At 70.0% G+C, this 56,848-nt stretch carries 53 protein-coding genes, 1 tRNA gene and 1 other RNA gene (2 of these 55 running past the window's edge); 40 read left to right on the forward strand and 15 right to left on the reverse strand.

Features of this window, described 5'->3' with window-relative positions; all coding sequences use genetic code 11:
• A protein-coding gene (locus tag ACT3T9_RS04245) for a YaaA family protein (RefSeq protein ID WP_444606026.1) crosses the window boundary here: on the reverse strand, positions 1–589 show its 5' portion. Its footprint begins 188 nt before the window's first position; 589 of the gene's 777 nt are visible here — the first part of the coding sequence; its start codon is at positions 587–589; its stop codon lies off the left edge, out of view.
• Positions 590–793: 204 nt separating this feature from the next.
• Here ACT3T9_RS04245 and rnpB point away from each other — a divergent pair.
• An RNA gene (gene rnpB / locus ACT3T9_RS04250) (RNase P RNA component class A) lies at positions 794–1,156 on the forward strand.
• Positions 1,157–1,230: 74 nt separating this feature from the next.
• Here rnpB and ppgK read toward each other — a convergent pair.
• Both ppgK and map read right to left on the reverse strand, forming a co-directional pair.
• Entirely contained in the window at positions 1,231–2,130 is a 900-nt protein-coding gene (ppgK, locus tag ACT3T9_RS04255; protein ID WP_444606027.1) for a polyphosphate--glucose phosphotransferase, read from the reverse strand.
• 127 nt (positions 2,131–2,257) lie between these two features.
• Positions 2,258–3,145 carry a type I methionyl aminopeptidase gene (gene map / locus ACT3T9_RS04260; protein ID WP_444606028.1) on the reverse strand — a complete coding sequence of 296 codons (888 nt, stop codon included), beginning with the start codon at positions 3,143–3,145 and terminating at the stop codon, positions 2,258–2,260.
• A 37-nt stretch (positions 3,146–3,182) separates the two neighbouring features.
• Here map and ACT3T9_RS04265 point away from each other — a divergent pair, with 37 nt between their 5' ends.
• Complete coding sequence (locus tag ACT3T9_RS04265) at positions 3,183–3,401, forward strand: SPOR domain-containing protein (RefSeq protein ID WP_441442971.1); 219 nt, start codon at positions 3,183–3,185, stop codon at positions 3,399–3,401.
• A gap of 10 nt (positions 3,402–3,411) precedes the next feature.
• Here ACT3T9_RS04265 and panB read toward each other — a convergent pair whose 3' ends face one another.
• Positions 3,412–4,230, reverse strand: a complete 819-nt coding sequence (gene panB, locus ACT3T9_RS04270) for a 3-methyl-2-oxobutanoate hydroxymethyltransferase (RefSeq protein ID WP_444600907.1) — start codon at positions 4,228–4,230, stop codon at positions 3,412–3,414.
• 167 nt (positions 4,231–4,397) lie between these two features.
• Here panB and ACT3T9_RS04275 point away from each other — a divergent pair, with 167 nt between their 5' ends.
• The 9 genes from ACT3T9_RS04275 to ACT3T9_RS04315 all read left to right on the forward strand — a co-directional run bounded on the left by ACT3T9_RS04275 (position 4,398) and on the right by ACT3T9_RS04315 (position 15,144).
• Entirely contained in the window at positions 4,398–4,958 is a 561-nt protein-coding gene (locus ACT3T9_RS04275; protein ID WP_444606029.1) for a hypothetical protein, read from the forward strand.
• Positions 4,959–4,988: 30 nt separating this feature from the next.
• Complete coding sequence (locus ACT3T9_RS04280) at positions 4,989–5,498, forward strand: hypothetical protein (protein WP_444600909.1); 510 nt, start codon at positions 4,989–4,991, stop codon at positions 5,496–5,498.
• Between the two features lie 96 nt (positions 5,499–5,594).
• Positions 5,595–6,932, forward strand: coding sequence for a glutamine synthetase family protein (locus ACT3T9_RS04285; RefSeq protein WP_444600910.1), 1,338 nt, complete (start codon positions 5,595–5,597; stop codon positions 6,930–6,932).
• 88 nt (positions 6,933–7,020) lie between these two features.
• Entirely contained in the window at positions 7,021–10,131 is a 3,111-nt protein-coding gene (locus ACT3T9_RS04290) for a bifunctional [glutamine synthetase] adenylyltransferase/[glutamine synthetase]-adenylyl-L-tyrosine phosphorylase (protein WP_444606030.1), read from the forward strand.
• A gap of 138 nt (positions 10,132–10,269) precedes the next feature.
• Entirely contained in the window at positions 10,270–11,187 is a 918-nt protein-coding gene (locus ACT3T9_RS04295; RefSeq protein ID WP_441442977.1) for a PD-(D/E)XK nuclease family protein, read from the forward strand.
• Between the two features lie 168 nt (positions 11,188–11,355).
• Positions 11,356–12,018, forward strand: a complete 663-nt coding sequence (locus ACT3T9_RS04300) for a TetR family transcriptional regulator (protein WP_441442978.1) — start codon at positions 11,356–11,358, stop codon at positions 12,016–12,018.
• The gene (locus ACT3T9_RS04305) at positions 12,015–13,061 is read left to right on the forward strand and encodes an ABC transporter ATP-binding protein (RefSeq protein ID WP_441442979.1); all 1,047 of its coding nucleotides are present in this window, start codon (positions 12,015–12,017) and stop codon (positions 13,059–13,061) included. The genes ACT3T9_RS04300 and ACT3T9_RS04305 overlap by 4 nt, the downstream gene beginning before the upstream one ends.
• Positions 13,058–14,713 carry an ABC transporter permease gene (locus ACT3T9_RS04310; RefSeq protein ID WP_441442980.1) on the forward strand — a complete coding sequence of 552 codons (1,656 nt, stop codon included), beginning with the start codon at positions 13,058–13,060 and terminating at the stop codon, positions 14,711–14,713. Before ACT3T9_RS04305 ends, ACT3T9_RS04310 begins: the two co-directional genes overlap by 4 nt.
• A gap of 89 nt (positions 14,714–14,802) precedes the next feature.
• Positions 14,803–15,144, forward strand: a complete 342-nt coding sequence (locus ACT3T9_RS04315; RefSeq protein ID WP_441442981.1) for a YciI family protein — start codon at positions 14,803–14,805, stop codon at positions 15,142–15,144.
• A gap of 99 nt (positions 15,145–15,243) precedes the next feature.
• Here ACT3T9_RS04315 and ACT3T9_RS04320 read toward each other — a convergent pair whose 3' ends face one another.
• On the reverse strand, positions 15,244–15,570 hold the full coding sequence (locus ACT3T9_RS04320; protein WP_441442982.1) for a 2Fe-2S iron-sulfur cluster-binding protein: 327 nt from the start codon (positions 15,568–15,570) through the stop codon (positions 15,244–15,246).
• Between the two features lie 158 nt (positions 15,571–15,728).
• Positions 15,729–17,159 (reverse strand): type I glutamate--ammonia ligase, encoded by a 1,431-nt coding sequence (gene glnA, locus ACT3T9_RS04325; protein ID WP_441442983.1) that lies wholly within the window; start codon positions 17,157–17,159, stop codon positions 15,729–15,731.
• Between the two features lie 175 nt (positions 17,160–17,334).
• Here glnA and ACT3T9_RS04330 point away from each other — a divergent pair, with 175 nt between their 5' ends.
• Positions 17,335–17,769: an RDD family protein gene (locus ACT3T9_RS04330; RefSeq protein WP_441442984.1), complete on the forward strand. Its 435-nt coding sequence runs from the start codon at positions 17,335–17,337 to the stop codon at positions 17,767–17,769.
• Between the two features lie 406 nt (positions 17,770–18,175).
• On the opposite strand, the gene ACT3T9_RS04335 is transcribed toward ACT3T9_RS04330, so the two are convergent.
• From ACT3T9_RS04335 to lipB, 3 genes are all read right to left on the reverse strand, one after another.
• A complete protein-coding gene (locus tag ACT3T9_RS04335; RefSeq protein WP_441442985.1) occupies positions 18,176–18,919 on the reverse strand; it encodes a DUF4191 domain-containing protein in 744 nt (247 codons plus the stop codon).
• A 32-nt stretch (positions 18,920–18,951) separates the two neighbouring features.
• Positions 18,952–19,974: a lipoyl synthase gene (lipA, locus tag ACT3T9_RS04340; protein WP_441442986.1), complete on the reverse strand. Its 1,023-nt coding sequence runs from the start codon at positions 19,972–19,974 to the stop codon at positions 18,952–18,954.
• Between the two features lie 62 nt (positions 19,975–20,036).
• Entirely contained in the window at positions 20,037–20,735 is a 699-nt protein-coding gene (lipB, locus tag ACT3T9_RS04345) for a lipoyl(octanoyl) transferase LipB (protein ID WP_441442987.1), read from the reverse strand.
• An 80-nt stretch (positions 20,736–20,815) separates the two neighbouring features.
• Between lipB and ACT3T9_RS04350 the strand changes: the two genes are divergently transcribed.
• Positions 20,816–22,360, forward strand: a complete 1,545-nt coding sequence (locus ACT3T9_RS04350; RefSeq protein ID WP_444606031.1) for a hypothetical protein — start codon at positions 20,816–20,818, stop codon at positions 22,358–22,360.
• Between the two features lie 124 nt (positions 22,361–22,484).
• On the opposite strand, the gene sucB is transcribed toward ACT3T9_RS04350, so the two are convergent.
• The 3 genes from sucB to ACT3T9_RS04365 all read right to left on the reverse strand — a co-directional run bounded on the left by sucB (position 22,485) and on the right by ACT3T9_RS04365 (position 27,382).
• Entirely contained in the window at positions 22,485–24,317 is a 1,833-nt protein-coding gene (gene sucB, locus ACT3T9_RS04355; protein WP_444606032.1) for a 2-oxoglutarate dehydrogenase, E2 component, dihydrolipoamide succinyltransferase, read from the reverse strand.
• Between the two features lie 23 nt (positions 24,318–24,340).
• Positions 24,341–25,744, reverse strand: coding sequence for a dihydrolipoyl dehydrogenase (lpdA, locus tag ACT3T9_RS04360; protein ID WP_441442990.1), 1,404 nt, complete (start codon positions 25,742–25,744; stop codon positions 24,341–24,343).
• Positions 25,745–25,891: 147 nt separating this feature from the next.
• Complete coding sequence (locus ACT3T9_RS04365) at positions 25,892–27,382, reverse strand: leucyl aminopeptidase (RefSeq protein WP_444606033.1); 1,491 nt, start codon at positions 27,380–27,382, stop codon at positions 25,892–25,894.
• Between the two features lie 64 nt (positions 27,383–27,446).
• Between ACT3T9_RS04365 and ACT3T9_RS04370 the strand changes: the two genes are divergently transcribed.
• From ACT3T9_RS04370 to ACT3T9_RS04430, 13 genes are all read left to right on the forward strand, one after another.
• Positions 27,447–27,809, forward strand: coding sequence for a hypothetical protein (locus tag ACT3T9_RS04370; RefSeq protein WP_444606034.1), 363 nt, complete (start codon positions 27,447–27,449; stop codon positions 27,807–27,809).
• Positions 27,806–28,297 carry a hypothetical protein gene (locus tag ACT3T9_RS04375; RefSeq protein WP_444606035.1) on the forward strand — a complete coding sequence of 164 codons (492 nt, stop codon included), beginning with the start codon at positions 27,806–27,808 and terminating at the stop codon, positions 28,295–28,297. Before ACT3T9_RS04370 ends, ACT3T9_RS04375 begins: the two co-directional genes overlap by 4 nt.
• Positions 28,298–28,330: 33 nt before the next feature.
• Positions 28,331–29,437 carry a quinone-dependent dihydroorotate dehydrogenase gene (locus ACT3T9_RS04380; protein WP_444606036.1) on the forward strand — a complete coding sequence of 369 codons (1,107 nt, stop codon included), beginning with the start codon at positions 28,331–28,333 and terminating at the stop codon, positions 29,435–29,437.
• A gap of 43 nt (positions 29,438–29,480) precedes the next feature.
• Positions 29,481–30,842 (forward strand): replication-associated recombination protein A, encoded by a 1,362-nt coding sequence (locus ACT3T9_RS04385; protein ID WP_444606037.1) that lies wholly within the window; start codon positions 29,481–29,483, stop codon positions 30,840–30,842.
• A gap of 277 nt (positions 30,843–31,119) precedes the next feature.
• Positions 31,120–31,746: a 30S ribosomal protein S4 gene (gene rpsD, locus ACT3T9_RS04390; RefSeq protein WP_299305334.1), complete on the forward strand. Its 627-nt coding sequence runs from the start codon at positions 31,120–31,122 to the stop codon at positions 31,744–31,746.
• Between the two features lie 134 nt (positions 31,747–31,880).
• Entirely contained in the window at positions 31,881–34,589 is a 2,709-nt protein-coding gene (gene alaS, locus ACT3T9_RS04395; RefSeq protein WP_444501873.1) for an alanine--tRNA ligase, read from the forward strand.
• Entirely contained in the window at positions 34,586–35,116 is a 531-nt protein-coding gene (gene ruvX / locus ACT3T9_RS04400) for a Holliday junction resolvase RuvX (protein WP_441442997.1), read from the forward strand. The genes alaS and ruvX overlap by 4 nt, the downstream gene beginning before the upstream one ends.
• Positions 35,113–36,300 carry an endolytic transglycosylase MltG gene (gene mltG / locus ACT3T9_RS04405; protein ID WP_441442998.1) on the forward strand — a complete coding sequence of 396 codons (1,188 nt, stop codon included), beginning with the start codon at positions 35,113–35,115 and terminating at the stop codon, positions 36,298–36,300. The genes ruvX and mltG overlap by 4 nt, the downstream gene beginning before the upstream one ends.
• Positions 36,279–37,154 carry a shikimate dehydrogenase gene (locus tag ACT3T9_RS04410; RefSeq protein ID WP_441442999.1) on the forward strand — a complete coding sequence of 292 codons (876 nt, stop codon included), beginning with the start codon at positions 36,279–36,281 and terminating at the stop codon, positions 37,152–37,154. The genes mltG and ACT3T9_RS04410 overlap by 22 nt, the downstream gene beginning before the upstream one ends.
• A 172-nt stretch (positions 37,155–37,326) precedes the next feature.
• Positions 37,327–37,758 carry a hypothetical protein gene (locus ACT3T9_RS04415; RefSeq protein WP_441443000.1) on the forward strand — a complete coding sequence of 144 codons (432 nt, stop codon included), beginning with the start codon at positions 37,327–37,329 and terminating at the stop codon, positions 37,756–37,758.
• A gap of 92 nt (positions 37,759–37,850) precedes the next feature.
• A tRNA-Leu gene (locus ACT3T9_RS04420) sits at positions 37,851–37,936 on the forward strand.
• Positions 37,937–38,027: 91 nt separating this feature from the next.
• On the forward strand, positions 38,028–38,495 hold the full coding sequence (locus ACT3T9_RS04425; RefSeq protein WP_441443001.1) for a tRNA (cytidine(34)-2'-O)-methyltransferase: 468 nt from the start codon (positions 38,028–38,030) through the stop codon (positions 38,493–38,495).
• Positions 38,492–39,379 (forward strand): RNA methyltransferase, encoded by an 888-nt coding sequence (locus ACT3T9_RS04430; protein WP_444501872.1) that lies wholly within the window; start codon positions 38,492–38,494, stop codon positions 39,377–39,379. Before ACT3T9_RS04425 ends, ACT3T9_RS04430 begins: the two co-directional genes overlap by 4 nt.
• Before the next feature lie 115 nt (positions 39,380–39,494).
• Here ACT3T9_RS04430 and ACT3T9_RS04435 read toward each other — a convergent pair whose 3' ends face one another.
• Positions 39,495–39,992, reverse strand: a complete 498-nt coding sequence (locus tag ACT3T9_RS04435; RefSeq protein ID WP_442331698.1) for a hypothetical protein — start codon at positions 39,990–39,992, stop codon at positions 39,495–39,497.
• 72 nt (positions 39,993–40,064) lie between these two features.
• Positions 40,065–40,343 carry a DUF5703 family protein gene (locus ACT3T9_RS04440; RefSeq protein ID WP_441443003.1) on the reverse strand — a complete coding sequence of 93 codons (279 nt, stop codon included), beginning with the start codon at positions 40,341–40,343 and terminating at the stop codon, positions 40,065–40,067.
• A 132-nt stretch (positions 40,344–40,475) separates the two neighbouring features.
• On the opposite strand from ACT3T9_RS04440, the gene ACT3T9_RS04445 reads away from it, so the two are divergent.
• From ACT3T9_RS04445 to mshC, 3 genes are all read left to right on the forward strand, one after another.
• Positions 40,476–40,817: a DNA primase gene (locus ACT3T9_RS04445; RefSeq protein WP_441443004.1), complete on the forward strand. Its 342-nt coding sequence runs from the start codon at positions 40,476–40,478 to the stop codon at positions 40,815–40,817.
• 163 nt (positions 40,818–40,980) lie between these two features.
• Positions 40,981–41,853: an undecaprenyl-diphosphate phosphatase gene (locus tag ACT3T9_RS04450; RefSeq protein WP_444501871.1), complete on the forward strand. Its 873-nt coding sequence runs from the start codon at positions 40,981–40,983 to the stop codon at positions 41,851–41,853.
• A 34-nt stretch (positions 41,854–41,887) separates the two neighbouring features.
• Positions 41,888–43,138, forward strand: coding sequence for a cysteine--1-D-myo-inosityl 2-amino-2-deoxy-alpha-D-glucopyranoside ligase (mshC, locus tag ACT3T9_RS04455; protein WP_444501870.1), 1,251 nt, complete (start codon positions 41,888–41,890; stop codon positions 43,136–43,138).
• A gap of 81 nt (positions 43,139–43,219) precedes the next feature.
• Here the strand turns inward: mshC and ACT3T9_RS04460 are convergent, their stop codons facing one another.
• Positions 43,220–44,029, reverse strand: coding sequence for a PAC2 family protein (locus ACT3T9_RS04460; protein ID WP_441443007.1), 810 nt, complete (start codon positions 44,027–44,029; stop codon positions 43,220–43,222).
• Between the two features lie 106 nt (positions 44,030–44,135).
• Between ACT3T9_RS04460 and ACT3T9_RS04465 the strand changes: the two genes are divergently transcribed.
• From ACT3T9_RS04465 to fmt, 11 genes are all read left to right on the forward strand, one after another.
• A complete protein-coding gene (locus tag ACT3T9_RS04465; protein ID WP_442331673.1) occupies positions 44,136–45,251 on the forward strand; it encodes a site-2 protease family protein in 1,116 nt (371 codons plus the stop codon).
• 43 nt (positions 45,252–45,294) lie between these two features.
• On the forward strand, positions 45,295–46,362 hold the full coding sequence (locus ACT3T9_RS04470; RefSeq protein ID WP_442331672.1) for a tRNA (adenine-N1)-methyltransferase: 1,068 nt from the start codon (positions 45,295–45,297) through the stop codon (positions 46,360–46,362).
• 30 nt (positions 46,363–46,392) lie between these two features.
• Positions 46,393–47,982, forward strand: coding sequence for a proteasome ATPase (arc, locus tag ACT3T9_RS04475; protein ID WP_444501910.1), 1,590 nt, complete (start codon positions 46,393–46,395; stop codon positions 47,980–47,982).
• Positions 47,979–49,664 (forward strand): depupylase/deamidase Dop, encoded by a 1,686-nt coding sequence (gene dop, locus ACT3T9_RS04480; protein WP_442331670.1) that lies wholly within the window; start codon positions 47,979–47,981, stop codon positions 49,662–49,664. Before arc ends, dop begins: the two co-directional genes overlap by 4 nt.
• 12 nt (positions 49,665–49,676) lie before the next feature.
• Entirely contained in the window at positions 49,677–49,868 is a 192-nt protein-coding gene (locus ACT3T9_RS04485; protein WP_441443011.1) for a ubiquitin-like protein Pup, read from the forward strand.
• A gap of 4 nt (positions 49,869–49,872) precedes the next feature.
• Positions 49,873–51,303, forward strand: coding sequence for a Pup--protein ligase (gene pafA / locus ACT3T9_RS04490; protein ID WP_442331669.1), 1,431 nt, complete (start codon positions 49,873–49,875; stop codon positions 51,301–51,303).
• A gap of 93 nt (positions 51,304–51,396) precedes the next feature.
• Entirely contained in the window at positions 51,397–52,341 is a 945-nt protein-coding gene (locus ACT3T9_RS04495; RefSeq protein WP_442331668.1) for an FKBP-type peptidyl-prolyl cis-trans isomerase, read from the forward strand.
• Between the two features lie 64 nt (positions 52,342–52,405).
• A complete protein-coding gene (locus tag ACT3T9_RS04500) occupies positions 52,406–52,789 on the forward strand; it encodes an FKBP-type peptidyl-prolyl cis-trans isomerase (protein ID WP_442331667.1) in 384 nt (127 codons plus the stop codon).
• 158 nt (positions 52,790–52,947) lie between these two features.
• Positions 52,948–54,996 carry a primosomal protein N' gene (locus tag ACT3T9_RS04505; protein WP_442331666.1) on the forward strand — a complete coding sequence of 683 codons (2,049 nt, stop codon included), beginning with the start codon at positions 52,948–52,950 and terminating at the stop codon, positions 54,994–54,996.
• Positions 54,997–55,072: 76 nt separating this feature from the next.
• On the forward strand, positions 55,073–56,698 hold the full coding sequence (locus ACT3T9_RS04510) for an SLC13 family permease (RefSeq protein WP_441443015.1): 1,626 nt from the start codon (positions 55,073–55,075) through the stop codon (positions 56,696–56,698).
• A 58-nt stretch (positions 56,699–56,756) separates the two neighbouring features.
• A protein-coding gene (gene fmt / locus ACT3T9_RS04515) for a methionyl-tRNA formyltransferase (protein WP_441443016.1) crosses the window boundary here: on the forward strand, positions 56,757–56,848 show its start. Its footprint extends 862 nt past the window's final position; the window shows 92 of its 954 coding nt (coding positions 1–92); its start codon is at positions 56,757–56,759; its stop codon lies off the right edge, out of view.

The following is a 56,848-nucleotide window of genomic DNA, read 5'->3' on the forward strand; positions in this document are numbered from 1 at the left end:
CGCGCTCCTGCACGGGTGCCACGTCGAGCACCCGCACCCCGTCTCCGCTGCGCATCGGCATCATCGACCGGTACGAGCCCGAGCGGCAGTCGATCACCAGGGGAGAGCCGCTCTCGGCCTGCTCGGCTCGCAGCTGCGCGGCGAGAGGCCGCAGCTGCCGGGCCCACCACGTGCCCGCCTTGCCCAGCCGGGAGAGCGAGGACCCGGCGGAGAGCCGGTAGGCGGGGATGCGGTCATGAGCGGCGTCGACCAGCCCGAACAGGGCGCTCTGTACGAGCACCTGACGGTCCGCAGCAGGGGAGAGGCCCTCTGAGAGCTGGTCGTAGAGCACCCCTGAGTAGACCGTGAGCGGCCGGTCGACGGGTTCCTGCTCGAGATGGAGCATGCGCCCCACCAGCTCCGGTGCGGAGGCCGGGACGCCGAGGCGGAGCGCGGCATCAGCTCCCGCAGCCGTGCGCTGGGCAGCCCGCAGCATCGTCTGCCGCGCCTCGAACAGGGCCGGGAGCGAGAGCTCCTCGAGATCCAGCCGACCCGCGGTGATCTCCGGGGGGCGGGTCTTCGTCTCCGAGGGCGGCAGCAGGATCAGCATCCGACCATTCTGGTCCCGCCGCGCGCGCCCGCTGGTCAGGGCACGGGGAGAGGTTCCGCACGTCGGCCCTGTCCAACCCGTGCTCCAGCCCGTGCTCCAGCTCGCGGTCGGTGCGGGTCTGTGCGGGTGAGAGCGGCGAGTGCGCGCGGTCAGTGCCCCTGCGAGTGCAGTCGAGACCGCTGCTGCCCGTAGACTGCAGCCGGACCAGTCGGCCGGGCAGCCGCGTCCTCGAGGCTCCGGCCTCGGGGCCGAGGAAAGTCCGGGCTCCATCCGGCACGGTGGTGGGTAACGCCCACCCGGAGTGATCCGCGGGACAGTGCCACAGAAAGCAGACCGCCGCCGCACCCCTCGGGGAGCGGCGGTAAGGGTGAAAGGGTGGTGTAAGAGACCACCGCGGCCTCGGTGACGAGGTCGGCACGGTAAACCCCACCGGGAGCAAGGTCAGACAGGGGATGTTCGAGGGCGCCGGCCCGAGTCCCTGGGTAGACCGCTGGAGGTCGTCGGCAACGGCGATCGTAGAGGGATGGCTGCCGATTACAGAACCCGGCTTATAGGCCGGCTGGTCCGCCCTTCGGGGCCCAGGCGCCGCGACCCTGAAGGGGCGCGGCGCGAGCCGTGTGCAGGGGGCAGAAGGCAGCGGCCTACTTCGCTGCCTCGCGCTTGACCTTCTCCTTCTCCCCCGCCTGCTGCTCGGACTTTTCCGCGGCCTTCTTCGCAGCCTTCTTGGCGGACTTCTCGTCTGACTTTCCGTCGGACGTCTTCCCAGCCTTCTTCGCGGCCTTCTTCAGTGACTTCTGCTCGTGGCGGGCGAGGGCTGCGGCGCCGACGATCCCGGCCTCGTTGCGCAGCTCCGCCGGCACGATCTCGGTCTTGAGATCCAGCAGCGGCAGGAACTTCTGATGCTTCTTGGACACACCGCCGCCGACGATGATCCGGGTGGGGCTGAAGAGGAACTCGACGTGCGAGAAGTACTCCTGGAGCCGGCCGGCCCAGGTCTCCCAGTCGAGGTCCTCCTTCTCACGGATGGAGCTGGCCATGTACTTCTCGGCGGAGTCCCCGTGCAGCAGCAAGTGGCCGAGCTCGGTGTTGGGCACGAGCCGCCCGTCCACGAAGGTCGCGCTGCCCACGCCGGTGCCCAGCGTGACCACCAGCACCACCCCCGAGGTGTCCTGGCCCGCGCCGAACGTCATCTCGGCGATGCCGGCGGCGTCCGCGTCGTTGACCACGAAGACGTCGTGGCCCGTGCGCTTCGTCAGCAGCGCATCGACGTCGGTCCCGATCCAGGCCTTGTCCACGTTCGCTGCGGTCTGGGCCACCCCGGCCTGGATCACGGCGGGGAAGGTGACGCCCACCGGCATGTCGTCGTCGATGTCGAAGGAGGCGATCAGCTCCGCGACCGTGTCCGCGACGGCATCGGGCGTCGAGGGCTGCGGGGTCGCGATCCGCACCCGCTCCGCGAGGAGCTCACCGGTGGCCAGATCCACCGGGGCCCCCTTGATGCCGCTGCCGCCGATGTCGATCCCGAAGGCCTTCTTGCTCATCGTGTCTCCTGGTTGCCGTAGCGGGGCAGGTCCGAGCCCCGCTGATCAGTGCACCGGACGTGGCGGTGCTCACAGCCGCCCAGAATACCTGGCGTGAGGGTCTCGGCGGCGCGAGGTCCGTGACGACTCAGACGACGGTCAGCAGCTCGGGGCCGTCGGCGGTGATGACCACCGTGTGCTCGAACTGCGCGGTGAAGGAACGGTCCCTGGTCACCACGGTCCAGCCGTCGTCCCACTGCTCCCACGCCTGGGAACCGATCGTCACCATCGGCTCGATCGTGAAGGTCATGCCCTCTTCGATGACGTCGTCGAACATCGGGGCGGAGTCGTAGTGCGGGATGATCAGGCCGTTGTGGAAGCCCTCGGCGACGCCGTGGCCGGTGTAGTCCTGCACCGACTCGTAGCCGTGGCGGGCCACGAACTTCTCGATCACGCGGCCGATCACGTTCACCTCCCGGCCGGGCTTGGCGACCTTGATCCCGCGCATCATCGTCTCGTGCGCGACGGTGATCAGATCCTGCGCGCGGGGATGGATCTCGCCCACCGCGAAGGTGGCATTGCAGTCGCCGTGCACGCCGTGGATGAAGGCGGTGACGTCCACGTTGAGGATGTCCCCGGACTCCATCACGGTCGAATCCGGGATGCCGTGGCAGATGACCTCGTTCAGGCTCGTGCAGCAGGACTTCTCGAAGCCCAGATAGCCGAGCGTCGAGGGGTAGGCGCCGTTCTCGATCAGCACCTGGTGGACGACCTCGTCGATCCGATCGGTGGTCACGCCCGGCTGGGCCGCCTCACCGGCGGCCTGCAGGGCCAGTGCGGCGATGCGCGAGGCCACGCGCACCCGCTCGATCACCTCAGGGGTCTGCACGCGGGGACCGCTGTCCGAGACCGCCTCATCCTTGCCGACGTATTCGGGGCGCTCGATGCGTGCCGGCACGCTGCGACGGGGGCCGAGGGTGCCGGGCACCAGCAGCGCGCGGCCTTCTGGACGGGTCCATTCCTGCTCTACAGTCATGTCCACCAGTCTCTCACCGACTTAGAAGGAGCCAGACGTGAGCGAGGGCACGCAGTTCTATTACAACCTCAGCACCGGGAACGTGGAGGAGGGGCAGCAGTCCCCCGGCACGGACCTGATGGGGCCGTACGCGACCCGACAGGAGGCGGAGCGGGCACTGCAGACCGCTGCCGCCCGCAATGAGAAGTGGGAGGAGGCCGACGAGAAGTGGGAGGACTACGGCACCCCGCCGGCGAAGCCCGACGGCGCGCGCTGAGCCTCCCGGCTCACTCGAAGGAGTGCTCAGGACCCGGGTAGCTGCGCTCCCGGACCTCGGCGCGGTACTGCTGCGCGGCCTGCTGGAGATCTCCGCGCAGATCCGCGAACGCCTTCACGAACTTGCCCTGGAAGCCGGAGAGCCCGGCCATGTCCTGCCAGACCAGCACCTGGCCGTCGCAGCTCGGCCCGGCGCCGATCCCGATGGTGGGAACGGAGACCGCCTCGGTCACGCGTGCGGCGAGCGCGGCGGGGACCAGCTCGAGCACGATGGCGGAGGCTCCTGCCTCCTCGAGGGCGAGGGCATCGGCGAGGAGCTTCTCGGCGCCGGCTTCGTCACGGCCCTGGACCCGGTGGCCCGAGAGCGAGTTCACCGACTGCGGGGTGAAGCCGAGATGGCCACACACCGGGATCCCGGCATCGACCAGCGCTCGGACCTGGGCGGTGACCTCCGCTCCGCCTTCGAGCTTGACCACCTCCGCGCCGGCACGGATCAGCTCGACGCCATGGCGCAGCGCGTCCGCTGGCCCGCTCTCATAGGTCCCGAAGGCGAGGTCCGCCATCACCAGCGGGCGGCGCACGCTGCGGGCCACCGCACCGGTGAACGTGAGCATGTCCTGATGGGTGGTCGAGGTGGTGGAGGTGTGACCCAGCACCGTGCTGCCCACGGAATCCCCGATCAGCAGCACCTCGATGCCCGCCGCCTCGAAGACCTGAGCGGCGAACTGGTCGTAGGCCGTGAGCATCGCGAAGGGCTGTCCCTGCGACTTGGCCAGCTGCAGATGACGCAGGCGGATCTTCGCCGGACCGGTGGGGGACTCAGTGCTCACGAGGTGCTCCTGGGCAGTGAACGGGTGGGGAACTGCACTCCAGCCTATCGCCGTCGGGGCCACCCCCAGCGCCTCCGCCCGGTCGCCGGTCTCCTGCCGCAGGAGGTCCCGGAGTGTGCCACTCTGGTGCCGACCCACTCATCGGTCGGCCAGGAGGAGAAGGCGACGTGAGAACGAGGAAGCAAGGCATCGGCCGCCGCATCGCCGCGGGCGCCGGGATGCTGGCGCTCGCGCTGGGCGCCGCGGCCTGCACCGGCGGTGAGGACGAACCGCCCGAGTCGCCGCGGGCCAGCACCTCGCCGCAGGATGCACCGGGACCTGCGCCGGCGGAGGAGAGCACCCCCGCTGCGAGCGACGGCGGGGGGCAGGCCGCCGGCAGCCCGTTCAGCGACGAGCAGCTCGAGGCCGCCTCGCAGCGCTTCGTCGAGGGTCTGCAGCTGCTGGATGACCAGGACTGGGACGCGGCATGCGCCCTGGTGCTGGATCCCACCACCCGTACTGCCCCCGAGGGAGAGCGGCTCCAGGAATGCGCCGACGGGGTGGAACCCGCCCTCGCCTCCTACTCCGAGCTGCTGGTGCCGGGCCGGTTCGACGTGATCGACACCTCCATGGTCGAGGCCACCGACAACGGTGACGGGACCGTCTCGCTCAGCCTGCTCGGGGAGCCGGTGGACATCCCGATGGTGCAGGGTGACGACCAGGAATGGTATTTCTCCCTCCCCTTCTGAGCCTGCCGTGAGGGATCGCGGCGGTGCGCGATGGGGAGTTCTCCCCAGCGACAGCGCAGGATCTGCTGTGCCAATCTGTGCGCAGTCGGCATCCGCGTCGGCGGCGACGCGAGCACCGATGAAGGTGACGGAGACGCGAGCACCGACGAGGGCGACGACGCAGCTGCTGGCGATGACGCCGCCGCTGGCGAGGCCATCAGCGAGCAGGATCTCACCGTAGTGGGTGACCGCTATTACGAGTTCCTGCAGGCTGCCGCCCAGAGCGACGGCACGGCCGCGTGCACGATGATCCTCAACCCGATGACCGACGAACCGATGGAGGGCACCGTGCTTGAGCAGTGCGCCATCGGCTTCGAGGGCGAGGCCGGGGAGACAGACGTTGACCCCTCCCTGCTCGAATCGCTCGACCGCTCGATGTTCGAGGGCGTCGACAATGGAGACGGCACCGCCGGGGTCAGCATGATGGGTCAGGATGCGGGGATGACCTTCATCAAGGCCGAAGACGGCCAGTGGTACATCGACGGCAGCGACTACATCTGAGTCTCCCACCCGTGAGATCGGCGCCCCGGCATCCAGCATTCGGATGCCGGGGCGTTCCGTCTCCGGGAGTCTTGAAGCCTGAGGCACACTGGTCGCATGGGACATCTCCACGATGACGTCATCCGCACCGTCTCCGATCAGGACGTGCGCTTCATCCGGCTGTGGTTCTGCGATATCGCGGGGACGCTGAAGTCCATCGCGATCTCCCCCTCGGACCTCGAGACCGCATTCACCGAGGGCATCGGCATCGACGGCTCCACCATCGAGGGCCTCACCCGCAGCTACGAATCGGACATGCTCCTGCGCCCGGATCCGGGCACATTCGAGCTGCTGGCCTGGCGAGGCGAGACCAACGCGACCGGCCGCATGATGTGTGACGTGCTGACCCCCGACGGTGAACCGGCCGCCTCGGATCCACGGCGGGTGCTGCGCCAGGCCCTCGGCCGAGCGGAGGAGAAGGGGCTGGAGTTCTTCACCCACCCCGAGATCGAGTTCTACCTCTTCGATGAGCCTTATGCGCAGGGCGAGCCGCTGCGCCCGATCGACAACGCCGGCTACTTCGATCACGTCCACCGCGGGCAGGGCCAGGACTTCCGGCGCACCGCGATCCAGCACCTGGAGGCGATGAACATCCAGGTGGAGTTCTCCCACCACGAGAACGGGCCCGGGCAGAACGAGATCGACCTGCGCTACGCCGACGCGCTCACCACGGCGGACAACATCGTCACCCTCCGCACCGTGGTCAAGGAGGTCGCGCTGTCGATGGGCCAGGTCGCCACCTTCATGCCCAAGCCGATGATCGACCAGCCCGGCTCCGGCATGCACACCCATCTCTCGCTCTTCCAGGGCGGCAAGAACGCCTTCCACGAGCCGGGCGCCGAATACGGGCTCTCGCGGACTGGCCGGCACTTCATCGCAGGACTTCTGCGCCATGCCCCGGAGTACAGCGCGGTGACCAATCAGTGGGTGAACTCCTACAAGCGCCTATGGGGCGCGCAGGAGGCACCGAGCTACGTGTGCTGGGGGCACAACAACCGTTCCGCGCTGGTGCGGGTCCCCTTCCACAAGCCCACCAAGGGCACCAGCTCGCGCGTCGAGTTCCGGGGGCTGGACTCCTCGGCCAACCCCTATCTCGCCTTCTCGGTGCTGCTGGCCGCCGGCATGGCGGGCATCGAGGGCGAGTACGAGCTGCCCGAGGGGGCGGAGGACGCGGTCTGGGATCTCTCCGAGCGGGAGCGCCGGGCGATGGGCATCGACCCCCTGCCCACCGATCTCTTCCGGGCGCTGGAGGTCTTCGAGAGCTCCGAGCTGATGGCCAGCACGCTCGGCGAGCAGGTCTTCGAGTTCTTCCTGCGGGACAAGCGCCAGGAATGGCAGCGCTACCGCGAGCAGGTGACCGACTACGAGCTGCGGTCGACCTTCAGCCGGGTCTGAGGACACCGGCGCTGAAAACGCCGCGTCATTGGAAGTCGCGTGAGTGAGAGCCGCGTGAGTGTAGGCCGCGTCAGTGAAAGAAGAGCACGTGAGCAGCGAACCGTCGACCACCACCGGGGCCCTCGCGCGCCTCGGCTTCAGCAGCACCGACCGAGTGCGCCGCTTCCTCGCCGAACCGGCCCTGGCCGGACTCGGCGGCGACGCCGCCCGGGCCCTGGGCCGCACCGCCGACGGCGACGACGCGGTGCTGGGCCTGCTGCGACTGGCCGAAGCCGCGCAGGAGGCGGGGCAGCAGCCGCTGATGGAGGGGTTCCTCGGCGGCATCGGGACGGCGGGCACACCCGGGCATCGCCTCATCACCCTGCTGGGCACCTCTGTTGCTCTCGGAGACTTCCTGGCGCGCCATCCCGAGCATCTGAGCCTGCTGCGCGAGGGCGACGACGAGCTCACGATGACCGCGACCGAGATCCGGCGCACCCTGCTCGAGGCCGTCGGGGCAGATCCCGCGGCGGACGTCCCCGTCGCCGGTGACGGCGGCCGCGAGATGCGAGATGCCCTGCGCATCGCCTATCACGGCCGGCTCGCGCAGATCGCTGCCGCGGACGTCGGCGCGACGGACCCGACAGCGCTCCAACCCCGCGTCTCCGCCGCGATCAGCGACCTTGCCGATGCGGCGCTCGAGGCCGGCGCGGCGATCGCGCGGGCGACCATCGAAGGCCACGAGAAGGTGCGCTGGGCGGTGATCGCGCTCGGCAAGACCGGTGCCCGCGAGCTCAACTACATCTCCGACGTCGACGTCATGCATGTCGTCGCCCCCGCACAGCGCCCTGAGGACGGTGATGAGGGGGAGGGAGACGTCATCGCGATCGGCGCGGCCCTGGCCCGCGAGCTCGCCCGGGCCTGCTCCGAGCGCACCGGTGAGGGCTCGCTGTGGCAGGTCGATGCGAACCTCCGCCCCGAGGGGAAGGACGGACCCCTCGTGCGCACCGTCCCCTCCTACCGCCGCTATTACACCGAGTGGGCGAAGTCCTGGGAGTTCCAGGCGCTGCTGAAAGCACGCGCGGCCGCCGGGGACCACGCGCTCGGGCTCGAGTTCGAGGCGATGGTCGAGCCCTGGGTGTGGCAGGCCTCCACCCGGGACGGCTTCGTCGAGGATGCCCGCGCGATGCGACGGCGGGTGGTGGCCCACATCCCGCGCGCCGAGGTCGAGCGGAATCTCAAGCTCGGACCGGGCGGATTGCGGGATGTGGAGTTCACCGTGCAGCTGCTGCAGATGGTGCATGGCCGCGCCGACGAGGTGCTCCAGGGCCGCTCCACCCTCGATGCCCTCGCCCGGCTCGGAGAGGGCGGCTACATCTCGCGGGACCACGTCGCGGAGATGGACGAGGCCTACCGCTTCCTGCGCTGCGTCGAGCACCGCCTCCAGCTGCACCGCCTGCGCCGCACCCAGGTGCTACCCACCGCAGCCTCCGATCTGCGCCGTCTCGCCCGCAGCCTGGGCCTGTCCACCGATGAGTTCCATCAGCGCTACCAGCGCACACGGCGCCGGGTGCGGCAGCTGCACGAGGAGATCTTCTACCGGCCGCTGCTGCTGACCGCCTCGCAGCTCAGCGACGGGCAGATCCGACTGAGCCAGGAGGACGCCGCCGCCCGCCTCTCGGCGATCGGCTACCGCGACCCCTCCCGGGCGCTCGACCACATCTCCGCGCTCACCGAGGGCATCTCCCGCCGCGCGAAGATCCAGCGTCAGCTGCTGCCCGCCATGCTCGAATGGTTCGCTGACGGCGTCGACCCGGACCTCGGCCTGCTGGGCTTCCGCCGGCTCTCGGACACGATCGGCTCCGCACATTGGTACCTGGGCCTGCTGCGCGACTCCGGCCTCGCCGCCAAACGACTCACCCGGGTGCTCGCCTCCGGCCGCTACGTCGGCGAGCAGCTCGAGCGGATCCCCGAAGGGGTCCGCTGGCTCGCCCGCGACGAACAGCTGCGCCCCCTCGCCCGCGACGTGCTGGGGCGGGAGTTCCTCGCCGTCATCTCCCGGGTCGATGACGCGGAGGTGGCCCGTGATGTGCTGCGCCGCACCCGCAACCGCGAACTGCTGCGCATCGCCCTCGCCCACCTCACCGGCGTGGCGAGCCCGGCCGTGGTCGCTCGGGCCCTGACCGACCTCGCCGAGGCGGTGCTCGAGGCCGGAATGCTGGTCGCCCTGCACGTCGTGGCCCGGCACCGGGAGGTGGTGGGGGAGGACGCCGAGACCCTCGACAGCGAGCCGGAGGTGGATGTCGAGACCGCACTGCGCCTGCGCGAGAAGCGCTCCGACCCGGCACGGGCGCTGGGGATCGAGATGGCGATCATCGCAATGGGCAGCTTCGGAGCCCGCGAGATGGGGTACTCCTCCGACGCCGATGTCCAGTTCGTCGTGATCGACCGCGGCGCCGGCAAGTCTGCGGTCGAGATCGCCGGTGCGGTCGCCGCCCAGATCCAGAAGATCCTCAACGCCCCGACCGCACGCTCAGACATGCGGGTCAGCGCGGACCTCCGCCCCGAGGGGAAGGTGGGTCCGCTCGCCCGCAGCCTCGACTCCTGGAGCGACTACTACCGCCGCGACGCGGAGACCTGGGAGAAGCAGGCCCTGCTGCGGGCACGGCCCGTGGTCGCCTCCGAAGCGGTCGCCGAGCAGCTGTGCGAGGAGATGGACCGCTACCGCTATCCCGAGGGCGGGCTGCCGGAGTCGGCCCGCCGTGAGATCACCCGGATGAAGGCGCGGGTGGAGTCCGAGCGGCTGCCCCGCAACACGGATCCCTCTCTCCATGTGAAGCTCGGCCGGGGCGGGATGACGGACGTGGAATGGTCCGCCCAGATCCTGGCGCTTGAGCACGGCCACGAGGTCGAGGGGCTGCGCACGCCCCGCACCCTCGACCAGCTCACGGCCGCCGCGGAAGCGGGCCTGCTCACCGCCCGCGAGGCCCAGGAGCTCACCGATGCCTGGACCCTGGCCTGGCAGATCCGGCGCGGACTGTTCCTGTGGAAGGGCCGCGAGGGGGATGTGCTGCCCACTGACCGTCACGACCTGCGCGCCCTGGCGCTGTTGATCGATGGCGAGGATGGTTCCGCCTCCGAGCTCGAAGAGCGCTACTTCCGCCTGACCCGTCGGGCCAGGATCATCGCCGAGCGGCTCATCTTCGGTGAGGAGGAATGAGCGGCTCGCGTGTGATCCGGGGAGCGGCCCGGCGCGTCCGCGCACCGGCTGGGCTCACCTGTGCGCGCCGCGGCGTACGGTGGGCGTCGTCCATCATCCTCGTCGCCCTGGCGACGCCAGTTCCCCTCCTGAGGACTCATGACCACGCCCTCTCTCAGCGCTGACACCCCGCGCGGCCGCATGTACCGACTCGAGCCCGACGGGCCGCTCATGTACCCCTCGATCACCACGGTCGCGGGAGCGCGTGCGAAGGACTTCCTGCAGGGCTGGTACGCGACGATGGCCTCCAAGCGGGCGCTGGACATGTATGCCTGGCTGGACCGGAACCCGCAGCGTGCCTCCGCAGAGATCTCCCGGGTGACCCGTGACCGCTGGGGAACGCAGAAGCGCATCGCGGCGGCCGCCCCGGAGTACACCCGCTCCGCCGCAGACTTCGGCACCCTCGTGCACACCGCCTGCGAGGACTGGGGCACCAGCGGCGCCCGTCCCGATGCCGCCCACCTCGGAGCGCTCATCGACCAGATGCGCACCGCACACGGCAGCTTCGCCGACGAGAAGGATCCCCAGGCCCTCATCTCCCGCGCCGAGGTGCGCCTGGACGGCTATGGCCGCTTCCTCGAGGACTATCAGCCCGAGTTCCTCGAGATCGAGCAGACCGTCGTGAACCACACCGTGGGCTACGCCGGCACCACCGATGCGATCGTGAAGATCGGCAACACCGTGCTCAGCGCAGACATCAAGACCTCGAAGAAGGTGCGCGGAGACTACGCCCTGCAGGGGGTCGCCGTGTGCCGCGCCGAGCTGCTGCTGGACGACGACGGCACCACGCGCGAGATGCCCGAGCTGACCGGCGCGTTCATCATCCACCTGCCCGAAGCCGGTGGCTACAAGGCGGTGCCGCTGCGCACCGGGGACGCCGAGTTCGAGGTGTTCCGCTCCCTGCGCGCGGCCTGGTCCTTCGAGCCCGACGAGTGTGCGCTCGAGCCGGCCGACGGGCCCAAGGATCTGCTGCTCTCGCTGCTGCGCAGCAAGGGCGGGCTCGACACCCTGGGCTGACGCCTTGCGGGAGGCCCTCCCTGCCCGTTCCCCGCGCCAGTCCGCGGCGGGCACGCTGTGCACGTTCTGTGATTCCCCCTTGCTCCGCATTGAACACGCGTATAGGGTGTTGAACGACAGTTCAATGGAGCCTCTGTTCGAGGCTCGAAGCGAGCCGAGGGAGCGCCCATGGAACCCACCCCACCTGCCGAGGAGCGCATCCTTCGCGCCGCTCTGCAGCGCTTCGCCGTCGACGGGCTCAGCGCGCCACTGCGTGCCGTCGCCCAGGACGCCGGGGTCAGCGCGGGTCTGATCATCCACCACTACGGCTCTCGTGAGCGCCTCCTCGAGGCGTGCGACCGACGGGCGCTCGAGGTGACCCACGAGAACAAGCTCGACGTCTTCACCGGCGGCTCCGGGGTGATGCTCGCCCAGCTCGCCGAGACCGAACGCTACGCCCCGGTGGTCGGCTACGTGCTGCGCCGGCTCCAGGCCGGCGGACCCCTGGCACAGCAGCTGGTCGCGGACTTCGTCGTCGACGCCACCGACTACTTCGAGCAGGGCGTGCACGCCGGGCTGATCAGCCCCAGCCGCGATCCTGTGGCCCGCGCCCGCGTGCTCACGGAGATGGCACTCGGCGCGCTGCTGCTCCAGCTGCCCGCCCAGCGGGACCATCTCGATCTCGCCGACCTCCCCACCTGGCTGCGCAGCTACACCGACTCGCTGATGCTCCCGATGCTCGAGCTCTTCACGACGCCCCTGCTGCAGGACAGCTCGCTGCTGGATGCCTATCGCACTGCCGCAGCGAGCGGCGACCACACCCCGACAACCACCGAAGGGAACACCTCATGAACACTGCCCATGCCCCCGACCCCGACCCCGCCGCCGGCCGCACCGGGTCAGCTCCGGCGACCACCGATGCGCCGCCGACCACCGATGCTCCGGCCCCCACCGATGCGCCGCCGACCACCGATGCCGCCGTCGTGGTCCGAGGTCTCACCAAGACCTTCGGCACCACCCGAGCCCTGGACGGTTTCGACCTCACCGTGCCCCGCGGCCAGGTCACCGGCTTCCTCGGACCCAACGGCGCCGGGAAGTCCACCGCCATCCGCGTCCTGCTGGGACTGCTGCGGGCCAGCTCGGGCACCGCCGAGGTGCTCGGCATGGATCCGTGGTCCCATGCCGTGCAGATTCATCACCGACTCGCCTACGTGCCGGGAGATACGAACCTCTGGCCGAACCTCACCGGGGGAGAGGCGATCGACGTGCTCACCCGCGGCGAGAAGGGCGCCGCCCACCAGCGTCGCCGGAGCGAGCTCATCGAGCGCTTCGAGCTCGATCCCACCAAACGCTCCCGCACCTACTCCAAGGGGAACCGGCAGAAGGTCTCCCTGGTCGCAGCGCTGTCGCGGGACGTGGACCTGTACATCATGGACGAGCCCACCTCGGGCCTGGACCCCCTGATGGAGGCGATCTTCACCGACGAGGTCGCCCGCCTGCGGGCCGATGGCCGCACCGTGCTGCTGTCCAGCCACATCCTCGCCGAGGTCGAGAAGCTCTGCGACACGGTGACGATCATCCGCGCCGGCAAGGACGTCGAATCCGGGACCCTCGCCCAGCTGCGGCACCTGACCCGCTCGACCGTCGCGGCCACCTCGAGCGCGGAGCCCGCCCGGCTCGCCGCCCTGGACGGCGTCCACGACCTCGTGGTCGACGGCGATCGGCTCCGCTTCGACGTCGACGACGCCGCTATGCACGACGTCCTGCCGACGCTGACCCGGATGGACGTCACCGCGTTGACGATCACCCCGCCCTCGCTCGAGGACCTCTTCCTGCGCCACTACGGAGATGACCTCACCGCAGGGCCCCGCGGAACCGGGACGGAGGAGTCATGAGCGCCGTGACCGGCACGCCCGCACTGCACACGCATCGGGCCCCACCGGTGGCGGGATCGCCGCTGACGGGTCTGGGCTCCCTGGTGCGGCTCTACGGGCGGATCTCACGCCGCGCGATCATCGTCTGGACGCTCGCCCTGCTCGTCCTCGTGCCCGCCTCGATCTACGCGATGCAGGAAACCTACCCCGATCAAGGGGCGCTCGATGCGCGGGCGATGCTGCTGGACAACCCGTCGGCCGTCATGATGACCGGGCCGTTCTTCGCCACCGAGCAGTACACCTTCTGGGCCATGGTGGCCAATGAGCTCTTCCTCTACATACTGATCCCGGCCGCGATCATGAGCGTGCTGCTGACCGTGCGCCACACCCGCGCAGAGGAGGAGGCCGGGCGCCTGGAGATGATCCGGGCGCTGCCCACCGGCAGGCTCGCCCCCGCCGTGGCCGCGCTCCTCATCGTCACCGCCGCGAACCTCGCACTCGGCGCGGCCATCACTATCGGCACCCTTGCCATGGGCGGAGAGGTCGCGGGGTCTGTTGCGCTCGGCCTCGCGACAGCGCTGACCGGGATGGTCTTCGCCGCGATCACAGCTGTCGCCGCGCAGGTCACCGAGCATGCCGGCACCGCCTCCGGGATGGCGCTCGGGCTGCTGGCCCTCGCGTTCATGGTGCGCGGCATCGGCGACGTGATCGACCGGCAGGGCTCCTGGCTCTCCTGGCTCTCGCCGCTGACCTGGGCTCAGCAGACCCGCGTCTTCGTGGATCTGCGCTGGTGGCCGCTGCTGGTCTCCCTCGCGGCGGTGATCGCCCTGCTGGTGCTCGCCGGGGCGCTGTCCCGCCGCCGTGATGTGGGCGCCGGGCTGCGAGCTGCCTCGGGCGGGCCGCGCCGCGCGTCATCCGCACTGCTGGCTCCCGGCGGTCTCGCCCGGCGTCTGGTGAGCGGGTCGATGCTCGCCTGGGGCATCGGACTGTTCCTGTTCTCCCTCGCCTTCGGCTCCCTCGCCTCCTCGCTCACGGACCTCGTCGAGGAGATGCCGACGATCCAGGAGTTCGCTCCCATCTCGCTGGATGACCTCACCGGCTCGTTCTCCGCCTTCGTGCTGATGATGCTCGCGATCGGGCCCGCCGCCCTCATCGTCTCCGGGGTGCTGCGGATGCGCACCGAGGAGGTCGCCGGCCGTCTGGCCGGGGTGCTGGTGGCGGGGACCTCCCGCGTGCGCCTGGCCGTGATGTGGTTCCTGGTCGTGCTGGTCGAGGTCGCGCTGATGCAGGTGCTGCTCGGCTTCGGGGTGGGGATCGGCGTGTGGGCCGCGACCGATGACATCTCCTGGATCGGGGACATGACCTTCGCCGCTCTCGCGTACCTGCCCGCGATCGCGCTCTACGGTGCCTTCGCCCTCGCCTCTTACGGACTGCATCTGCGCGCCACGGGCCTCGCCTGGCTGCTGGTCGTCTTCACCGCGCTGGTCACCTTCCTCGGCGACATGCTGGGACTGCCCGACGGGGTGAAGGACCTCTCCCCGCTGAGCCACGTCCCGCTGCTGCCGTCGGCGGAGTTCGAGAGCCTGCCGCTGCTGGTGATGGGCGGACTGGCAGCTGTGCTCGTGGTGGCGGGGCTGCTGCTCCTGCGGCGACGGGATCTCGCAGCGGGCTAGCGGCGCTCGCGCGCGGGGAGGAGACTGCCCGGACGCAGGCACGTGACCCCGCGGGACGAATACTCCGCGGCCGACGAGAGGCGGACCCGATGTCGAAGTACCTGATCTCCTTCCCCAGCAGTGCGATGACCGTGCGAGGACCCGACCTGCAGGCAGCCGCAGACGCCTCCCACGCCGTGGTGCGCGAGGCGAAGGCGGCTGGCGTGTGGGTGTTCGGAGGCGGAATCGACGAGAGCGTGCCGCCCGTCATGGTCGACGGCACCGGCACGGTGCTCGAGAGCACCTACGCCGAGACCCGCCACATCGAGGGCGGCTATGCCGTACTCGAGCTGGCCAACCGGGAGGAAGCGCTGGACTGGGCCCAGAAGCTTGCCGTCGCCTGCCGCTGCGCCCAGGAGGTGCGGGTGTTCGGGGACGATCCGGAGAGCTGAACCTCAGTGGCCGTGGTGGGTGCGGACCGGGGCGGGAGCACCCGCGGCCCGGCACCGACGGTGACTCAGAGCCAGCTGAGGTTCACCGGGAGCCAAGGATCAGAACGGGCCGATCCGCACCACTGCACCCGCGAGATCCATGTCCCAGGCGATCTGACAGGTCAGCCGGGAGGTGGGTTCGCGCTCCGCCTCGGTCAGGCTGTCCAGCACATCGGCCTCGTCCTCATCGATCTCGCCTGCGGTCTCGAAGGAGACCTGGTCGAGGAAGGAGTGGCAGGTGGAACAGGAGGCGTTCCCTCCGCAGATCGCGAGGATCGGGAAGCTGTTGCGGACCAGGCATTCCATGAGGGACTCGTCGTCCTCCCATTCGACGCCGGGGTTTTCGACGCCTTCGCGGTCGATGACGGTGATCTCGATACTGCTCATGCCCCTATTCCACACCCTCCGAGGCTCTGGGGCCAGTCGGGTCCAGGAGGGCTGGCCCACGACGCGGTGAACGAGGGCTGTGAACGAGTGCGGTGAACGAGAAGGGCCCCCGGCCCGCGGCGACGCGGAGCAGGGGCCCATCCTCAGACGAGTCGAACTCAGATGTCGTAGTAGAGCTCGAATTCGTGCGGGTGCGGGCGGTAGCGGAACGGATCGATCTCTGTGGTGCGCTTGAGCTCGATCCAGGTCGAGATGAGATCGGCCGGGAAGACGTCACCCTCGGTGAGGTAGTCGTTGTCGGCCTCGAGGGCATCGAGTGCTGCTCCGAGGGACTCGGGCAGCTGCTTGATCTGCTTGTGCTCCTCCGGCGGCAGCTCGTACAGATCCTTGTCGATCGGCTCCGGCGGCTCGATGCGGTTGCGGATGCCGTCGATGCCGGCCATCAGCTGCGCGGCGAAGGCCAGGTACGGGTTCGCCGAGGGGTCCGGCGCACGGAACTCGACGCGCTTGGCCTTGGGCGAGGAACCGGTGACCGGGATGCGGATCGCGGCGGAACGGTTGCGAGCCGAGTAGACCATGTTCACCGGCGCCTCGAAGCCGGGCACCAGGCGCTTGAAGGAGTTCACCGTGGGGTTGGTGAAGGCCGTCAGCGAGGGGGAGTGCTCGATGATCCCGCCGATGTACCAGCGGGCGATGTCGGAGAGTCCGCCGTAGCCGCGCTCGTCGTAGAACAGCGGCTCGCCGTCCTTCCACAGCGACTGGTGGGTATGCATCCCCGAACCGTTGTCGCCGAACAGGGGCTTGGGCATGAAGGTCGCCGTCTTGCCGGCATCCCACACGCAGCTCTTGACGACGTACTTGAACTTCATGACGTCATCCGCTGCCTGCAGCAGGGTGTTGAAGCGGTAGTTGATCTCCTGCTGGCCTGCGGTGCCGACCTCATGATGGGCCCGCTCGACCTGCAGGCCGGTCTCCTCCAGCACAGCGCAGATCTCATCGCGCAGATCCGCCATCTGATCGTTCGGCGGGACCGGGAAGTAGCCGCCCTTCAGGCGCGTCTTGTAGCCCTGGTTGCCGCCGAACTCGGACTCGTCGCGGTCGGTGTTCCAGACCGCCTCGTCGGAGTCGATGCTGTAGAAGCCGGAGTTCACCGTCGTCTTGAAGCGCACATCGTCGAAGATGTAGAACTCGGCCTCCGCGGCGAACAGCGCAGTGTCGGCGATGCCGGTCGACTTCAGGTACTCCTCGGCCTTCGACGCCACGGTGCGGGGGTCGCGGGAGTACGGCTCATCCGTGAACGGGTCCACGATCGAGAAGTTGATGATGAGGGTCTTGCGCTCGCGGAAGGGATCGAGATAGGCGGTCTCCAGATCCGGGACGAGCTTCATGTCGGACTCGTGGATCGCCTGGAATCCGCGGATCGAGGAGCCGTCGAAGAGCTGGCCGGTCGCGATGGCCTCCGCGTCGAAGGTGCTCGCGGGGATGTTGAAGTGCTGCATGACGCCGGGAAGGTCGCAGAACCGGATGTCGATGAACTCGACACCCTCTTCTTCGACGTACTTCACGACCTCGCTGGGATTGTTGAACACATGCCCTCCATTCGCGCCCGTGGCGCGTGTTGTGCTGTCTGACCCCGATGGGCGTCACCTGATGAGCTCCGTCGGCCCCCAAGGGACCTGAGCTCGGGTGCGCCCAATCCTAATGCTGTGTCCCGCAGCACTCCGGGAACCGGCGCTCCCAGATCGGCGCACTATGGTCGTGCTCGTGATCGAACGCAAGGACCTCGGTGCCTGGCTCGAAGGCGCCCCCCACGAGACCGGCTACGTCAAGGGCTCCTCCATCGGGCTGCCCGCGGAAGGGCCCGGTTCCGTGGCGCCGTTCTGGCGCCGGCCGCTGTCGGTGGTGATCGATTGGGGGCTGTGCATGCTGGCCTCGGCGCTCGTGTTCGACGGTGATGCGCTGGCGAACCTGGTGCTCTTCGTGGCGATGAACGTGCTGTTCCTGACGCTTTTCGGGGCAACCGTGGGACAGTTCGTGCTGAAGCTGCGAGTGCGGCCCGTCCGCGGGCGCAGCCCGATGCTGCTGAGGTCCATGATCCGCACGGGGATGATCCTGCTGCTGCTCCCGACGGTGGTCTGGAACAAGGACGCGCAGCCGCTGCACGACGTGGCCGCGGGTACGGCTGTCGTCACCGTCTGAGCTGTCCATCCCCGTCTGAGGCGCGACAGCTGGCCTCCGAGGTGCCCGATCCGCGGCCGCTGTGCGCTCCGACCCTTCATGGACATCGCCCCTCCTCAAGCCGCTGACCTGCGACGATAGTCAATGTCACGAAAAGATCACGGAGGTAACGGGACGGTAACGGCGTGGTGGCCGGCGGGCGGCGCCAGCAGGAGAGCCGCGTCAGCTTGATGGCAGCGCCGACGGGAGGCCCGTGCCGATGGGAGGCCCGCGCCGACAGGAGAGCCGAGCCCGCAGGAGGGTCAGTGCGCGCAGGTGGGGCCGCGCCCGCACGTGGAGCGGCCCAGCAGGAGGCCTCGCCCGACTGGGCACGACGAAGCCCCCGTCTGGAACTCCAGGCGGGGGCTTCACAGCAGGGGAGAGGGGCTCAGCGGCCTCGCATCGCCTTGCGATTGGGGCGGGCGCGCATCGGGTCGACGCCCTTAGGGATTGACTGCCGCAGCGAGCGGCGCAGAGCGTTCAGCCGCTTCGTGACCTGGGCGGCCTCATCCTTGGTGAGCTGCTTCTTCATCCGCTGCATGTGGCTGGGCAGCTTGTGCAGCGGGACCTCGCCATCGCCGTCGCCGACCACGATCTGATGGACCGGGACGTTGTCGTGCTGGAGCACGCGACGGATGCTGCGACGCTCCTTCTCAAGCAGCTTCATGGAGGTCGCAGAGGAGTCCTCAGCGACCACCGCGATACCCGCCCGGCCCGAGGCGCGGAAGAGCATCTTCTGGCTGCGGGGGTCGATCTGGACCGGCTCCTCGTCGATGTTCCAGCCGCGACGGATCGACTGCATCGCCGCGAGCGCCGCCCCCGGCTGACCCTTGATGCGGCCGAAGGCGGCACGCTCCGCCTTGCGGGCCAGGATCATCATCGCGACCAGCACACCGATGGCCAGGCCCATGAAGATGCCGTACCAGGGGCTGTTCAGCACCAGCCAGCTCACCAGGACACCCAGCGCGATCGCACCGAGGATCGCACCGATCATCCACGGCAAGGTGGTGCGATCGATCTCCTGGGTGTACTTGTACACCTCGATGATCTGCTTGATCCGACCCTGCTTCTTGGAGCCGTCGGCGTTCATCTTCGTGCCCTTCTCGGGCTTGGTCTCGGACTTGCGAGCCATGTGCGGTGGGTCCTCTCGGGGCCGGGCGGGCGTCAGCTCGCGACGGCCTGCTGGGTGCGGGCGACGACGCTCGCAGCTTCCTGACGGGCGGGCTGGTTCGAATCGAGGTGGCGGAGGTTCTCCGGGATCTCGCGGCCGAGCTTCCGCATCGACTGCGCCCAGAGCTTGCCGGCGCGGTAGGAGGAGCGGACCATCGGCCCGGCCATCACCGCGAGGAAGCCCATCTCCTCAGCAGCCTGGGACAGCTCGACGAACTGCTGGGGCTTGACCCAGCGGTCGATCGGGTGATGCAGCTTCGACGGGCGCATGTACTGCGTGATGGTGATGATGTCGCAGCCGGCATCGTGAAGACGCTGCAGCGACTCGAGGATCTCCTCATCCGTCTCACCCATCCCGAGGATGAGGTTGGACTTGGTGATCATCCCGGCCTCCTTCCCCATCGAGATCACGTCGAGGGAGCGCTCGTAGCGGAACGCGGGACGGATCTGCTTGAAGATGCGCGGGACGGTCTCGAGGTTGTGCGCGAACACCTCGGGCTTGGCCTCGAAGACCTGCTGCAGGTGCTGGCCGTTGCCCTTGATGTCATCGATCAGCAGCTCGACACCGGTGCCCGGGTTCATCGCATGGATCTGCTCGCAGGTGCGGGCGAACAGACCGGCCGCCCCATCTTCGAGATCATCGCGGGCCACACCCGTGATGGTCGAGTAGCGAAGACCCATCTCCTTGACGGACTGGGCGACCTTGAAGGGCTCCATCGGATCGACGGCCATCGGCTTGCCGGTGGCGATGTTGCAGAAGTCGCAGCGCCGCGTGCAGGTGTCACCGCCGATGAGGAAGGTCGCCTCGCGGTCCTCCCAGCATTCGAAGATGTTCGGACAGCCGGCTTCCTCGCAGACCGTATGGAGACCCTGACCATGCACGCGCTTCTTCATTGCGGTGTACTCCGGGCCCATCACGGCCCGGGTCTTGATCCATTCGGGCTTGCGCTCGATCGGGACCTCGGCGTTGCGAGCCTCGACGCGCAGCATGCGTCGGCCTTCGGGGGCGAATGTCACCCTGATGCCTCCTCATCTCGACGTTCCCTGGAGTCTATCGACCTGGCCAGGTCCCAGGGCACTCAGCCCACGCGGGGCGAGGTGCGGTGCGCCACGAGCTCGGTCATGGCCGTCGCGGCGATGTCCACCACGTCGGCAACCGCGATCCGGTGCCCGGCCTCTCGGCTGAGGCTGGTCACTCCGGCATCATCGATCCCACAGGGGATCACATTCGCGGCCCAGGAGAGATCATTCGCGCAGTTCAGCGCGAAACCGTGCATCGTGGCACGCTTCGAGACCCGCATGCCGATCGCACACACCTTGCGCGACTCCTCGCCCTCCGGCGCGACCCAGACGCCGCTGCGACCGGCCACCGGCATCGTCGCCACGCCGACGGCGGCGCAGACGTCGATCAGGGTCCGCTCGAGATCACGGACGAAGCCCACCACATCGATCGGGATCGGAAGCTTCACCAGCGGGTAGCCGACGAGCTGCTGCGGGCCGTGCCAGGTGAGCTTCCCGCCGCGGTCGATGTCCACGACCTCAGCACCATCACGGGGGCGCTCGTGGTCCTCGGTGAGCTTGCCTGCTGTGTAGACCGCCTGATGCTCGAGCAGCAGCAGCGTGTCGGGACGGCTGCCCGAGACCACCTCGGCGTGGAGCTCGCGCTGCAGCGCCCAGGCAGCTCGGTACTCGACCGGGCCCGGGGGCAGGCCGAACTCCTCATGGCGGTCCCCACCGGGGACGGGTTCGCTGAAACCGAGACGGATCACGTCGAGCATCGACCCAGGCTACTCCGCCTCCCACCTGCGCGTTGTGGATGAATCGCGGACAGCTCACTGCGATGCGGTTCACTGCTGTCATGGACGAGAACGACGAGGAGAGCTCCCGCCGGGGCCCCGGCACGTTCGGACCGGGCGTGAGCCCGCCTCGCGCCGGAACGGCGCGGCAGGAGAGGCAGCGAGAATCTGCCGGGCACGGCCAGCCGGTGGAGGTCAAGGGGCTGGATGAAGACGCCCGCCACAGCATCCGCGATGAGCTCCAGCTGCTGGCGACGCTCGAGGTCGCGGGGATCACGGCGGCACCGAACGTGCTCGAGATCGAGGACGACGGATACCTTCGCGAAGCCGCACCTCCTCTGCGGCGTCGTTCCGGCCGGCGGGCTGCCGAGGACTGCGCCCCACCTACCGCTGAGCGTCTCGCCCTCGCGCGGGCCCGGGACGATCTCGATGATCTGATCGATGCGGTCCATCAGCGGGGATGGGTGCTGGGAGCGGGACCGGGGCAGGGGCTCGGTGTCCGTCCAGACGGGAGTGTGGTGGCCCTCGACCTGGCCGGGCTGCGGCGGGATGAGACGCTCTCCGCCCGGCAGGCTGACCGCCGCTGGGTCGACTCGGTGCTCGGGGACCAGGAGCGGACCCTGCGCCGACCGATCGATCTCGTGGCCCCCTCCTGGCCGCTTCAGGAACGCTCGCTGCCCGGCCCCGGCCCTGCTGCCGAAGTGCTAATGGAGCCGGCCGCACAAGCGGCGTCCGGACAGGAGGCCGAGGCGGAGCTGGAGGGGCCGGACGGGGTGGAGGGTCCGGAGGTGGAGCACGCGGGTGCGGCTCTGCCGCGACCCCGCCGGCTCCGGCGGCGGGAGCGGGGCGAGTTTGCAGCGGTGGGCGTGTACGGACGCCGCACGCCGCACCCCGCTGGCCTTCGGACCTTGGTCGGCCCGCTGACGGGGACCGGGAGACGCGGGTTGTCAGCGATCCGTCAGGTGCTGAGTCAGCCTCCGCTGCGACGAGTTGCCGTCGGGAGTGCCCTCGTGGTTCTGCTGCTGGGATCCACTGCGGCGATGGGTGCGTGGTGGGCCAGTGAGCGTCCCGCGCAGGCTCCCGGTCATGAACAGCTTCCCGTCGCGACGCCAGCACCGCCCAGCGGGGCGCCCCGGATCGAGGATCCCTGGGCCCTGGTCGCAGACGTCGCCGGAGCCCGGCACGCCTACATCTCCGGAGTATCCGCGCAGCCGGTGGCTGTGCCGGGGAGTGAGGCGTTCACGGCTGACGAGGAGACCCGCCTCGCATACCAGGGCCATCAGGTCCGAGGCGGTGGGCCGGTGGTCCATGAGGCGGAGCTGCTCGCGGGACCGGACGGCGACGGCACCGTGGTGCTGCGCGCGGTCACCTCGACCGCAGAGCATGAGCTCGAGGACCGCGCCGGGCAGCTCACGCACGTTCCCGCGACTGCCCCGCGCGAAGTCCGGCTGACCCTCCACTGGAATGGCGAGCGATGGCTCGTCGAGGCGGTCGAGGCGGTCGAGGAGGTCGAGGCGGTGGAGCCGGACGAGCCAGTGCAGCCGGGTGAGCCAGTGGAACCGGACCAGCTAGCGGAGCCAGCGCCGGGGGATACCGGAGCGAGCTGATCGTCCCCATGCAGCCGCACCTCCACCGGGCACGCCGAAGGGCCCCGACACCAGAGAACTGATATCGGGGCCCTTCAACATCGCTCAGTGCGCGGGACGCGCCCAGACGAGGAAGCTCAGGACCTCACAGGCCCAGCTCTGCCTCGAACGCGCCCTCCTCGAGCCGCTTCTTCATGAAGGTGAGGAAGCGTGCGGCGTCGCCGCCGTCGACCATGCGGTGGTCGTAGGAGAGGAACAGGTACATCATCGAGCGGATGGCGATGGTGTCGTCACCCTCGGCGTTCTGCACGACCGCCGGACGCTTGGTGATGGTGCCGGTGCCCAGGATGCCGACCTGCGGCGCGGGGACGATGGGGGTGTCCCACAGCGCACCGCCGGAACCGGTGTTGGTGATGGTGAACGTGGCACCGGCGAGATCGTCCGGAACCAGCTTGTTGCCCCTGGCACGGCCACCCAGGTCGCCGATCTGACGAGCCAGGCCCGCCAGGTTCAGATCGCCGGCATTGCGGATCACGGGAACCACGAGACCGCGTTCGGTGTCTGCCGCCATGCCGATGTTCTCGGAGCCGTGGTAGACGATCTTGTCGCCCTCGATGCTGGAGTTCAGCTGCGGGTAGGTCTTCAGACCCTCCACCGCTGCCATCATCAGGAACGGGAGGAAGGTGAGCTTCGCACCCTCACGGGCGGCGAAGTCCTCCTTGGCGCGGGCGCGCAGCTTCGCGATACGGGTCAGATCGACCTCGACCGCGGTGGTCAGCTGGGCCATCCCGTGCAGCGACTCCGTCATCCGCTGGCCGATGACCTTGCGGATGCGCGGCATCTTCTCCTCGGTGCCACGCTTCGAGGAGACCTCGACCTTGGGGGCTGCCGGGGCGGCTGCAGGCGCAGCGGCGGCAGGAGCCGAAGCGGCGGCCTTCTGCGCATCGATCGCCTGCTGCACATCCTGCTTGCGGATGCGTCCGCCCAGGCCGGAGCCCTTGACGTTCGACAGGTCGACGCCGGCCTCGGCCGCCATCTTCCGCACCAGCGGAGTGACATAGCCGGAGGACTCCGCACCGGAGACGGCATCGGAGGCCTTCGGCGCCGCCGCAGCTGCCTCTGCCTTGGGGGCCTCAGCCTTCGCGGGCTCTGCCTTCGGAGCCTCAGCCTTCTCAGCCTTGGGTGCCTCGGCAGGCTTCTCCTCGGCCTCGGGAGCCTCAGCAGGCTTCTCCTCAGCCTTGGGCGCCGGGGCGGAGGGCTGCTCTGCGGGAGCAGAGGCCGCAGCACCGGAGCCGACCACTGCCAGCACGGCGCCGACCTCTGCGTCCTCGTCCTCCTGGACCTTGATCTCCAGCAGGGTGCCCGCGACAGGGGAGGGGATCTCGGTGTCGACCTTGTCGGTGGAGACCTCGAGCAGCGGCTCGTCGATCTCGACGGTGTCGCCGACCTCCTTGAGCCAGCGGGTGACGGTGCCCTCGGTGACGGACTCGCCGAGCGCGGGCATCGTCACCTCCTCACCGGAGGCGGCGCCGCCGGAGGTGCCGGAATCGGCATCGCCGGAAGCCTCGGCAGGCTTCTCGTCCTCGCCGGCCGGAGCCTCCTCATCGGTGGACGGGGCGACGGTTTCGTCGGAGGCGAGATCCTCGCCCTCGGCGGGAGCGTCCTCCGACTCGGCGGGGGCCTCCTCCTCGGAAGCGGCCTCAGCACCGGAATCATCCGATCCGGCAGCCTCAGAGCCGGAACCATCGCCGATGACGACGAGATCGGCGCCGACCTCGGCGTCCTCGTCCTCCTCGACCAGGATCTTCTCGATGGTACCCGCGACGGGCGAGGGGATCTCGGTGTCGACCTTGTCGGTCGAGACCTCCAGCAGCGGCTCGTCGACCTCGACGGTGTCGCCCACGGCCTTGAGCCAGCGGGTGACGGTGCCCTCGGTGACAGACTCGCCGAGTGCCGGCATCTTCACGGTTTCAGACATGGGGGTTTCTCCTCCTGGAAGATTCAGGCGTGGGCGTGCAGCGGCTTGCCGGCGAGGGCGAGCGCAGCTTCGCCCAGGGCCTCGTGCTGCGAGGGGTGGCCGTGGATGAGGGAGGCGACATCCTCGGGGTAGGCCTCCCAGTTGACGATGAGCAGCGCCTCGCCCATGAGCTCGGAGGTGCGCGAGCCGATCATGTGGACGCCGATGATGGGCCCGTCCTTCTCGCGGACGAGCTTGATGAAGCCGGTGGTGCCGAGGATCTGGGACTTGCCGTTGCCACCGAGGTTGTACTCGTAGACCTCGACGGCGTCCTCGCCCAGCTGCTCCTTGGCCTGCTTCTCGGACAGACCCACGGAACCGAGCTCGGGCTCGCAATAGGTGATCCGCTCGATGCCGGACTCGACGATCGGTGCCGGGTTCAGGCCGCCGATCCGCTCGGCCACGAAGATGCCCTGGGCGAAGCCGCGGTGCGCGAGCTGCAGGCCGGGGACGATGTCACCCACGGCGTAGACGCCGGGGACGTTGGTCTCGAGGGTCTCGTTGTTCGCGAGCACGAAGCCGCGATCCATCTCGATGCCCTGCTCCTCGTAGCCGAGCCCTGAGGTGTTCGGGCCACGACCCACAGCGACCAGCAGGTAGTCGCCCTCGAAGACCTTGCCGTCGGCGAGGGTGACCTTCACCCCGGACTCGGTCTGCTCGGCCTTCTCGGTGAAGATGCCCAGCGAGAACTTGATCCCGCGCTTCTTGTACGCGCGCTCGAGTGCCTTGGACAGCGCCTCGTCCTCGTTGGCGACCAGGTGGGGGAGGCCTTCGATGATGGTCACGGACTCCGCGCCGAGCGACTTCCAGATCGAGGCGAACTCGACCCCGATCACGCCGCCGCCCAGGATGATGGGGTTCTTGGGGATCTCGGGCAGCTGCAACGCGGCCTCGGAGTCGAGGAAGCGGCCGCCGAGGTCGATGCCCGGAAGGGTCTTCGAGTACGAGCCGGAGGCCAGGATGATGTTCTTGCCGGTCAGGGTGCGGGTGCCGGACTCGGTCTCGACCGAGACGGTGTTCGGTCCCGTGAGCGTGCCGAAGCCCTCGACGTACTCGACCTTGCGCGACTTCACCAGGCCCTGCAGGCCCTTGTAGAGCCGGCCGATGATCTTGTCCTTGAAGCCGAGCACCTTCGCGGCATCGATGCCGTTCAGAGTGAGGTCGACGCCGGCATCAGCGGCCTCGGACGGGGCGTCGGCGAGCTCGCCGACGTGCAGCAGCGCCTTGGTCGGGACACAGCCGCGGTGCAGGCAGGTGCCACCGAGCTTGTCCTTCTCCACGAGCGCGATCTTCTGGCCGAGCTGGGCTCCGCGCAGCGCGGCCGCATAGCCGCCGCTGCCACCGCCCAGGATCACGACGTCGAACTGGTCAGTGGTTGTCTCCGCCACCTGTGTGCTCCTCGGTGTATACGTCACTCCGCGACCCGCCCGGACCTGGATGGCCGACGGCGCCGCCTGCGTGTCCCATGCTAGGCCACCAGGCGGCGCCGGGCCGAATGCTTCGCGCGATCTCTCAGTGCTGTGGTGCGGTGCGCATCACGGTGCGGGGCGTGAGGCGACGTCCGCGAGGATCTGCAGCACGGTGCGGGTGCTCATCCCGGTGGCGCCCTTGCCCATGTAGCCCAGGGGCGAGGAGGCGTAGCCCGGTCCCGCGATGTCCAGATGCGCCCACTGGGTATCGCCCACGAACTCGGCCAGGAAGATGCCCGCCGAGAGCGCACCGCCCGGTCGGTCCCCGATGTTGCGCAGATCAGCGACGCGGCCGGTGAGATCGGCACGCAGCTCGCTGGGGAAGGGGAGCGGCCAGAACGGCTCGCCGGTGGTCTTAGAGGCCGCCATCACGAGGTCGCGGCCCTCGGAGGTGCCCATCACGCCGGCGGTGCGCTTGCCCAGCGCCACCACCGCCGCACCGGTGAGGGTGGCGACGTCGACCACCAGATCGGGGTTCTCGGCGACCGCATCGACCAGCGCGTCGGCCATCACCATCCGCCCCTCCGCATCGGTGTTGAGCACCTCGACAGTCCTCCCATTGCGCATGGTGACCACGTCACCGGGGCGCTGAGCCCCACCGCCGGGCATGTTCTCGGCCAGGGCGAGGTAGGTGGTGACCTTGACCTCGAGGCCGAGGCGGGCGGCACCGACAGCTGCCGCCAGCACGGTGGCGGCGCCGGTCATGTCGGAGGTCATGTCGTCCATGCCGGCCGCGGGCTTGAGCGAGATGCCGCCGGTGTCGAAGGTGATGCCCTTGCCGACCAGGGCGACAGAGCTGGTGGCCTTCGCGGGGGCGTACTCCAGGCGCACCAGGCGCGGCGGGCGGGTCGATCCCTGGCCGACGCCGACGATGCCGCCGTAGCCGCCCTCGGCAAGCTGCTTCTCGTCCAGGACGGTCACCGTGATCGGCAGCTCGGCGACGAGCTCCTCGGCGCGGCGGGCGAACTCGGCGGGATGGAGCAGGTTCGGGGGCGTGTTGACGAGGTCGCGCACGATGCCGACGATCTCGGCGAGCACGCCGGAGTGGTCGACCGCGGTCTGGGCGGCGTCGGCGTCGCCCTCGGTGATCAGGGTGAGGGCTGCGAGGGCGGCCTTCGGTGCACCGGCACCGGTGCCGGTCTTGTAGGTGGTGAAGGTGTAGGCGCCGAGCGCGGCGCCCTCGAGGGCTGCGGCGCGCTGCTGCGTGGTGGCGGTGGGCACGGCGATCGCGGCGTTCTCGACCCCGGCGAGCGAGCGGGTGGCCGCGCCGAAGGCGAGCCGGAGGTCCTCGTCCTCGACCTTGGCGAGATCCTCGTCACCGAGGCCGACCAGCAGCAGCGAGGTTGCGGAGGCCAGTCCGTAGGAGGGGATCCGGTGGAGATCGCCTCGGGCGGTGGAGGCATCGAGACCCGAGATGGCCTCGGAGATCTCCGGTGCGCCGGGCACCGTCGCGGGGGCGCGGTCGGCGCCCGCGAGGAGGGGGAGGATGAGGACGTCGGCAGCGACGTCGCGCAGAGATGCATCGGTGATGGTGATGGTGATGGTGATGGTGGGCATAGCTCTATCGTAGGGGCGGGCCGGACACGATGTCGGCGTACCACGGAGGAGGGCGGAGAGGCAGATGACGGTGCTGAGCATCGTGGTCGTGGTGCTGGGCGGGCTGACCGCCCTGCTCGGGATCTACTACACAGCGCGTGACCTGAACGCCGATCTGGTGCTGCTGGGCGCGTGCGCCCTGCTGGCCGCGTCCTGGGCCGTGCTGGGCATCGCCCTGGGGCTCAAGGACCTCGCCGGCGGGAACCCTCCCGAGCGGGTCACCCTCTACGGCTATCTCCTCACGGCTCTGCTGATGGCGGTCGGCGGCGGCTGGATGGGACTGTTCGAACGCAGCCGCTGGGGAAGCCTCGTCATCGCCGTCTGCGCGGCGGTCTCCATGGTGCTGCTGATGCGGTTGGAGCAGATCTGGCCGGGAGGCTTCGCATGAACGTCGAGAACGTCGAGAACGTCAAGAACGTCAAGGGCGCTGAGCACGGCAAGGGCGCGGCGGCGGCGTCGCCGGGTCGCCCCGAGCGCGCCGGGCGCGGCTTCGAGATCGTGCTGATCGCGGTGTACGGCATCTTCGCGCTGTCGGCGACCGCGCGCAGCCTGGTGCAGGTGCTGCGTGACTTCTCCTTCGCACCGGTCGCGTACAGCCTCTCCCTGCTCGCCGCCGTGACCTACATCGCCGTCACCATCGCTCTGGTGCGTCGCGGCCGCGGCTCCCCGGTGGCGAGGGCGCTGTGCATCGCGGAACTCGCGGGGGTGCTCATCGTCGGCACCCTCACCCTGCTCGATCCGGCGCTGTTCCCGGATGGGACGGTCTGGGGCGTCTACGGCAAGGACTACGGCTTCGTCCCCCTGCTGCTGCCCGTGCTCGCCCTGTTCTACCTGTCGCGAGCACCGCGAGTACGCCGTTCGGGACCTGCGGACTGAGATCCGCGACCAGGAACGCGTACGGTATCCCTCGTGACCCCTGACGACGCCCCTCGACGTGGGCCCTATGACGTGCTCTTCCGCCGCGTGCTGAGCCGGCTCGACCCGGAACAGGCTCATCGGCTCACGGTGCGGGCGCTCGCAAACGCTCATCGCCTGCCGGGAGGCCCGCAGCTGCTGCGGGCCCTGTTCGGCGGCACGGACCCGCTGCGGGACACCGGGCCCACCCGCCGGGTGCTCGGCGCCGAGCACCGCAGCCCGCTGGGCTTGGCCGCAGGCTTCGACAAGGACGGCGAGGTGCCGCTGGCACTGCTCGATCTCGGCTTCGGCCATGTCGAGGTGGGCACCGTGACCGCCAAGGCACAGCCCGGGAACCCCCGGCCGCGATCCTTCCGGCTGGTCGAGGACCGGGCCCTGATCAACCGTATGGGCTTCAACAACCACGGAGCTCAGGCGCTGGAGCGTCGGCTGGCCAGAGCGCGCCGCACCGAACGTGGCCAGCGCGCCGTGATCGGCGTGAACATCGGCAAGTCCAAGGTGACCACCCTCGAGGACGCCGCTGAGGACTACCGCTTCTCCGCCCGGCTGCTCGCCCCCTACGCCAGCTATCTCGCCATCAACGTCTCCAGCCCGAACACCCCCGGACTGCGGGATCTCCAGAGCGTCGAGATGCTCCGACCGATCCTCGAGGCGGTGGTCCAGGAAGCTGTTGCGGTACGGACCCGGCTGCGTCGGGAGGTGCCGGTGCTGGTCAAGATCGCCCCTGATCTGCATGACGGCGATGTGCAGGCGGTCGCCCGGCTCGCCGCCGAGGTGGGGCTGGCGGGCGTGATCGCGACCAACACCACCATCGCCCGCCCGGACTCACTGGCGACCGCGCGCTCTCGGGTCGAGCAGATCGGTGCCGGCGGGCTCTCCGGGCCGATTCTCGCCGACCGCTCGATGCAGGTGCTGCAGCTGCTGCGCACCACCCTTCCGCAGGACGCGGTGATCATCAGCTGCGGCGGCGTGACCAGCGCCCAGGACGTGCGCGACCGCCTCGATGCCGGCGCAGATCTGGTCCAGGGCTACACCGCGATGATCTACGAGGGCCCCGCGTGGCCCGGACGGCTCTCCCGTGAGCTCGATCCCCGCCGCTGAGCCCCGGCGCGCCCGCGTCGCCACCTCGGCCTAGGCTGGGGGGATGGACGAGGACCTCTTCTCGCTGAGCGGCGATGAACCCGCACCGCGCACGCTCTCGGATCGCAACCGCGACCACCGCGCACCGCTCGCGGTGCGAATGCGCCCGCGCTCCCTCGAGGAGGTGGTGGGGCAGCGCGACGCGCTCAAGCCGGGCAGCCCCCTGCGGCGCCTGGTCGGAGCCGACGACTCCCGCACCGCGCCCAGCTCCCTGATCCTGTGGGGCCCGCCCGGCACCGGCAAGACCACCCTGGCCTACGTCGTCGCACAGTCCGGCGATCGCGAGTTCGTCGAGGTCTCCGCCGTCCTCGCCGGCGTCAAGGACATCCGTGAGGTCGTGGACCAGGCCCGCTCCCGGCTGCGGACGATCGGTCGCGAGACGGTGCTGTTCGTCGACGAGGTGCACCGCTTCTCCAAATCCCAGCAGGACGCCCTGCTGCCGAGCGTCGAGAACCGCTGGGTCACGCTGATCGCCGCGACCACGGAGAACCCTTACTTCTCGGTCATCTCGCCGCTGCTCTCCCGCTCGATCGTGCTCACCCTCGAGTCGCTGGAGCAGGAGGACCTCGACGCGCTCGTCGATCGTGCGCTCGAGGACGTGCGCGGCCTGGCGGGCTCCGTGACCCTGACCGACGACGCTCGCGAGGCGCTGCTGCGGCTCGGCGGCGGGGACGCCCGCAAGATCCTCACATCCCTCGAGGCGGCCGCGGCGGCGGCGCTGATGAAGGAGACCCCGGAGATCGATGCTGCGGTGCTCTCCCAGGCCGTCAACCGAGCCGCCGTGCGCTACGACCGGGCCGGGGACCAGCATTATGACGTCACCAGCGCCTTCATCAAGTCGATGCGCGGCAGCGATGTCGACGCAGCCCTGCACTACCTGGCGCGGATGATCGAGGCGGGGGAAGACCCCCGCTTCATCGCCCGCCGAGTGGTGATCGCCGCCGGGGAGGAGGTCGGCATGGCCGATCCGAGCGCCCTCCAGGTCGCCGTCGCCGCGATGCAGGCGGTGCAGATGCTCGGCATGCCCGAAGGGAGGATCCCGCTCGCACAGGCCGTGGTCCATATCGCCACCGCGCCCAAGTCCAACGCCTCCTACCAGGCACTCGATGCGGCCATCGCCGATGTCCGGGCGGGGAAGGGCCAGGGCATCCCGGCGCACCTGCGCGATGCGCACTACTCCGGCGCGAAGAAGCTCGGGCACGGCACCGAGTACCGGTACGCGCATGACGCCCCGCACGGGGTGGTGGCCCAGCAGTACGCACCCGATGACCTGGTGGGCGTGGACTACTACCACCCCAAGGGCCACGGGAACGAGGAGCGCACCCGGAGCCGGGTCGAGGCGCTGCGACGGATCCTGCGCTCGTGACCTCGAGCTGAGGTGGCGCTGCGATAGCGGAGGTGGCGCTGCGATGCTGAAATGCACGGACGCCGATGAGCTGCTGCGCGGGGCGATGCGCGGGGGCGCTGAGGCGCCGCACCAGGCACGCCGCCCCGGCCGGGAGCCGGCGTGAGGCACTCCACAGGAAGCAAGGCGTGACCAGCGTCGTCGATCGTGGACCTCGAGGAGTTGCTGCGGTAATGTGGGTCGCTGAATCCGCGGCTGCAAGACTGGATTCAACACACGCGAACAAGAGGTATACCTCGTGACCAACGTCACCCGTGCGCGCCGCCAGGCGCGCCTCTCTCGAGCCCTTGGGCTCCCGCTCACCCCGAAGTCCGTCAAGTACTTCGAGAAGCGCCCGTACCCCCCGGGCGAGCACGGTCGTGCTCGCCGCCGCACCGAGTCGGACTACGCAGTGCGACTCAAGGAGAAGCAGCGTCTGCGCGCGCAGTACGGAATCCGCGAGAAGCAGATGCACCGCGCCTACCTGGACGCCAAGAAGGAGCCCGGTCTGACGGGTGAGAGCATGGTCGAGCTGCTGGAGATGCGCCTGGACGCGCTCGTCCTGCGCTCCGGCTTCGCCCGCACCACCCTCCAGGCCCGCCAGGCCGTGGTGCACCGCCACATCCTGGTCGACGGCAAGCTGGTGGACCGTCCCTCGTACCGCGTCTCCCCGGGCCAGACCATCCAGGTCAAGCCCAAGTCACAGGCGATGGAGTCGTTCCAGATCGCTGCTGAGGGCGGCAACTCCGACGTCCTCGCCAAGACCCCCTCGTACCTCTCGGTCGAGCTTCCCGAGCTGAAGGCCCAGCTCGTCGCGCGCCCCAAGCGCGCTGAGGTCCCCGTGACCTGTGAGGTCCAGATGGTCGTCGAGTACTACGCTCGCTGACCTTTCTTCACCGCGGCGCGACAGGCCCCGGCGGGTGTACTCCGGTACCCTGACCGGGGCCTTCGTGTCCGCAGAAGCACCTCGCCCGCAGAGCGGGCCCACCCCGGCTGTTCCAGGAAGGACACCTCCCGACCATGCGCACCTCCGAGATCCGTCATCGCTGGCTCGATTTCTTCGCGAAGAAGAACCACGAGATCGTGCCCAGCAGCTCGCTGGTGTCCTCCGACCCGTCGATCCTGTTCACGATCGCCGGGATGGTCCCCTTCATCCCGTACATCGTCGGGACGGAGAAGTCTCCCTACCCCCGCGCGGCGAGCGTCCAGAAGTGCATCCGCACCAATGACATCGAGAACGTCGGCCGCACCACGCGCCACGGCACCTTCTTCCAGATGGCCGGGAACTTCTCCTTCGGCGACTACTTCAAGACCGGAGCGATCGACTTCTCCTGGGAGCTGCTGACCACCTCCCAGGACGATGGCGGCTTCGGGTTCGACCCCGAGCGCCTCTGGTTCACCGTCTGGGAGCAGGACGAGGAGTCCTACCGCCACGTCACGGAGGTCGTGGGCCTGGACCCGCAGCGCGTGGTGCGCCTGCCGCGCGAGGAGATCTTCTGGGACACCGGCCAGCCCGGTCCCGCCGGTCCGTGCGGCGAGTGGCACTACGACCGCGGCCCCGAGTACGGACCCGACGCCGTCACCGGCACCGTCCCCGAATGGCCCGGAGACGAGAAGGGCGAGGACCGCTACATCGAGATCTGGAATCTGGTCTTCGACCAGTACCTGCGCGGCGAGGGCAAGGGCAAGGACTACCCCCTCCTCGGCGAGCTGGACCAGAAGTCCATCGACACCGGTCTCGGCGTCGAGCGCGTCGCCTACCTGCTGCAGGGCAAGCAGAACATGTACGAGATCGACCAGATCTTCCCGGTCATCGAGAAGGCGCAGGAGCTCTCGGGCCGTGCCTACGGCGGGGACGAGGAGGACGACGTCCACCTGCGGATCATCGGCGACCATGTGCGCAGCGCGCTGATGCTGGTCTCCGACGGGGTGCGCCCGGGCAACGAGGGACGCGGCTACGTGCTGCGCCGGCTGATCCGGCGGGCGGTGCGCTCGATGCGGCTGCTCGGCTACGCGCAGCCGTCGATGCCCGCGCTGCTGCCGATCTCGAAATCCCTGATGGTCGAGTCCTATCCCGAGCTCGAGGCGGACTTCCCGCGGATCAGCGAGATCGTCTACGCCGAGGAGGAGGCGTTCCGTCGCACCCTGGAGACGGGCACCTCCATCTTCGAGCAGCTCGCGGGCGAGGTGAAGAACGGCGGCGGCCGGGTCCTGGCCGGCGACGACGCCTTCCGCCTCCATGACACCTACGGCTTCCCCATCGACCTCACCATGGAGATGGCGCAGGAGGTCGGGCTGCAGGTCGACGCGGACGCCTTCCGCGGAGCGATGCAGGAGCAGCGCGAGCGCGCGCGTGCCGACGCCGCCGCGAAGAAGTCCGGACACACCGACACCGCGATCTACAACCGGCTGCTCACCGAGCGCGGCGGCGAGGTGCCCTTCCTGGGATACACCGAGGACACCGTCGCCACCACGGTCGAGTCGGTGCTGGTGGACGGCAAGCTGGTCACCGCCGTCGAGGCCCCGGCCCAGGTCGAGGTCGTCCTCGCCTCCACCCCCTTCTACGCGGAGTCCGGCGGCCAGCTCGCCGATCAGGGCCGCATCACGCTCACCGGCGGCGGCCTGATCGAGGTCGACGACGTGCAGAAGCCCGTGCGCGGACTGATCGTCCATCGCGGGCGCCTCGTCGAGGGCTCTCTCGCGCAGGGCGCCTCCGCGATCGCGACCATCGACGGCGAACGACGCGGCGCCATCGCCCGCGCCCACACCGCCACCCACATGGTCCACGAGTCCCTGCGCGAGGAGCTCGGCCACAGCGCCACCCAGGCCGGCTCCGAGAACTCCCCGGGCAGGATGCGCTTCGACTTCCGCTACGGCCAGGCCGTGCCGAAGTCGGTGCTCGAGCAGATCGAGGGCCGCGTGAACACGCTCCTGCAGGACGAGCTGACCGTCACCGACCAGCAGATGTCCTTGGACGAGGCCAAGTCCCTCGGCGCGCAGGCGCTGTTCGGCGAGAAGTACGGGGAGGTCGTGCGCGTGGTCTCCATCGGCGGTGACTGGTCCCGTGAGCTGTGCGGCGGCACCCATGTCTCCAGCACCGGCGCGATCGGCACCGTGCAGCTGATGGGCGAGGCGTCCATCGGCAGCGGGGTGCGGCGCGTCGACGCGCTGGTGGGGCTCTCCGCCTACCGCCACCAGGCCAAGGAGCACGCACTGGTCTCCCAGCTGTCCGAGCTGCTGAAGGTCGGCGCCGCCGAGGAGCTGCCCGAGCGGGTGCGCGTCCTCACCCAGCGGATGAAGGACATGGAGAAGCAGCTCGCGGCGCTGCGCGGCCAGCAGCTGCAGGCTGAGGCCGGGCGACTCGTGGACTCCACCACCGAGGTCGCCGGCATCCGGGTGCTGACGCACGATGCCGGTGAAGGTGTCGCCGCAGGAGATCTGCGCACCCTCGCCCTCGACCTCCGCTCCCGGCTCGGCGAGGACTCGCCGGTGACGGTCGCGGTCGCCGGCCACGAGAGCGGTCGGGCGGCCCTGGTGATCGCCACCAACGCCGCCGCGCGCGAGCGTGGCCTCGCCGCGGGCTCCCTGCTGCGCATCGCGGCCGAGGCGATGGGTGGCCGTGGCGGTGGCAAGCCGGACATGGCGCAGGGCGGCGGCGGCGAGCCCGCCCAGGTGCCTGCGGCACTGGCCGCTGTGCACGCGGCGATCGAGGCGGCTCAGGACGCATGAGCCCGGGCAACGGCGAGGAGTCCCGACAGCAGCCCCCGTCGCTGCCCCGCGGGGTCAGGCTCGGGGTCGACGTCGGTGATGTGCGGGTCGGTCTGGCACGCAGCGACCTCGACGGGATGATCGCCACTCCGGTCGAGACCCTCGCCCGTGACACGGCGGTGGGGCGAGTGCTGGCAGAGGCTGCGGAGCTCGACGCGCATGTCATCATGGTGGGGCTCCCACGGTCGTTGAACGGCACTGAAGGCGTCGCGGCACAGAAGGCGCGAACCTTCGCCGTGGAGCTCGCCGCAGGCTCTCCGGAGCTCGAGGTCAGGCTCATCGACGAACGGCTGACGACCGTCTCCGCGCACAAGGCGCTCCACAGCTCCGGCAGGAAGGGCCGCAAGCACCGCCAGGTCGTCGACCAGGTGGCCGCAGTGATGATCCTCCAGCAGGCGCTGGACATCGAACGGTCCACCGCGGCGCGCGCTGGTGAGCGGGTGCCCGCCACCGCCATCCCGCCATCGACCGAGGAGGACACCCTGTGAACGACGAGGAGCTCTCCTTCGTCGACCTGGCGGATTCTCAGGGCGGCGAGCCCGCAGCGGCGGGTCGGGATGGCGCACGCGGACGTCGCAGAGGGCCCAAGCGGTCGCGTCGACGCCACGGATTCCTGCGGGGGGTGCTGCCGGTGCTGCTGGTGCTGCTGGTGGTGGGCGGGCTCATCGTCGGCGGGATCCAGGGGTACCGCTGGATCACGTCCAACGTCAGCCTCGAGCAGGAGGCCGCAGACTATCCGGGGCCCGGCAGCGGCGAGGCGGTGGTCGAGGTGGCCGAAGGCGACACCGGTACCGACATCGCCGGCACGCTCGTGGAGATGGGAGTGATCAAGAGCGCCGGCCCATTCGTCAACCTCTTCTCCAACACTCCCGAGGCCGCTCGCATCGAGCCCGGCATCTACCGCCTGAAGCTGGAGATGACCTCCGCGGATGCGCTGGAGGCACTGCTGGATCCGTCGAACCTCGCCGGCCAGAGGGTGATCATCCCCGAGGGGAAGCGGCTGACCCAGATCTGGGAGCAGCTGGCTGCGGAGACGGATATCCCGGTCGAGGATTTCACCGCTGCGGCCGAGGACTACACCAGCTACGGGATCCCCGAGAACGCTGCCGGATCGCTCGAGGGCTACCTCTGGCCCGGCCGCTATGACATCTACGAGGATGCCACCGCCGAGGATGTCATCCAGATGATGTGGGATCGGATGGAGAAGGAGCTGACCGCTCGTGACATCCCGCAGGAGCAGTGGCACGAGTCGCTGACCATCGCCTCCCTCGCGGAGATGGAGGTGCGCAAACCCGAGGACTACGGCAAGGTCGTGCGGACCATCGAGAACCGTCTGGAGGGGGCCGGCGAGGCCAAGGGGAAGCCGATGAAGCTCCAGTTCGACTCCACCGTCCACTACGTGACCGGGAAGTCCGCGAGCGTGGGGACCTCCGATGCGGAGCGCGCCACGGACAGCCCCTACAACACGTACAAGTACCAGGGGCTGCCGCCTGGACCGATCGCCGCGCCCGGGGCCAATGCGCTGGATGCCGTCGACGCGCCGCCTGAAGGTGACTGGCTGTACTTCGTCAGCGTGAACACCGACACCGGGGAGACGAAGTTCGCGGCCACCTGGGCCGAGCACGAGGAGAACGTCAAGGAGTGGCAGGAATGGGCGGACGCGAAGGGATGAGCCCGCGTCGGTTCGCGGTGGTCGGCTCGCCGGTCGAGCACTCCCTCTCGCCCATCCTCCACCGCACCGCCTATGAGGCGCTCGGCATCACGGACGCCGTCTACGAACGTCATCAGGTGCGCGCCGGGGAGCTCGCGCAGTTCCTCCGCCAGGGTCCCGGGCGGGGGCTGCAGGGCCTCAGCGTGACCATGCCGGGCAAGCCCGAGGCTTTCTCGCTGGGTTCCGAGGCCGACGAGACGTCCCGCCAGCTCGGCATCTCCAACACCCTGATCCGCACCGGCCAGGGATGGCGCGCCGAGAACCACGACGTCCACGGCATCGTCGCCGCACTGCAGGACCACGGTGCCGCCGCTCCGGAGACCGGTGCCGTGCTCGGCTCGGGTGCCACCGCCCTGAGCGCCCTCGCCGCCCTGGCGGAGCTCGGTGTGCAGAGGGTGCTGCTCTCGGCCCGCAGCGCGCACAAGCTCGCATCGCTCGAGGAGTATGCCGCCATCCGTGGGGTGGCCGTGGAGCAGATCCCCTGGGAGCGGCATCACGAGGTGCTCGCCGCAGATGTGGTGGTCAGCGCCTTGGCCATCGAGGGGGCCCGTGCGGTCGCCGAGCAATGGCGGGCTCAGTCCGATCTCGCCGTGCCCGGGGTGGTCCTCGACGTGCTCTACGACCCATGGCCCGCGCCGATCGCCGAGGTGATCCAGAGCTGCGGGGGCGAGGTGGCGGACGGACTCGAGATGCTGGCGCACCAGGCCGATATGCAGCTCCGTTCCATGCTCGCGATCCCGGCCGCGCCGGTGCGGGAGATGCTCGCTGCAGCGCGCACGGAACTGGCCCGGCGCAGGTCCGTCACCGAGGTCTGAGCGAGCATCTCGGCTCCGCCCCAGCAGGCCTGGTCACCCGGCAGGCTCCAGCTCTCATCAGGCCTCGTCTTCCAGCTGGTAAAGACCCTTGTCTCCACAGGTAAAGCATGGGTAAAGTCATGGACGACGGACAGGCCCGACGGGCCCGGGGAGAGCACGAGGGAAGTGACTCATGGAGCTGGAGCGCGAAGCGGGCGAACAGATCGATGCGGTGGCCCAGGTCGGCCTCGGCCAGCCTTCCTCGAGGGGAGATCGGCGAGGGGCTGCGGCGGAACCCGACAGGGTCCCCATCGATGCCGACGAGTCGGTCGCGGTGCTGCGGCGCTGCACGGCGCTCGCGGCCCGAGCCCGGGTGGAGCTGCTCACCGAGAGTCGGCGCACCGCGACCGATGAGCTCTCCGCACTGCTGAGCTCCATGGGGGAGTGGTCTGCGCACCTCATGGAGACGCCCGACGCAACGATGACCGTGCTCTGTGCGGCCGCCCTCCAAGACCTCGCCGCACGGCTACCGAACCCCGATGGGCTGCTGGCAGCCCGCGTCGAGGCGGTCCTGGTGCTGCTCCACTCCATGATGGCGGAAGGCCGCGTCGGAGCCCCGGCGTGATTGTCTTCACGTTCGCCCTGGCAGTGCCGCTTTCGGGTGCGAACCATCCGCAGGTGCGTGCTAATCTGCTCTAGTCGCTACGGCGATCACCCGTCCGGGTGGCGGAATTGGTAGACGCGCTAGCTTGAGGTGCTAGTGCCCTTTATCGGGCGTGGGGGTTCAAGTCCCCCTCCGGACACGCGAATAGAGCCCCGCTCCACACTGTGGAGAGGGGCTCTTCGCATTCCCGGATCCATCGCCGTCAACGGTGGCGTGGAAGAATCTGCGGCATGGTCCACGTCTTCCTCCACGAACCCGCGATCGCCGGGAACACCGGCAATGCGATCCGGCTGTCCGCCGTCACTGGCGCGCACCTGCACCTGATCGAGCCGCTCGGCTTCGATCTCGAGGACGCGAAGCTGCGCCGCGCAGGTCTCGACTATCACGACCTCGCCGATGTCAGCATCCATCCCGGCATCGAGCAGGCCTTCGCCGCGGTCCCCGGCGCGCGGGTGTTCGCCTTCACCTCGGGCACGGACGTGAGCTTCGAGAGCATCGAGTACACCCGGGAGGATGTGCTCCTCTTCGGGACCGAGCCGACCGGCCTGCCCCAGGACGTCATGGATCATCCGCGCATCACCTCCCGCGTCCGGATCCCGATGCTCCCTGCCCGGCGCTCGCTGAACCTGGCCAATGCGGTCTCGATCGCGGTCTACGAGGCCTGGCGACAGCTCGGCTACGACGGAGCCGGAGCATGAACCGGCACTCCGCCTCTGCCTCCGCCTCCGCGCCCGGAGCCCGCAGGGGAGCACCGCGCCTGCCCTCCCGACTGGACCGGCGCAACGCACTGTTCCAGCAATGGCAGGCGCTGCTGGGCAACCGCACCAAACGTTATCGCGCCGGCGAGATGATCATCCAGGGCGTGCGTCCGATCTCGCAGGCCATCGCCCATGGCATCGAGATCCGGACGCTGCTGACCGACGGCAGGGAGCAACCCTCCCAGTGGGCGCAGGAGCTGCTGCAGAGCAGCCCGGCGCCGGTGGTGGTGCTCGCCCCGGAGCTGATGGCAGAGCTGGGGGAGCGCGAGGACGGCACCCCGGAGCTGCTGGCGATCGCGGCGCTGCCCGCAGATGACCTGGAACGGCTGCACCCTGGGCGCTCGGACGTGCTGGTCGTCTTCGACCGCCCCGCCGGCCCCGGCAACATCGGCTCACTGGCCCGCTCCGTCGACGCCCTCGGCGGGACCGGCCTGCTGATCACCGGGCACTCCGCCGATGCGTGGGACCCGGCCGCGATACGTGCCAGCACTGGAAGCCTGTTCGCGATGCCGGTGCTGCGCCTGCCCTCCCATCGCGAGGTGATGGCGTGGATCGATGAGCGTCGGGCCCTGGGGGAGCCGTGGACCGTGATCGGGCTCGACGAGGCCGGCGGCCACCAGCTGGCGGACACGGACCTCTCCGGCCCCACGCTCCTGGTCGTCGGGAACGAGACCATCGGGATGAGCGCCGGCTGGCGGGAGGCCTGCGATGTGGTCGCGGAGATCCCGATGACCGGCAGCGCCTCCTCCTTGAACGCGTCGGTCGCCGGATCCATCGCGCTCTACGAGGTCCGGCGCCAGCGGCGGGCCGCGCCCTCCGTCTGAGATATGGAGGTGCCTGACCGGCTCACCGGCCGCTCAGTTCAAGGGGTCAGCCGGTCCGAGCGATCAATCGGTCCGAGGGAGCAGCCGGTCCGCGGGGTCAGCCGGTCCGAGGTGGTCAGCCGGTGCCGAGGGCGGCGCGCACCAGCGGAGCCCCCAGCAGGCCCAGGAACGGCCCGGCCAGCAGCACCGGTCCCAGCGCGAACCGCACCCCGGCGCGGCGGGTCACGCCGAGCACCACCATTCCGATCACGCCTCCCACCAGAGCGATCCCGAGGAGCGCCCCGATCAGGACTTCGCCGCCGAGGGCCGCTGACATCAGCACTACCACCGGCAGCGTCTTGGCATCGCCCATGCCCAGCAGCGGGGGAGCCAGCAGCGCCACCAGGATCGCTCCGAGCCCCAGCACCAGAGCGAGCACCGCGGCCGTGGCCAGGTCCGGGCGCATCGTCGGCACCAAGAGGGCGAGGACCGCCAGCGCAAGGGTCACCGCGCCGGTCAGCAGCCCGACCCAGCGGTTAGGCAGTCGGCGCTCTCGCCCGTCGACCCAGGCCAGCGCGAGTGCGGGCGGCAGGTAGATCACCAGCAGCACGGCGCACAGCAGCAGGAAGCTCATGGACACCAGGCCATTGCACCAGATGCTGAGGAGCTCTGCCGCCTGCTCCTGCCGGCTGTGGACAGACCCGGGCTAGAGCGTCGACTCCACCCGGATGATCCGTCGGCGCATCCAGACCTTCTTCCCGCCCCCGAGGTAGAGGCGGGTGCGGGCGTGCTCCCACCGGCCGTACTCCGCCTGCTCGGTCAGCTCAGCGCGCACCTGGCCGAAGGAGGTGCCCCGCGGCACCGTGATGATCTGGAACTCGTAGTCCGCTGCGCGCCGTCCGCGCTCGACGGGCAGGTCGCGCCATCCGCGCGGATCGCTCACGTGCTGAACGCCGGCGACGAGAGGGGTGCGGGGTCGGATCAACGGTCTTCCTCCTGTGGTCGATGACCTGCGACAGCAGTGGTCGATTGCGCTGCTGGGACTGCGGCGGATTCGTGACCAATGCGTGCACGCTTCCACTGTTCATTCTGCCGCTCGAGGATGTACGGTCCAACCATGAACACGGATCCTCGCTCCGCTCTTGCTGCGCTGATCGCTGCCCTCGAACGCCACTACGAAGCCGCCGCCGGCTCGCGGGGGGAAGACGATCCCGCGCTGGAGTCCGCCACCGAGCGGCTCGCCAACGCCTTCGACACCTACGACGATGCACTCTTCGACGCCTATGACGTCGCCACCCCCCTGATCGTGTTCGACGAGGACGACGACGATGAGGACGACGATGACGACTTCGACGATCTCGACGACTTCGAGGACGATGACGAGGACGACGATGACGAGGACGACGACGACGATGACGACTACGAGGACGAAGATGACGAGGACGACGCGCCGCGCTGAGCGCTGAGCGCCTCCGGTCACACGTCCCAGGACCTCTACGTAGTCTTCACCACTGCTCCGCTGCGCGGCGCCGGGCTCACCGCTCGGCGCCGCGTACTCTGTCCGGGTCCGGCACCGATGCTCGCCGGCACCGCAGGCCCGCAGAACCCATCGAGGAGTGTCCATGTCGTTCATCGAGGCGGTGATCCTGGGCCTGGTCCAGGCATTGACCGAGTTCCTCCCCGTCTCCTCGAGCGCCCACGTGCGCGTGGTCGGGGAGCTGATGGACCCCGGTCAGGATCCGGGCGCCGCGTTCACGGCGATCATCCAGCTGGGCACCGAGGCTGCGGTGCTGATCTACTTCTGGAAAGACATCACTCGCATCATCGGAAAGTGGTTCAAGGCACTGGCGGGGAAGATCCCGCACTCCGATCCCGACGTGCGCATGGGCTGGCTGGTGATCCTCGGCTCGATCCCGATCGGGGTGCTGGGCCTGCTCTTCGAGAACCAGATCGACCACAGCCTGCGGAACCTCTACATCACTGCGACGATGCTGATCGTCTTCGGTCTGCTGCTGGGGCTCGCGGACCGCATCGCCCCGCAGCGGAAGGAGCTCAAGGAGCTCACCGTGCGCGACGGCATCATCTTCGGCCTGGCACAGGCTCTCGCGCTGATCCCCGGCGTCTCCCGTTCCGGTGGCACCATCACCGCCGGGCTGCTGATGGGCTACACCCGCCAGGCCGCCGCCCGCTACGCCTTCCTGCTCGCGATCCCGGCCGTGTTCGCCTCGGGGCTGTACAAGGCGGCCAAAGAGGTCCCGGTGCTGCTGACGGCCGACGGTCGCGCCGCCGCCGCAGCCGCCGGTGAGCCGTCACTGCTGGCGATGGTGGTCGCCACCGTCGTGGCCTTCGCCGTGGGCTACGCGGTGATCGTCTGGTTCATGCGCCTGGTCGAGAATCGTTCGTATCTGATCTTCGTCATCTACCGGATCGTCGCCGGTCTGGTGCTGCTGGCGCTGCTCGGCACGGGGCTGGTCGACCCCCTGGGCGGGGCCTGAACCGCGGGAGGCCGACGGATCGTATGATCACGTAGTGCAATCCTGGACTTCCCCCTCTCTCAGCCCGCTTCCCGCTTCCGGCAGGCCGCTGCGCCTGTACGACTCGCGCACCGGCAGGGTCGCACCGATCACTCCGCTGGTCTCGGGACGGGCACGGCTGTACGTCTGCGGGATCACCCCCTATGACTCCACCCACCTCGGTCACGCGTCGACCTACCACGCCGCGGATCTGATGCGCCGGGCCCTGCACGATTCGGGGCTCGAGGTCGAGACGGCGCAGAACATCACCGACGTCGACGACCCGCTGCTCGAACGCGCGGACCGCGACGGGGTGGACTGGCAGGAGCTCGCCGCGTCCCAGGTCGAGCTGTTCTCCGAGGACATGGCCGCGCTGCGGATCATCGCCCCGGAGACCTATCGCTCGGTGAGCGAGGCGATGGACGAGATCATCGCCGTGGTCCTCGCTCTGCACGCACGGGGCCGGGCCTATCCGGTCGCGGCGAACGATGCCGAGGGGCCGGACTGGTATCTGGATCTCGCCGTGGACGGCGCCCTGGGCGACGTCTCGGGCTGGTCCGAGTCGCAGATGCTCGAGGTGTTCGCCGAACGCGGGGGAGACCCCGAGCGGGAGGGCAAGCGCGGTCCCTTCGATCCGCTGCTCTGGCGTGCCGAGCGACCGGGCGAGCCTGCCTGGGATGCCGGGGTGCTCGGCCGTGGCCGTCCCGGGTGGCACGTCGAATGCGTCTGTATCGCGCAGGAGGCGTTGGATCTCCCCTTCGACATCCAGGCGGGCGGGAGCGATCTGATCTTCCCCCACCATGACCTCAGCGCCGCCCACTCGGTGGCCCTCGGCCGACCGTTCGCGACGACCTACGCGCACAGCGGGATGGTCGCCTATGACGGCGAGAAGATGAGCAAGTCGCTAGGGAACCTCGTCTTCGTGCACCGCCTGGTGCGAGATGGCGTGGACCCCATGGCCATCCGGTTGGTGCTGATGGCCCACCACTACCGTTCGGACTGGGAGTGGTCCGCGCAGGAGCTCGAGCTGGCCGATACGCGCCTTGGGCGCTATCGCACTGCAGCCCAGCGCGGCGGGCATTATCCGGCGACTGTCCAGGCCCTGCGCGCCGCGCTGCGCGACGACCTCGACACCGCCTCCGCCCTCGAGGCCCTGGACAGCTGGGCCGACGGTGGGACCTCAGCGCGCTCCGACGACCTGACCGAGGGCCCCGGAGACGTCGCGGCCGCGGTCGATGCCCTCTTCGGGATCGCGCTCCTGAGCTGAGCTGAGTTGAGAGCCGAGCTGAGCTGAGCCGGGCTGAGCCGGGCTGACTGGCTGGCTGGCCTTGGGTGAGCGGAGCTGAGCTCAGCCCTGCTCGCGCCGGCGGCGCAGGAACTGCTCGAACTCCTCGGCGATCGCCTCGCCGCTGGCCTCCGGCAGGCTGGCGGCGTCCTGGGCACGCTCCAGTCGGCGCACGTAGTCCGCGACGTCCTCATCGGTGCGGGCGAGCTCGTCCACACCGCGCTCCCAGGCTTCCGCGTCCTCGACCAGCTCATCGAGCGGGATCGTGGCGCTGACCACCTTCTGCACCTCCCGCATCAGCCCCAGCACGGCCTTCGGGGACGAGTTCTGGGAGACGTAGTGAGGGACCTGCACCCATGCGCTGGTGGTCCGCAGCCCGGCGGCGGCGGTGCGGCGGGCCAGGATCGTGGGCACCCCGACCGGTCCCGAGTAGCGCTCGGCCGAGTCGACGGCCTGGGCGGGAAGCACCTCGACCTCGGCGCTGACCGGCAGCGGGCGGCTGTGCGGTGAATCCGCGAGCAGAGCGCCCAGCGACACCACTTCGCTGACGTCCAGGATCTGGAGCTGCTCGAGCACCTCGTCGCAGAACCGCTTCCAGTGCAGGGACGGTTCGGGGCCCATGACGGTGACCAGCTCGGGACCGCTCGGAGGCGTCACCAGCCGCAGCTGGGTGTCCGGCCAGTCGATGACCCTCAGCCCGTCCTCGTCCGTGCGGATCTCGGGACGGTTGACCTGGAAGTCGATGAACTCCTCGGCATCCACCGCACCGACGGGCCGAGAGGGCCAGACCTCGAGCAGATGCTCGATCACCCCGGTGGCGGCATCGCCGGCATCGTTCCATCCGCTGAAAGCCGTGATGGCGATTCGACTCATCCCTCCATCATAGGCACCGGGGGACTCCGAGCTGGGGCGCAGGGGGAACGGTTATCCTCAGCCTGCCCAGAGGGAGCCGCCGCCCCGGTGGCGGAGGAGATGGATCATGAGAAGCCCCACGCTGCGCCTCGGCGCGCTGCCTCCGATCAAGGTGAGCCCCGGAACGCTCGTCACCGTGCTGCTGCTCGCGGTGCTGATGTACCCGGCGCTGAGCCGGGGCGGTGCGGAGCCGGGCGCGGTGGTGCTGCTGGCCATCGGGATCGGACTGTTCATGATCGTCTCGGTCCTCGCGCACGAGGCGGCGCACGCCGTGATCGCCCGCGCTTTCGGGGCCACCGTCGACCACATCGCACTGACCCTCTGGGGCGGGCACACGCAATATCGCGCCCGGCAGATGTCCGCATTCGGCTCAGTGCTCGTCTCCCTCTCCGGCCCGGCCGCGAACGCGGTGCTGGCCGCGCTCATGTCGGTCGCCGCGCAGGTGGCGGGCGAGGGCACCACGCTCGCGGTGTTCTTCTCCGTCAGCGCCTGGTTGAACCTGGTGCTGGCCCTGTTCAACCTGCTGCCCGGACTGCCGATGGACGGCGGGAGGGCGCTCGAATCGCTGCTGGGCGCGGTGCTGAAGAACCCGGTGCTCGCCACCAGGATCACCGCCTGGCTGGGCCGCGGCATCGCCGTGGCGGTGGTGGCCTACCCGCTGGTCCAGATCATGCGCACCGGCGGGGCCGGGAGCCTCTCCCTGCTCACCCTGGTGTGGGCGATGCTGATCGCGGGGATGCTGTGGCAGGGCGCCACCCGCGCCCTGGACGGCGCGGCCCTGCAGCACCGCATCCGCACCCTCGATGCCGGGACCCTCGCCGTCCCGCTGCGCATCGTCGCCCCACACGCCGCGCTCGCCGCGCTCGGCACTCCCGAGGAGCTCGACCAGGTGCTGCTCCTCGAGCGTGACAGCACGCTCCCCGGCGGTGTCGGTCGGGGATACCGGATCGACCCCGATGCCGCCGCGTCGGTGCCAGCCGAGCACCGGGGCTCCACCCCGGCCCGCGCCGTGGCCTCCTCCGTCGGGCCCCTCGGCACGCTCCCTCTCTCCCTGCAGGGAGATGCGCTGATCGAGGCGATGCTGTCCCAACCCGCCCCCGCGTACTTGGTCCTCGACGAGGACCGCACCGTCCACGGGGTGCTCATGAGCGCAGAGGTCAACGCACTCCTGCGCCGGCGGTGAACATCACGGCCAGGGCCCCCACCCGAGCCATATGCTGGAACCCATGACTGATCAGCCGCAGCCCGCCGCCCACCCCGGGGCGCAGGAGCCCGCCCCCCGGGCCCCCAAGCGCGGTCTGGACCGCACCGGACCCTTCGCCCTGGGCGACAAGGTGCAGCTCGCGGACTCCAAGAACCGCCTGCACACCATCACCCTGAAGCCCGGCGGAGAGTTCCACTCCCATCGCGGCGTGCTCCACCACGATCAGCTGATCGGCGCGGAGGATGGGACGGTCGTGGAGAACACTCACGGCATCCGGTACCAGGCGCTGCGTCCGCTGTACGCGGACTACATGCTCGCGATGCCGCGCGGCGCCGCGATCATCTATCCCAAGGACTCCGCCCAGATCCTGATGTGGGGGGACATCTTCCCCGGCGCACGCGTGCTCGAGGCCGGTGTGGGCTCCGGCGGTCTGACCACCGCGCTGCTGCGCGCGGTGGGACCCGAGGGCTCCGTGCACTCCATCGAGCGCCGCGAGGACTTCGCCGAGGTGGCCCGCGAGAACGTCGAGACGTTCTTCGGCGGCCCGCACCCCGCCTGGGAGCTGTCGATCGGGGACTTCCAGGATGTCGCCCCGACCCTCGCCCCCGACGAGCCCGCCGTGGACCGCGTGGTGCTGGACATGCTCGCCCCCTGGGAGTGCGTGGACTCCGCCGCGGAGGTGCTCGTCTCCGGCGGCGTCTTCCTCTGCTACGTCGCCACGGTCACCCAGCTCTCCCGCACTGCTGAAGCACTGCGCGACCACGGCGAGTTCACCGAGCCCTACGCCTGGGAGTCCTTCGTGCGGCCCTGGCACCTCGAGGGCCTCGCCGTGCGGCCCGAGCACCGGATGAACGCCCACACCGGGTTCCTGCTCACCGCCCGCCGCACCGCGCACGGCCAGCCGGCGCTCACCCGCGTCACCCGCCCGGCGCCCGGATCCCGGCTCGAGGAGGAGCTGAACCACCCCGACAACGAGGGCTTCGGCGGCTCGGGCGGCGAATGGGGACCGCAGGACATCGGGGAGCGCGGCGTGGCTCCGCGCAAGCTCAAGCGGGCCCTGCGCGATATCCGACAGGGCCGCGATCGCTGATCGCGCCCGGGAAGGGGATGTGTGATGACGATGAAGACGTACGCCGAGATGACCGCAGAGCTCGAGAAGCTCGCGACCCACAACGAGCGACTGGTCGGCGGGCTCCGCGCCGCCCGTGAACAGATCGTCCAGCTCAAAAGCGATCTGGAGCGGGTGGGCGATCCGCCGAACTCCTACGCCACCTTCCTGCGCCGCTGCGAGGGCAGCACCATCGACGTGCTGCACAACGGCCGTCGGCTGCGAGTCGCGACCGCTGCGAGCCTCGACCTGGACGCGCTGCTGCCGGGCACCGAGCTGCGGCTGAACGAAGCCCTGGCCGCCGTCGACGCGGTCCCCGCGAGCGATGCCGGCAACGTGGTGCCCGTCGTGGAATCCCTCGCCGATTCCCGCATCCTCGTCGCCGTCGCGCCCGACGACACCCGGGTGCTGCGTCGTGCCGGCACCCTCACCGACGAGCAGCTGCACCCCGGCGATCACGTGCTGGTGGACCTCAAGAGCCAGCTGGTGCTCGAGCGCATCGACCGAGCGGAGATCACGGACCTCGTGCTCGAGCAGGTGCCGGAGGTGTCCTTCGAGCAGATCGGCGGGCTGGGCGAGCAGATCGAGGCGATCCGTGACGCCGTCGAGCTGCCCTTCCTCCAGCAGGACCTCTACCGCACCTACGGGCTGCGGCCCCCGCAGGGCGTGCTGCTCTACGGACCTCCCGGCTGCGGCAAGACGATGATCGCCAAAGCGGTGGCTCACGAACTGGTGCTGCGCAGCGCCGAGGTGCGCGGGGTGAGCGTGGCCGAGGCGCTCGAGAACTCCGCCTTCCTCAACGTCAAGGGCCCGGAGCTGCTGAACAAGTACGTCGGCGAGACGGAGCGCTCCATCCGCCTGGTCTTCGAGCGGGCTCGCGAGAAGGCGGCCGCGGACCACCCGGTCGTGATCTTCTTCGACGAGATGGAGGCGCTGTTCCGCACCCGCGGGACCGGGCTCTCCAGCGACGTGGAGACCACGATCGTGCCGCAGCTGCTGGCCGAGATCGACGGCGTCGAAGGGCTCGACAACGTGATCGTCATCGGTGCCTCGAACCGTGAGGACATGATCGACCCCGCGATCCTGCGACCCGGCCGCCTGGACGTGAAGATCCGGGTGCGCCGTCCCGGTGCGCGCGCCGGCCGGGAGATCCTCGGCCTCTATCTCGACGAGTCGGTGCCGCTGCGCGAGGACCGTGAGCAGCTGCTGGACCTCGCGATGCACGAGATCTACGACGAGAGCCCGGCCTCGGCCTTCGTCCGGGTCGAGTACTCCGACGGCGGCCAGGACACGCTCCACTTCCGTGACTTCGTCTCCGGTGCGACGCTGCGCAACATCGTGGACCGCGCGAAGAAGCTCGCCGTCAAGGACCAGCTCGCCACCGGGCAGATCGGCGTCGGCGCGCAGCACCTGCAGGACGCGATCACCGCAGAGTTCGTCGAGAACGAGGACATGCCCTCCGCCGCGCACCCCGAGGACTGGGCCCGGGTCTCGGGCCTTCCCGGCAGCGGCCGGCGCCGAGTCGATGCCATCGTCCCGCTCCAGGGACGCACCCGCGGCGTTCCCGCCGCAGAGGCGATCGCAGAGGAGGTGCCCTCATGAACGAGACTACCGGGCAGCAGCCCGAGACCGGCCTGACCACCGAGCGGGTGATGGGCATCGAGACCGAGTTCGGGGTGACCCACGCCGATCTCGAGGACCGCACCCGCGCCGGCGCCGGCAGCTCGATCCTGCTCTCCCACCTCGTGGTCGGCGCCTACGCCCTGCTCGACCCGCAAGAGGGCGAGCGCGGGCGCCGGGTGCGCTGGGACTACGGGGACGAGACCCCGCTGCGGGATGCCCGCGGCTTCGAGCTGCAGCGCGCCGCCGCCCACCCCTCCCAGCTCACCGACGAGGTGCGCGACGCCCACGTGCCGAGCGTCGAGATGGACATCCCGCTCAGCGGCCCCGAGATCGCCCCCGAGGGGGATGACGCCGAGGTGCTGACCTGGGCGACCCAGCGCTCGATCGGGAACGCGGTGCTCAGCAACGGCGCCCGCTGGTACGTGGACCACGCCCATCCCGAGTACGCCGCCCCCGAGGTGCTGCGCGCCCGCGAAGCCGTGGTCGCCGATCGGGCCGGCGAGGAGATCGCCCGCCGCGCCATGGCGCTCCTGGCCGCGGCCGACGGCATCCCCGAGGTCGCGCTCTACAAGAACAACACCGACGGCAAGGGCGCCTCCTATGGCACCCACGAGAACTACCTGGTGGACCGTGCCGTCCCCTTCGAGCGCGTGGTCGCCGCGATGCTCCCCTTCCTGGCGACCCGCCAGGTGATCGTCGGCGCCGGACGCGTGGGGCGGGGCACCCGCGGCCAGGAACCCGGCTACCAGCTCTCCTCCCGGGCCGACTTCATGGAGGCCGAGGTGGGTCTCGAGACCACCCTGAACCGGCCCATCGTCAACACCCGCGACGAACCGCACTCCGACCCCACCCGCTTCCGGCGCCTGCACGTGATCATCGGGGACGCAAACCTGCTCGAGGAGTCCACCTTCCTCAAGCTCGGCTCCACCTCTCTGGTGCTCGCCGCGCTCGAGGCCGAGCATCGCACCGGGACCGCGATCCTGCCGGACCTCCGCCTCGCGGATCCGGTGGCAGCGGTGCGCGCCATCAGCCATGACCCGTCGCTGCGCACCACGGTGCCGCTGGCTGACGGCCGTGAGCTCACCGCGCTGCAGATCCAGCGCGCCCACCTCGACGCCCTGGCCGCGGTCGCCGACCCCTCGGACGAGGAGACGACCACGCTGCTGCGCTCCTGGAGCGAGATCCTCACGCTGCTCGAGCAGGGTCCGATGCTCGCCGCCGAACGGGTGGAGTGGGTCGCCAAGCTCCAGCTGCTGGAGCGCTACCGCGCACGGCACGGCCTGGAGTGGGACGATGCACGGCTGGTCATGATCGACCTGCAGTACTCCGATCTGCGCCCGGGCCGGGGGTTGTTCGGCAAGCTCCGTGCCGCCGGCGCAGTGCCCGCGCTGGTGAGCCAGGACGAGGTCGACGCCGCGATGCGCATCGCCCCCACCAGCACCCGCGCCCACCTGCGTGGCGGGCTGATCACCGCGCACCGCGGGAACGTACCCTCCGCCGGCTGGGATGCGATCACCCTGGCCGATCCCGAGGGCGGCCACCGGCTGCGCCTGGCCGATCCGCGCCTGGGCTCCGCCGCCTGGTGCGCGCTGCACGGCGTGAACCCCACCGATGACACCGCGACGATCCTCGACGCCCTGCGCCGAGCCGTCACCGACTGAGAAGGAGCACCCATGTCCCAGCAGTCCCTGAATGCGCCCGGCAACGGCCCCGAGGAGCCCGGCGACGGCTCCGAGATCGTGACCGGCGGCCAGACCTTCGCCTCGACGCAGGCGGCCGATGATCTGCTCGACGAGATCGACTCGGTGCTCGAGTCCAACGCCGAGACCTTCGTGCGCGCCTTCGTCCAGAAGGGCGGCCAGTGACCCGATGAAGCGTCGAGTCGGAGGTCTGGAGACCGAATTCGGGCTGGTGTGCGTGCGAGCCGACGGCTCTCGGGCGCTCGAGCCCGAGGCCGCCGCGCGTGAGCTGTTCCGCCCGGTGGTGGCCATGGGCCGCTCCTCGAACGTGTTCCTCAGCAACGCCGCACGCCTGTACCTGGACGTCGGCTCGCACCCGGAGTACGCCACCGCCGAATGCGACGACTGGTGGGAGCTGGTCGCCCAGGACCGCGCCGGTGAGCGGATCTTCGCGGACCTCACCGCCCAGGCCAATGAGCGCCTCGCCGCTGACGGCCAGGACGCCCGCATCCACCTGCTGAAGAACAACGTCGATTCCGCCGGCAACGCCTTCGGCTCGCACGAGAACTTCCTGGTGGACCGCCGCGGCGAGTTCACCCGCCTGCCCCGCTACCTGCTCCCGTTCCTGGTCACCCGCCAGATCATCACCGGGGCCGGGGGAGTGGTGCGCCCGCAGCCCGGGGGCGCCGCGCCTGCCGCCGCCGACACGGCACCGGAGCCAGCGCAGTTCGTCTTCTCGCGCCGCAGCGATCACATGTGGGAGGCCGTCTCCTCGGCCACCACCCGCACCCGCCCCATCATCAACACCCGCGATGAGCCCCACGGCGATCCCACGCGGTTCCGGCGCCTGCATGTCATCGTCGGCGACTCCACGATGAGCGAGGTCTCCACCCACCTCCGCTTCGCCACCACCGATCTGGTGCTGCGGGCGATCGAATCCGGGCGCGCCCTGCCCGAGCTCAGCCTCCACGACGACATCACCGCGATCCGCGCTGTCGCCCGGGACCTCAGCGGCGCGGCGCCGATCCCGCTCGCGCACGGCGGGACCACGACCGCGATCGAGGTGCAGCAGCGCTGGCTCGACCACGTCACGCAGTTCGCCGACGAGAGCGAGCAGCAGGTGCTCGAGACCTGGCAGAAGGGGATCGACGCGGTCCGCACGGGAGACCGGAGCTGGGCCGCCACGCACCTGGACTGGGCGATCAAGGAGCGACTGTTCCAGCAGGTCACGGAGCGTCGCGGGATCGATCTCGGGGACCCCGCGATCGAACGGCTCGACCTCGCCTATCACGACATCGACCCGGCCCACGGGATCTTCCACACCATGCAGCGCCGAGGCCTGGCCCCGTCGACGCTGCCCGAGGAGCGGATCGAAGCGGCCAGGACCACCGCCCCCACCACCACCCGCGCACACCTGCGCGGGCAGGTGGTCACCACCGCCCAGCAGCACGGCGTGGACCACGTGGTGGACTGGACCACGATGCGGCTCACCCGCCCCGGCTCGATGCCGGTGCAGGTCCTGGACCCCTTCGCCACCACGCTGCCCGCGGTCGACGATCTGCTCGCCCAGATCCGCGAGCTGGGCACGGGCAGAGGCCCCGATCCGGCTCCCTTCGCCTGAGCGCTGGACCACACCCCAGCTCGCTGTCATCCGCCTGCCCGTACCCTGGTGCCTGCCCCCGCCCGCGGGGCCGCCGATCCGAAAGGTCCTGACTTGATCCGCCGCCGCACGCTGCTCACCACCGCCCTCGCCGCGACCGCCGCCATCGGGCTCGCCGCCTGCACCGACGAGGGCTCCACCGGTGGGTCCGACGGTGGTGGCTCCGACGGCGGCGGCGACGTCCTGGCCGGAGTCACCGTCAGCGACGACCTGGGCGCCGAGCCCACCGTCGAGTTCGATGCCCCGCTCGAGATCACTGCCGCCGATGCGAAGATCGTCACCGCCGGGGACGGCGCGATGATCGCCGAGGGGGACACGGTCATCTGGCGCAGCCACTTCGTCGACGCCAGCACCGGTGAGACGCTCTCGTCCTGGTGGCAGGGCGCGCCCGCCGGGGGAATGCAGGTCACCCCCGAAGGGGCGGGCGAGGTCGCCTTCTCCTTCCTCACCACCGTCCCCGTCGGCTCGCGCTTCGTGATGGCCGGCTGGCAGCAGGGGAGGGACGGCCAGGCGTACTCGCTGCTCCAGGTCGCCGACGTCGACCGCGTCGTCTCCCCGCTGCGCGCCGAGGGCACTGCTGGAACTCCCTCAGGCACATACCCTTCGGTGAGACTCGACGGCAACGGTGCGCCTTCGATTGATGCACCGCCGGAGGGCGAAGCTCCCGCGGAGACAGTGCGAGAGCTGCTCATCCAAGGCACCGGGGACACCACCCGCGCCGGCGACTACCTCACCATGCACTACACCGGCTGGTCCTGGGACACCGGTGAGCAGTTCGACTCCTCCTGGGACCGCAGGGCTCCCTTCGCCTTCGCACAGGGCCAGGGTCAGGTGATCCAGGGCTGGGACGAGAACCTCCTGGACCTGAAGGTCGGCTCGCAGGTGATGCTGGTGATCCCGCCGGACCAGGCATACCCGGAGGGCTCTCAGTCACCGGTCGCCGGCCAGACCCTGATCTTCGTGGTCGACATCCTCGACGCCGCCCACACCAACGCTTGACCTGCGCGCTCGTCCCGACCATTCTGACCATTCCTGACCATCCATCACCACAGGAGGAATCCGCATGACCGATCGCACCAAGCCCGAGGTCGAGTTCCCCGAGGGCCCCGCGCCCACCGAGCTGCTCAGCGTCGACGAGATCGTCGGTGACGGCGAGGAAGCCGGCCGCGGCGACGTCGTCGACGTGCACTACGTGGGCGTCTCCCACTCCACCGGCGAGCAGTTCGACGCCTCCTGGGACCGCGGCGAGCCGCTACGCTTCCAGCTCGGCGTGGGTCAGGTCATCTCCGGCTGGGACCAGGGCGTCCAGGGCATGAAGGTCGGCGGCCGCCGCCGCCTCGACATCCCCGCAGCTCTCGGATACGGCGACCACGGCGCCCCGCCGGTGATCGCTCCCGGCGAGTCGCTCATCTTCGTCTGCGACCTGGTGGCGGTGCACAAGCGCTGAGCAGCACCGCCGAGGGAGCGGCGGGGGAGCGCGCGGGAGATCCGGCCGACGGCCAGGAGTTCCTCTTCGCGGCCCCCGCCTTTCCTGTTCCCGATCCCTCCCCGCCGGCCGCGGTGCCGAGCGACCCGGGCCGCCCCGTCGCGGCCCGGGCTTCCGGGTTGCGCACCGCCGCAGGTTTCGATGTGGTCGACGACCTCCCGGTGGCCAGCGTGCGCCTGGTCGGAGTGCTTCCCCACCTGGACCGGCCCTTCGAGTACGCCGTCACCCCGGCGACAGCCGCCGCCGGGCCGGGCATGCGAGTGCGGGTGCGGTTCTCCGGCAAGGACACCGAGGGGATCGTGCTCGGCCGCCACCCCGCGCCGACCACCGATCGGGCACTGGCCCCGCTGCACCGCCTGGTCTCCGAGGACGTGGTGGTCCCGCCCGCGCTGATGCGCGTCTGCGAAGAGGTCGCCGAGCGCAGCGCCGGAACCGTCGGCGACGTGCTGCGCCTGGCCCTGCCGCCGCGCCATGCCCGCGCCGAGAAGGCCGATCGCGCCGCCGAGGACAAGGAGCGCGAAGCGCTCGCGGCGGCAGAGCCTGTCGCGACGGAGCCCGTCCCCACCGAGCCCCTCACTGCGCACCCCGCAGAGCTCGAGCACCCGTCCCGCCCCCGACCCGGTGATCGCTATCCGGGACTGGCCGCGCTGCTCGCCCGGTCAGGCAGTCCCGAGGGTCCGGTGCCCCGTGCGAGCCTCACCCTCGATGCCGTCGACAGCTGGACCGACGTCGCCGCCGACGCGATCGGGGACCTCGATCCGGCCAAGGGGGCGCTTGTGATCGCCCCCGATCAGCGAGATGTCGCACGGCTCTCCCGGGTGCTCACCGAGCGCGGCATCGAGCACGAGATCCTCGCCGGCACCGAAGGACCGGAGAAGCGCTACCGCACCTTCCGGCGCATCCTGCGGGGCGCCACCAGGGTGGTGCTCGGGAACCGCTCCGCGGCGTTCGCCCCGGTGCAGGATCTCGCTCTGGTGATCTGCTGGGATGAGGCGGACGATCTGCTCGAGGAGCCGCGGGCCCCGTATCCCCACACCCGCACCGTGCTCCAGTGCCGCTCCGCCGAGGAGCGCTGCGCGCTGCTGTTCCTCAGCCCGAGCGAGTCCGTGACCCTGCGGGCGCTCGCGGATCTCAGCTATCTCGCGCGCCTGGAGCCGCTGCCCGGCCCGGTCACGGCCGTCCGCCCGCGGATCGTGGCGATGGATGAGTACTTGCGGGAACGTGAAGGCCCCTCCGGCCGTTCTCGCCTGCCGCAGGAAGCGATGCGCGTGATCCGGCGCGGGCTGGAGCGGGGCTCGGTGCTGGTGCAGGTGCCGCGTTCCGGCTATGCCCCGGCGATCGCGTGCACCTTCTGCCGCACCCGCGCCCAGTGCCCGCACTGCTCGGCGCCGCTGTCCCAGAGCGGTCGCGGCGGACCCCTGCACTGCCGCGTCTGCGGCCGTCGGGAGGACGGCTACCGCTGTCCCGAATGCGACCGCACCCAAGTGCGGGCCATGGTCATCGGCTCGACCCGCACCGCAGAGGAGCTGCACCGTGCCTTCCCCGAGGCGACGTTGAAGGTGGCGGGCGGCGCGCACGGAGCGCTCGCGGACGATGCCGTCCCGGACCACGCGATCATCGTCGCCACCCCCGGGGCGGAGCCGGCCCCCCGGTCCCGGTACGCCGCCTGCCTGCTGCTGGATGCGGACGCACTGCTGGGCCGCGCCGCCTTCGATGCGGACGTCGAGGCGGTGCGGCGCTGGCGGGGCGCCATCGCACTGGTGCGCTGCGCCGACGACGGGGGAGAGGTGCTGATCGTCGGCACCTCCACCCTCCCCGCGATCCGCGACCTGGTCGCCCACCGCTCCTCGTTCTTCCTGGACCGGGTGCTCGAGGACCGTCACGAGCTGGACCTGCCTCCCTTCCGTCGGGTCGCCGAGATCGTGGGCGACCGGGAGGCGTGCCGTGGATTCCTCGAGACCGTCGAGCTCCCGGACGGCACCGATGTCTTCGGCCCGGTCGATCTCGAGGGACCCGACGCCGCCGGCCGGGCCCGCGCGGTGGTGCGCATCGAGCCGGGCCGCTCCCGTGAGCTCGCCCTCGCCCTGCGTGCCGGCATCGCCGCCCGGAGTGCCCGCAAGGCCCGGGGCTCCCTGCGCGTGCGACTGGATCCGCCTGACGTGTTCTGAGTGTTCCTCCCCGGCGGAGAACACGCTCGCCGTAGGGTGATCGGCGTCACTGGATTGCCGAGACGGAAGGACGACGATGACCTCCGCCCCTGATCAGGACTCGACCGCCACCGCGGAGGAGGACCGGCCCGACCTCTCCGAGGGGGAACGGGCCCCCGCCGCCAGCGCCCGCAGCCTGCGGGTGCGTCGCCTCGGCCTGGTCCTCGGCCTCCTCGTCGCAGTGCTCATCTACTTCCTGATGCCCGCCGACGTTCCCCACGGTGCGAAGCTCACCGCCGCGACCGCGGTGCTGATGGCCGCGTGGTGGATGACCGAGGCGCTGCCGATCCCCGCCACCGCTCTGGTCCCGCTGGTCGTCTTCCCGGTGCTCAACAGCGAGGTCGGCGTCGACGACGTCGGCGCGTCCTACGGCAACAACGTCATCTTCCTGTTCATGGGCGGGTTCATGCTGGCGCTCGGCATGCAGCGCTGGAACCTGCACAAGCGCATCGCCCTCGCGATCGTCGGGACGATCGGCACCAGCCCCTCGCTGCTGATCCTCGGCTTCATGGTCGCCACCGGATTCATCTCCATGTGGGTCTCCAACACCGCGACCGCGGTGATGATGCTGCCCATCGGCCTGTCGGTGCTGATGCTCGTGAACAAGCTGCGGCTCGAGGACGCCGTCGCGAAGGGGGAGGAACCCGGCGAAGGAGTGGATCCCGATCCCGAGGGCGGCTCACGTGACGGCGAGGTCGCCCCCGTCACCTCGAAGTTCGGCACCGCGATGATGCTCGGCATCGCCTACGCCGCCTCCATCGGCTCCCTGGCCACGATCATCGGCACCCCTCCCAACGCCCTGCTCGCGGCGCACATGAGCCAGGAATTCGGGGTCACGATCGGCTTCGGACGCTGGATGATGGTGGGCGGGCCGCTCGCGATCGTCTTCATGGTCATCGCCTGGCTGCTGCTGACGAAAGTCCTGTACAAGCCCGAGATCACCGAGATCCCCGGCGGCACCGAGCTGATCCGTCAGGAACGCAGCAAGCTCGGCCGCATCTCCGCGGGGGAGACCAGGGTGCTGGCAGTCTTCGTGCTGGCCGCACTCTCGTGGGTGTTCATCCCGCTGCTCTCCGATGCGCTCGGCCGGGAGGATCCGTGGATCTCGGACGCCGGCATCGCGATGGTGGTGGGACTGGTGCTGTTCCTCCTGCCAGCCGGTGCGGCACGGGGCGTGAGGCTGCTCGACTGGGAATCCGCCGCGAAGCTGCCCTGGGGCGTGCTGCTGCTGTTCGGCGGCGGCCTCGCCCTGTCCGCACAGTTCAGCTCCTCAGGCCTGACCGAATGGATCGGCGAGGTCACCGAGGGCGTCGGCGGACTGCCCGTGGTGCTGATCGTGGCGGTCGTCGCCGCCGGCGTCCTCTTCCTGACCGAGCTGACCTCGAACACTGCCACCGCCGCGACCTTCCTGCCGCTCGCCACGGCCGTGGCCGTCGGCACCGGGATCGACCCGATGCTGCTCGCGATCCCCGTCGCGATCGCCGCGACCTGCGCCTTCATGCTCCCTGTCGCGACGCCCCCGAACGCGATCGCCTACGGCTCCGGTTATGTCACGATCCCGCAGATGGCCAAGGCCGGGCTGTGGCTGAACCTGATCGGGATCGTGCTGGTGACCGCCACCACGATGGGCCTGGCGGTATGGGTGTTCGGGCTCGTCTACTGACGCCCCCGGAGAGCTCTCGCGACAGCCATCAGCGGTGCCACCGTAGACTCGACCCATCATGCGACTGCTCTTCGCCGGCACCCCAGAGGCCGCACTTCCTTCCCTGCGCACCCTGCTCGACTCGCACCATGAGGTCGTCGGGGTGCTCAC

It is taken from the genome of Brachybacterium sp. AOP29-B2-41 (genome assembly GCF_052378395.1).
GTDB lineage: Bacteria > Actinomycetota > Actinomycetes > Actinomycetales > Dermabacteraceae > Brachybacterium.

What these genes read in the sequence shown, in the direction of transcription:
- ppgK (WP_444606027.1), bottom strand. Translation starts at nt 2,130, where the DNA reads ATGAGCAAGAAGGCCTTCGGGATCGACATCGGCGGCAGCGGCATCAAG.
- map (WP_444606028.1), bottom strand. Translation starts at nt 3,145, where the DNA reads ATGACTGTAGAGCAGGAATGGACCCGTCCAGAAGGCCGCGCGCTGCTG.
- ACT3T9_RS04280 (WP_444600909.1), top strand. Translation starts at nt 4,989, where the DNA reads ATGGGGAGTTCTCCCCAGCGACAGCGCAGGATCTGCTGTGCCAATCTG.
- ACT3T9_RS04285 (WP_444600910.1), top strand. Translation starts at nt 5,595, where the DNA reads ATGGGACATCTCCACGATGACGTCATCCGCACCGTCTCCGATCAGGAC.
- ACT3T9_RS04295 (WP_441442977.1), top strand. Translation starts at nt 10,270, where the DNA reads ATGACCACGCCCTCTCTCAGCGCTGACACCCCGCGCGGCCGCATGTAC.
- ACT3T9_RS04300 (WP_441442978.1), top strand. Translation starts at nt 11,356, where the DNA reads ATGGAACCCACCCCACCTGCCGAGGAGCGCATCCTTCGCGCCGCTCTG.
- ACT3T9_RS04305 (WP_441442979.1), top strand. Translation starts at nt 12,015, where the DNA reads ATGAACACTGCCCATGCCCCCGACCCCGACCCCGCCGCCGGCCGCACC.
- ACT3T9_RS04310 (WP_441442980.1), top strand. Translation starts at nt 13,058, where the DNA reads ATGAGCGCCGTGACCGGCACGCCCGCACTGCACACGCATCGGGCCCCA.
- ACT3T9_RS04315 (WP_441442981.1), top strand. Translation starts at nt 14,803, where the DNA reads ATGTCGAAGTACCTGATCTCCTTCCCCAGCAGTGCGATGACCGTGCGA.
- ACT3T9_RS04320 (WP_441442982.1), bottom strand. Translation starts at nt 15,570, where the DNA reads ATGAGCAGTATCGAGATCACCGTCATCGACCGCGAAGGCGTCGAAAAC.
- ACT3T9_RS04335 (WP_441442985.1), bottom strand. Translation starts at nt 18,919, where the DNA reads ATGGCTCGCAAGTCCGAGACCAAGCCCGAGAAGGGCACGAAGATGAAC.
- lipB (WP_441442987.1), bottom strand. Translation starts at nt 20,735, where the DNA reads ATGCTCGACGTGATCCGTCTCGGTTTCAGCGAACCCGTCCCCGGTGGG.
- ACT3T9_RS04350 (WP_444606031.1), top strand. Translation starts at nt 20,816, where the DNA reads ATGGACGAGAACGACGAGGAGAGCTCCCGCCGGGGCCCCGGCACGTTC.
- sucB (WP_444606032.1), bottom strand. Translation starts at nt 24,317, where the DNA reads ATGTCTGAAACCGTGAAGATGCCGGCACTCGGCGAGTCTGTCACCGAG.
- ACT3T9_RS04365 (WP_444606033.1), bottom strand. Translation starts at nt 27,382, where the DNA reads ATGCCCACCATCACCATCACCATCACCATCACCGATGCATCTCTGCGC.
- ACT3T9_RS04370 (WP_444606034.1), top strand. Translation starts at nt 27,447, where the DNA reads ATGACGGTGCTGAGCATCGTGGTCGTGGTGCTGGGCGGGCTGACCGCC.
- ACT3T9_RS04375 (WP_444606035.1), top strand. Translation starts at nt 27,806, where the DNA reads ATGAACGTCGAGAACGTCGAGAACGTCAAGAACGTCAAGGGCGCTGAG.
- ACT3T9_RS04385 (WP_444606037.1), top strand. Translation starts at nt 29,481, where the DNA reads ATGGACGAGGACCTCTTCTCGCTGAGCGGCGATGAACCCGCACCGCGC.
- alaS (WP_444501873.1), top strand. Translation starts at nt 31,881, where the DNA reads ATGCGCACCTCCGAGATCCGTCATCGCTGGCTCGATTTCTTCGCGAAG.
- ruvX (WP_441442997.1), top strand. Translation starts at nt 34,586, where the DNA reads ATGAGCCCGGGCAACGGCGAGGAGTCCCGACAGCAGCCCCCGTCGCTG.
- ACT3T9_RS04410 (WP_441442999.1), top strand. Translation starts at nt 36,279, where the DNA reads ATGGGCGGACGCGAAGGGATGAGCCCGCGTCGGTTCGCGGTGGTCGGC.
- ACT3T9_RS04415 (WP_441443000.1), top strand. Translation starts at nt 37,327, where the DNA reads ATGGAGCTGGAGCGCGAAGCGGGCGAACAGATCGATGCGGTGGCCCAG.
- ACT3T9_RS04425 (WP_441443001.1), top strand. Translation starts at nt 38,028, where the DNA reads ATGGTCCACGTCTTCCTCCACGAACCCGCGATCGCCGGGAACACCGGC.
- ACT3T9_RS04430 (WP_444501872.1), top strand. Translation starts at nt 38,492, where the DNA reads ATGAACCGGCACTCCGCCTCTGCCTCCGCCTCCGCGCCCGGAGCCCGC.
- ACT3T9_RS04435 (WP_442331698.1), bottom strand. Translation starts at nt 39,992, where the DNA reads ATGAGCTTCCTGCTGCTGTGCGCCGTGCTGCTGGTGATCTACCTGCCG.
- ACT3T9_RS04445 (WP_441443004.1), top strand. Translation starts at nt 40,476, where the DNA reads ATGAACACGGATCCTCGCTCCGCTCTTGCTGCGCTGATCGCTGCCCTC.
- ACT3T9_RS04450 (WP_444501871.1), top strand. Translation starts at nt 40,981, where the DNA reads ATGTCGTTCATCGAGGCGGTGATCCTGGGCCTGGTCCAGGCATTGACC.
- ACT3T9_RS04460 (WP_441443007.1), bottom strand. Translation starts at nt 44,029, where the DNA reads ATGAGTCGAATCGCCATCACGGCTTTCAGCGGATGGAACGATGCCGGC.
- ACT3T9_RS04465 (WP_442331673.1), top strand. Translation starts at nt 44,136, where the DNA reads ATGAGAAGCCCCACGCTGCGCCTCGGCGCGCTGCCTCCGATCAAGGTG.
- ACT3T9_RS04470 (WP_442331672.1), top strand. Translation starts at nt 45,295, where the DNA reads ATGACTGATCAGCCGCAGCCCGCCGCCCACCCCGGGGCGCAGGAGCCC.
- arc (WP_444501910.1), top strand. Translation starts at nt 46,393, where the DNA reads ATGAAGACGTACGCCGAGATGACCGCAGAGCTCGAGAAGCTCGCGACC.
- dop (WP_442331670.1), top strand. Translation starts at nt 47,979, where the DNA reads ATGAACGAGACTACCGGGCAGCAGCCCGAGACCGGCCTGACCACCGAG.
- ACT3T9_RS04485 (WP_441443011.1), top strand. Translation starts at nt 49,677, where the DNA reads ATGTCCCAGCAGTCCCTGAATGCGCCCGGCAACGGCCCCGAGGAGCCC.
- pafA (WP_442331669.1), top strand. Translation starts at nt 49,873, where the DNA reads ATGAAGCGTCGAGTCGGAGGTCTGGAGACCGAATTCGGGCTGGTGTGC.
- ACT3T9_RS04500 (WP_442331667.1), top strand. Translation starts at nt 52,406, where the DNA reads ATGACCGATCGCACCAAGCCCGAGGTCGAGTTCCCCGAGGGCCCCGCG.
- ACT3T9_RS04510 (WP_441443015.1), top strand. Translation starts at nt 55,073, where the DNA reads ATGACCTCCGCCCCTGATCAGGACTCGACCGCCACCGCGGAGGAGGAC.